This is a genomic window from Nocardia asteroides, from assembly GCA_019930625.1.
Classification (GTDB): domain Bacteria; phylum Actinomycetota; class Actinomycetes; order Mycobacteriales; family Mycobacteriaceae; genus Nocardia; species Nocardia sputi.
The window spans coordinates 4,942,891-5,000,561 of record CP082844.1; the positions used below are offsets into that span (position 1 = coordinate 4,942,891).

General features: G+C 65.9%; 47 protein-coding genes and 3 pseudogenes (2 of these 50 only partly in view). 28 read left to right on the plus strand and 22 right to left on the minus strand.

Features of this window, described 5'->3' with window-relative positions:
• Positions 1–103, minus strand: partial view of a hypothetical protein gene (locus tag K8O92_22770; GenBank protein UAK30708.1) — the 5' portion only. The gene continues 83 nt to the left of window position 1, outside the view; the window shows 103 of its 186 coding nt (coding positions 1–103); the start codon lies at positions 101–103; its stop codon lies beyond the left edge, outside the window.
• Between the two features lie 1,092 nt (positions 104–1,195).
• Between K8O92_22770 and K8O92_22775 the strand changes: the two genes are divergently transcribed.
• The 7 genes and pseudogenes from K8O92_22775 (at position 1,196) to K8O92_22805 (ending at position 9,822) form a co-directional block, all read left to right on the plus strand.
• A complete protein-coding gene (locus K8O92_22775; protein UAK30709.1) occupies positions 1,196–2,500 on the plus strand; it encodes a methyltransferase domain-containing protein in 1,305 nt (434 codons plus the stop codon).
• Positions 2,501–3,377: 877 nt separating this feature from the next.
• Complete coding sequence (locus K8O92_22780) at positions 3,378–4,235, plus strand: ricin-type beta-trefoil lectin domain protein (GenBank protein ID UAK30710.1); 858 nt, start codon at positions 3,378–3,380, stop codon at positions 4,233–4,235.
• 119 nt (positions 4,236–4,354) lie between these two features.
• Positions 4,355–5,014 carry a hypothetical protein gene (locus K8O92_22785; GenBank protein UAK30711.1) on the plus strand — a complete coding sequence of 220 codons (660 nt, stop codon included), beginning with the start codon at positions 4,355–4,357 and terminating at the stop codon, positions 5,012–5,014.
• A 470-nt stretch (positions 5,015–5,484) separates the two neighbouring features.
• Positions 5,485–6,125, plus strand: a pseudogene (locus K8O92_22790) (IS630 family transposase).
• A gap of 493 nt (positions 6,126–6,618) precedes the next feature.
• A complete protein-coding gene (locus K8O92_22795) occupies positions 6,619–7,623 on the plus strand; it encodes a trehalose-6-phosphate synthase (GenBank protein ID UAK30712.1) in 1,005 nt (334 codons plus the stop codon).
• Positions 7,624–7,991: 368 nt separating this feature from the next.
• Positions 7,992–8,780, plus strand: a complete 789-nt coding sequence (locus K8O92_22800; protein ID UAK30713.1) for an SDR family oxidoreductase — start codon at positions 7,992–7,994, stop codon at positions 8,778–8,780.
• 481 nt (positions 8,781–9,261) lie between these two features.
• On the plus strand, positions 9,262–9,822 hold the full coding sequence (locus K8O92_22805; GenBank protein UAK30714.1) for an EF-hand domain-containing protein: 561 nt from the start codon (positions 9,262–9,264) through the stop codon (positions 9,820–9,822).
• Positions 9,823–10,006: 184 nt separating this feature from the next.
• Here K8O92_22805 and K8O92_22810 read toward each other — a convergent pair whose 3' ends face one another.
• Positions 10,007–16,681 (minus strand): SDR family NAD(P)-dependent oxidoreductase, encoded by a 6,675-nt coding sequence (locus tag K8O92_22810; protein ID UAK30715.1) that lies wholly within the window; start codon positions 16,679–16,681, stop codon positions 10,007–10,009.
• Between the two features lie 191 nt (positions 16,682–16,872).
• Here K8O92_22810 and K8O92_22815 point away from each other — a divergent pair, with 191 nt between their 5' ends.
• From K8O92_22815 to K8O92_22825, 3 genes are read left to right on the plus strand one after another with little or no spacing between them, the layout of a single operon-like run.
• A complete protein-coding gene (locus K8O92_22815; GenBank protein ID UAK30716.1) occupies positions 16,873–17,970 on the plus strand; it encodes a phenazine antibiotic biosynthesis protein in 1,098 nt (365 codons plus the stop codon).
• Entirely contained in the window at positions 17,970–19,355 is a 1,386-nt protein-coding gene (locus tag K8O92_22820) for an aldehyde dehydrogenase family protein (protein UAK30717.1), read from the plus strand. The genes K8O92_22815 and K8O92_22820 overlap by 1 nt, the downstream gene beginning before the upstream one ends.
• 24 nt (positions 19,356–19,379) lie before the next feature.
• The gene (locus K8O92_22825) at positions 19,380–20,366 is read left to right on the plus strand and encodes an aldo/keto reductase (GenBank protein ID UAK30718.1); all 987 of its coding nucleotides are present in this window, start codon (positions 19,380–19,382) and stop codon (positions 20,364–20,366) included.
• A 10-nt stretch (positions 20,367–20,376) separates the two neighbouring features.
• Here K8O92_22825 and K8O92_22830 read toward each other — a convergent pair whose 3' ends face one another.
• Both K8O92_22830 and K8O92_22835 read right to left on the minus strand, forming a co-directional pair.
• Entirely contained in the window at positions 20,377–21,609 is a 1,233-nt protein-coding gene (locus K8O92_22830; GenBank protein ID UAK30719.1) for a cytochrome P450, read from the minus strand.
• Between the two features lie 17 nt (positions 21,610–21,626).
• Positions 21,627–22,724, minus strand: a complete 1,098-nt coding sequence (locus tag K8O92_22835) for an SDR family oxidoreductase (protein UAK30720.1) — start codon at positions 22,722–22,724, stop codon at positions 21,627–21,629.
• A gap of 352 nt (positions 22,725–23,076) precedes the next feature.
• Here K8O92_22835 and K8O92_22840 point away from each other — a divergent pair, with 352 nt between their 5' ends.
• The 6 genes from K8O92_22840 to K8O92_22865 all read left to right on the plus strand — a co-directional run bounded on the left by K8O92_22840 (position 23,077) and on the right by K8O92_22865 (position 28,730).
• Positions 23,077–24,417 carry an IS630 family transposase gene (locus K8O92_22840; GenBank protein ID UAK30721.1) on the plus strand — a complete coding sequence of 447 codons (1,341 nt, stop codon included), beginning with the start codon at positions 23,077–23,079 and terminating at the stop codon, positions 24,415–24,417.
• Between the two features lie 215 nt (positions 24,418–24,632).
• A complete protein-coding gene (locus K8O92_22845; protein ID UAK30722.1) occupies positions 24,633–25,337 on the plus strand; it encodes a hypothetical protein in 705 nt (234 codons plus the stop codon).
• A gap of 448 nt (positions 25,338–25,785) precedes the next feature.
• Positions 25,786–26,172, plus strand: coding sequence for a hypothetical protein (locus K8O92_22850; GenBank protein UAK36100.1), 387 nt, complete (start codon positions 25,786–25,788; stop codon positions 26,170–26,172).
• A gap of 586 nt (positions 26,173–26,758) precedes the next feature.
• Positions 26,759–28,153 carry a group II intron reverse transcriptase/maturase gene (gene ltrA, locus K8O92_22855; protein UAK35885.1) on the plus strand — a complete coding sequence of 465 codons (1,395 nt, stop codon included), beginning with the start codon at positions 26,759–26,761 and terminating at the stop codon, positions 28,151–28,153.
• A 120-nt stretch (positions 28,154–28,273) separates the two neighbouring features.
• Complete coding sequence (locus tag K8O92_22860; protein ID UAK30723.1) at positions 28,274–28,597, plus strand: DDE-type integrase/transposase/recombinase; 324 nt, start codon at positions 28,274–28,276, stop codon at positions 28,595–28,597.
• Positions 28,533–28,730, plus strand: coding sequence for an IS3 family transposase (locus tag K8O92_22865; GenBank protein UAK30724.1), 198 nt, complete (start codon positions 28,533–28,535; stop codon positions 28,728–28,730). Before K8O92_22860 ends, K8O92_22865 begins: the two co-directional genes overlap by 65 nt.
• A gap of 174 nt (positions 28,731–28,904) precedes the next feature.
• Here the strand turns inward: K8O92_22865 and K8O92_22870 are convergent, their stop codons facing one another.
• From K8O92_22870 to K8O92_22880, 3 genes are all read right to left on the minus strand, one after another.
• A complete protein-coding gene (locus tag K8O92_22870) occupies positions 28,905–29,417 on the minus strand; it encodes a hypothetical protein (GenBank protein ID UAK30725.1) in 513 nt (170 codons plus the stop codon).
• Between the two features lie 534 nt (positions 29,418–29,951).
• A complete protein-coding gene (locus tag K8O92_22875; GenBank protein UAK30726.1) occupies positions 29,952–31,679 on the minus strand; it encodes an ABC transporter ATP-binding protein/permease in 1,728 nt (575 codons plus the stop codon).
• Positions 31,676–33,490, minus strand: a complete 1,815-nt coding sequence (locus K8O92_22880; GenBank protein UAK35886.1) for an ABC transporter ATP-binding protein/permease — start codon at positions 33,488–33,490, stop codon at positions 31,676–31,678. The genes K8O92_22875 and K8O92_22880 overlap by 4 nt, the downstream gene beginning before the upstream one ends.
• An 85-nt stretch (positions 33,491–33,575) precedes the next feature.
• Between K8O92_22880 and K8O92_22885 the strand changes: the two genes are divergently transcribed.
• From K8O92_22885 to K8O92_22895, 3 genes and pseudogenes are all read left to right on the plus strand, one after another.
• Positions 33,576–34,172, plus strand: coding sequence for a TetR/AcrR family transcriptional regulator (locus K8O92_22885; protein UAK30727.1), 597 nt, complete (start codon positions 33,576–33,578; stop codon positions 34,170–34,172).
• 860 nt (positions 34,173–35,032) lie between these two features.
• Positions 35,033–36,259 carry an MFS transporter gene (locus tag K8O92_22890; protein ID UAK30728.1) on the plus strand — a complete coding sequence of 409 codons (1,227 nt, stop codon included), beginning with the start codon at positions 35,033–35,035 and terminating at the stop codon, positions 36,257–36,259.
• A gap of 227 nt (positions 36,260–36,486) precedes the next feature.
• Positions 36,487–37,801, plus strand: a pseudogene (locus tag K8O92_22895) (IS256 family transposase).
• A gap of 205 nt (positions 37,802–38,006) precedes the next feature.
• Here the strand turns inward: K8O92_22895 and K8O92_22900 are convergent.
• Positions 38,007–38,474, minus strand: coding sequence for an AbrB/MazE/SpoVT family DNA-binding domain-containing protein (locus K8O92_22900; protein UAK30729.1), 468 nt, complete (start codon positions 38,472–38,474; stop codon positions 38,007–38,009).
• Between the two features lie 98 nt (positions 38,475–38,572).
• On the opposite strand from K8O92_22900, the gene K8O92_22905 reads away from it, so the two are divergent.
• On the plus strand, positions 38,573–39,247 hold the full coding sequence (locus tag K8O92_22905) for an EamA family transporter (protein UAK30730.1): 675 nt from the start codon (positions 38,573–38,575) through the stop codon (positions 39,245–39,247).
• 247 nt (positions 39,248–39,494) lie between these two features.
• Positions 39,495–40,748, plus strand: a complete 1,254-nt coding sequence (locus tag K8O92_22910) for a hypothetical protein (GenBank protein UAK30731.1) — start codon at positions 39,495–39,497, stop codon at positions 40,746–40,748.
• Positions 40,749–40,759: 11 nt separating this feature from the next.
• On the opposite strand, the gene K8O92_22915 is transcribed toward K8O92_22910, so the two are convergent.
• The 4 genes from K8O92_22915 to K8O92_22930 form a co-directional block, all read right to left on the minus strand.
• Positions 40,760–41,254 (minus strand): hypothetical protein, encoded by a 495-nt coding sequence (locus tag K8O92_22915; GenBank protein UAK30732.1) that lies wholly within the window; start codon positions 41,252–41,254, stop codon positions 40,760–40,762.
• Positions 41,220–41,759 (minus strand): hypothetical protein, encoded by a 540-nt coding sequence (locus K8O92_22920; protein UAK30733.1) that lies wholly within the window; start codon positions 41,757–41,759, stop codon positions 41,220–41,222. Before K8O92_22920 ends, K8O92_22915 begins: the two co-directional genes overlap by 35 nt.
• Before the next feature lie 64 nt (positions 41,760–41,823).
• Complete coding sequence (locus K8O92_22925; protein ID UAK30734.1) at positions 41,824–42,393, minus strand: TetR/AcrR family transcriptional regulator; 570 nt, start codon at positions 42,391–42,393, stop codon at positions 41,824–41,826.
• A gap of 44 nt (positions 42,394–42,437) precedes the next feature.
• Complete coding sequence (locus tag K8O92_22930; GenBank protein UAK30735.1) at positions 42,438–42,776, minus strand: MmcQ/YjbR family DNA-binding protein; 339 nt, start codon at positions 42,774–42,776, stop codon at positions 42,438–42,440.
• Between the two features lie 130 nt (positions 42,777–42,906).
• Here K8O92_22930 and K8O92_22935 point away from each other — a divergent pair.
• The 4 genes and pseudogenes from K8O92_22935 to K8O92_22950 all read left to right on the plus strand — a co-directional run bounded on the left by K8O92_22935 (position 42,907) and on the right by K8O92_22950 (position 46,280).
• A pseudogene (locus K8O92_22935) lies at positions 42,907–43,213 on the plus strand (methylmalonyl-CoA carboxyltransferase).
• 99 nt (positions 43,214–43,312) lie between these two features.
• Positions 43,313–44,770 carry a lipase maturation factor family protein gene (locus K8O92_22940; GenBank protein ID UAK30736.1) on the plus strand — a complete coding sequence of 486 codons (1,458 nt, stop codon included), beginning with the start codon at positions 43,313–43,315 and terminating at the stop codon, positions 44,768–44,770.
• 102 nt (positions 44,771–44,872) lie between these two features.
• On the plus strand, positions 44,873–45,019 hold the full coding sequence (locus K8O92_22945) for a hypothetical protein (protein UAK30737.1): 147 nt from the start codon (positions 44,873–44,875) through the stop codon (positions 45,017–45,019).
• Positions 45,020–45,176: 157 nt separating this feature from the next.
• Positions 45,177–46,280, plus strand: a complete 1,104-nt coding sequence (locus K8O92_22950; GenBank protein UAK30738.1) for a mechanosensitive ion channel family protein — start codon at positions 45,177–45,179, stop codon at positions 46,278–46,280.
• 23 nt (positions 46,281–46,303) lie between these two features.
• Here the strand turns inward: K8O92_22950 and K8O92_22955 are convergent, their stop codons facing one another.
• On the minus strand, positions 46,304–46,804 hold the full coding sequence (locus tag K8O92_22955) for a metallophosphoesterase (GenBank protein UAK30739.1): 501 nt from the start codon (positions 46,802–46,804) through the stop codon (positions 46,304–46,306).
• Between the two features lie 216 nt (positions 46,805–47,020).
• Here K8O92_22955 and K8O92_22960 point away from each other — a divergent pair, with 216 nt between their 5' ends.
• Positions 47,021–47,173 (plus strand): hypothetical protein, encoded by a 153-nt coding sequence (locus tag K8O92_22960; protein UAK30740.1) that lies wholly within the window; start codon positions 47,021–47,023, stop codon positions 47,171–47,173.
• Positions 47,174–47,206: 33 nt separating this feature from the next.
• Here the strand turns inward: K8O92_22960 and K8O92_22965 are convergent, their stop codons facing one another.
• From K8O92_22965 to K8O92_22975, 3 genes are read right to left on the minus strand one after another with little or no spacing between them, the layout of a single operon-like run.
• The gene (locus K8O92_22965; protein UAK36101.1) at positions 47,207–47,566 is read right to left on the minus strand and encodes a hypothetical protein; all 360 of its coding nucleotides are present in this window, start codon (positions 47,564–47,566) and stop codon (positions 47,207–47,209) included.
• Positions 47,563–48,417 carry a DUF692 domain-containing protein gene (locus tag K8O92_22970; GenBank protein ID UAK35887.1) on the minus strand — a complete coding sequence of 285 codons (855 nt, stop codon included), beginning with the start codon at positions 48,415–48,417 and terminating at the stop codon, positions 47,563–47,565. Before K8O92_22970 ends, K8O92_22965 begins: the two co-directional genes overlap by 4 nt.
• A gap of 13 nt (positions 48,418–48,430) precedes the next feature.
• Entirely contained in the window at positions 48,431–49,342 is a 912-nt protein-coding gene (locus K8O92_22975) for a TIGR04222 domain-containing membrane protein (protein UAK30741.1), read from the minus strand.
• 164 nt (positions 49,343–49,506) lie between these two features.
• Here K8O92_22975 and K8O92_22980 point away from each other — a divergent pair, with 164 nt between their 5' ends.
• Both K8O92_22980 and K8O92_22985 read left to right on the plus strand, forming a co-directional pair.
• Positions 49,507–49,812 carry a hypothetical protein gene (locus tag K8O92_22980; protein UAK30742.1) on the plus strand — a complete coding sequence of 102 codons (306 nt, stop codon included), beginning with the start codon at positions 49,507–49,509 and terminating at the stop codon, positions 49,810–49,812.
• A 70-nt stretch (positions 49,813–49,882) separates the two neighbouring features.
• Positions 49,883–50,455, plus strand: a complete 573-nt coding sequence (locus K8O92_22985) for a GNAT family N-acetyltransferase (protein ID UAK30743.1) — start codon at positions 49,883–49,885, stop codon at positions 50,453–50,455.
• Positions 50,456–50,469: 14 nt separating this feature from the next.
• Here the strand turns inward: K8O92_22985 and fadD11 are convergent, their stop codons facing one another.
• From fadD11 to K8O92_23015, 6 genes are all read right to left on the minus strand, one after another.
• Positions 50,470–52,311, minus strand: coding sequence for a fatty acid--CoA ligase FadD11 (gene fadD11 / locus K8O92_22990; protein ID UAK30744.1), 1,842 nt, complete (start codon positions 52,309–52,311; stop codon positions 50,470–50,472).
• A gap of 69 nt (positions 52,312–52,380) precedes the next feature.
• Positions 52,381–53,256 (minus strand): SDR family NAD(P)-dependent oxidoreductase, encoded by an 876-nt coding sequence (locus K8O92_22995; protein ID UAK35888.1) that lies wholly within the window; start codon positions 53,254–53,256, stop codon positions 52,381–52,383.
• Positions 53,256–54,722: an NAD(P)/FAD-dependent oxidoreductase gene (locus K8O92_23000; GenBank protein UAK30745.1), complete on the minus strand. Its 1,467-nt coding sequence runs from the start codon at positions 54,720–54,722 to the stop codon at positions 53,256–53,258. Before K8O92_23000 ends, K8O92_22995 begins: the two co-directional genes overlap by 1 nt.
• Complete coding sequence (locus K8O92_23005) at positions 54,719–56,185, minus strand: aldehyde dehydrogenase family protein (protein ID UAK35889.1); 1,467 nt, start codon at positions 56,183–56,185, stop codon at positions 54,719–54,721. The genes K8O92_23000 and K8O92_23005 overlap by 4 nt, the downstream gene beginning before the upstream one ends.
• A 96-nt stretch (positions 56,186–56,281) precedes the next feature.
• Positions 56,282–57,334, minus strand: coding sequence for a PDR/VanB family oxidoreductase (locus K8O92_23010; protein UAK30746.1), 1,053 nt, complete (start codon positions 57,332–57,334; stop codon positions 56,282–56,284).
• On the minus strand, positions 57,334–57,671 hold the 3' portion of the coding sequence (locus K8O92_23015) for a metal-dependent hydrolase (protein UAK30747.1). 553 nt of this gene lie beyond the right edge of the window; 338 of the gene's 891 nt are visible here — the last part of the coding sequence; its start codon lies off the right edge, out of view; the stop codon is at positions 57,334–57,336. Before K8O92_23015 ends, K8O92_23010 begins: the two co-directional genes overlap by 1 nt.

Here is a 57,671-nt window from a genome sequence, read left to right on the forward strand (position 1 = left end):
CGCCGCTGGGCGGTACCGGCGCGACCGGGCCGGTGTCCTGCGCGGCGGGTAGGCCGAGCTCGGCCAGGCGCTGGAAGGCGGAGACCAGGACGGGGTAGCCCACATAAGGGGGCCAGGTGACGGTAGAGCTCCCTGATGGCCTCGGGCTCGACCCGTCGGCCGTGGTGTCTACGGTGGGGACAGATCGGTCGCTGACCGCGTCGCGACGTGTTCGGTCCGATCCACCACCCGCCGTTGCCTGGTCGGCGGCGGTTGCGGCGGTTACGGGAGTCCGGCTCGATCGTCGTCGAAAGTCGAGGCGCGCTGCGTGCGCGGCGAGGCTTGGAAGAAGGACTCGAGGTGGAACTCGCTGACGGCAGGACATCCACCACCGGATCAACCGCCGCCGAAGAACGGGCACGGCCTGCTCGATGTCGAGGGAGATCCCGAGCCGGCGTGGTTCACTCGATGGACGCCGACGCGGCTGTGTGCGGACTGGATGTTGCTGCCACCGTCGGCCGCGGTCGAGGTCAACCGCGCATACGACCGCGTCTACCCGGGTGCACTCGAGGAGGCGACAGGACTAGCAGGAGAAGTGCTGTTCGACGAGCAGGGGTGGGCTCGCGCGATGATCGGTGACCCTGCTCCTCCGGTGAGGGATCCAACTGGGCGGGTACTGATGCCCGGGATCGCGTCGGTGCCACCGCCGGGCTGGCGCTCTGCCTACCCGCAACAGGCTCTTCCGCGCCGCGGATCGTGGTTCGCGCGGCTGCGGCGGCGGTTGCGCGGTGCCATCACGCCCGCCGCGGCCGACATGATCACAGCTGGCCCTGTTCCATTGGACCGCGATCTCATTCCGACGCGTGAAACCGGACATGCTGCTGGTCAAGGGCATGAGCGTGAGAGGGAGTAGTTCAGCACAGTTGGGGTCGCTGTTGCCTGCGCGCGTGGCAACTCTCGCGCGCGTTGCGCGGCCGGCCAAGCAGGAGCAGCAGCTGACGAAGCTGCATGCCTGGCCGCTCGACCAGAACCCCGTGCCGGACCCGAAATTGTCGGTGGCGCTGAGTGTCGCCGACAGTGCGCATCTGCCGCCCGAACTCGCCTGTGTGTCCTGCCCCGCACAGCCTTCGAAGCGATGGCCGAGGCGATTTAGCGTTATGGCCCCGGTGCGCGCTGGTCGGACTGATTCGTGTTCGGGTCGGGTAGGAAGGGCGTTATGGTCTCGGCATTCGATCGGCACTTGGACGCATTCCGCGGTTATCAGGCCACGCCGTGGGGTCGGCTGCGCTACGAGCAGGTCGCAGCCAACCTTGGCCGCCACCTGCCGGACCGGCCATCGCTGGCGGTGCTCGACGTGGGCGGCGGGAATGGCTTGGATGCGGTGCGCTTGGCCGCTCTGGGACACCGCGTGACTATCGTCGACATGTCGCGGGCCTCGCTCGATGAGGCCATGGCGCTGGCCGCGGCGCACGGTTGCGCGGATTCGATCGAGACCCGATGCGCAGACATCGCGGATCTGACCGCTGTGGCGGTGTGCGATTCGTACGACGTGGTCATGGCCCACAATGTGCTGCAATACGCGCCGCGCCGAGCCGAAGCGCTCGAGTCGATGGTGTCGGTGCTGCGGCCGGGCGGACTGCTGTCGGTGCTCGTGCCCAACCCCGCCAGCGACCCGTTGACCGCGGCTGTGCGGCGCGGGGAGCTGGATGAGGCGGTGCGGCTGCTGGACGCTGCGACCCGGACGTCGGTCACCTACGACACCGAGATCGACGCCGTCACCGCGACCGAGTTGGCTGCCGAGTTGGTCGCCGCGGGTCTGGGTCGACCGGTCCGTTACGGGGTGCGCGCGGTGTGCGATCTGATCAGTGACGACGACGCCAAACACGATCCGCAGTTCTTCGCCGAGCTGTTGCGGCTGGAGAATCTGCTCGCCGACCGGCACCCCTATGTCGAAACGGCCCGCTTCGCCCATCTGATCGCGGCGAAACCCGAAGCGACACTACCGGACAGTGTGGCTGACCTCGAGGCGCGCCGTGTGCCGATGGATCTGGCCGGCTACGAACGGCGGGTGCGGGCCGAGCAGTGTTTCGTGTGCGCCTTCCTGGCCGGCGAGCCCGGCTACGAGCACCACACGGTCTTCGACGACGGCGAGCATGTCGCGTTCCTGAACCGGTATCCCACGTTGCCCGCCTATGTGCTGGTGGTGCCGCGCCGCCACGTCGAAGACGTGGTGGGCGATCTCACCACCGAGCAGTACCTGCGGCTGCAATCGGTGGTGCACCGGATCGCCCGCGCCGTCGCCGCGGTGACGAATCCGGAGCGTACCTACGTGATGTCGCTGGGCGCGAAACTCGGCAACGCGCATGTTCACTGGCACATCGCCCCGCTGCCGCCCGGCGTGCCCTACGCCTGCCAGCAGCTCTACGCGGTCGACGCATCCAACGGCATCCTCGACTACAACGACACCGAGATGACGCAGTTCGCGACGCGGATCCGTGCAGCACTGGCCGACGACTCATGACTGCGATCCGCTCGGCTCGGGACGGCTCGGGCTGGACTCGGCGCACACGCACAATCGGCGCGGCGATCAGCTGATCGCAGAGTTTCGCCAGCCGTGGGTAGCGGTCGATGAGCGTATGCCTTTGCGGCTGACCACCAACCTGCACCCCGCTGACCGAGGTGACTATGCCACCGAACAGTCTGTCCGCTCAATGCTCGCTCGGCTCGCCGCGACATTGGCCGATATGACCTCTGTCCGCGAAAGAAAGCTCTGCACAACGATTCCCACGGATAAGCGGCGTGCGGCCGGTAGTATCCACAGGGGCGTGCATGCCCGGCAAAGGGATGATGTGGGCCGCAGGCCCGATACCACGCAGTCGCCCGCACTACTCGGCAAAGGTGTCCATCATGGGTCTTCTAGCCAGCAACTCCGACCGAGAGAAGATCGTCACCGAGCTGCCCGAACAGCTCCACGAACAGCTGAAGGCCAGAGCAGGCCAGTTCGGCCTCGAGGTCCAGACCGCCGTGGAACAAGCCATCGCCGGATGGCGCGAGCTGGAATCAATACCCGCCACCATTGACACGGCGGGGGCCGAGTCGTTCGCGACCTTCCTCCCAATCGGACAGAGGCGGAATTCCGGAGTATCGCCCAACAGCGCCGCGTGCCGCTGGTTCAGGGGGTCGCCCAGGCAGTCCACATGTGGCTGGAGGCCAACCGCCCAGCGGAACTACCCAGGCGAGACTCGATCATCTTCGGCTGAGCCGACCAGAACATTCAGTAGTTCTGGTTCAGCCGAGTGTGGCATACATGCGATCACCGCGGCGGCGCTGGGCTCGTTTACGACCGCCGATATCCGCAGCCACAATTGCAGAGGTTAGCGCAATGGATAGGTGGAAGAATGAACCGACTTAAAAAGCTGGCAGCGGCGCTCTGTGTGGCTCCTATGGTGATTCTGGCGCTATCTGGCCCGTCAGCGCAGGCCGATAACTCTTGGGCTACCGGCCATTTAGTGGGGGCGGCTGGTAAATGCATGGCCGTGAGTGGGGGCGGCTCAGCAGATCGTACGCCGATCGTGTTGGCGGACTGTACCGGCGCAGTGAACCAGCAATGGGTGGTTCAGCCTGACGGCTCCCTGACCGCTCTTGGCAAATGTCTCGGCCTTGTCGGCACCGGAACCGGGAGTGGAACACTGACCCATCTGTATACTTGCAACGCAACAAAAAGACAGCAGTGGAGGTCGGACGGATCGAGGCTGCGTAACGTGCATACGGGTAAATGCCTGGATATCGTGGACGGCTCCACCGATAGCGGTGCCCGGCTTCAGATCTGGGAATGTCACGAGGGGGCGAACCAGAAGTGGAGCCTCCCTAGGACCGGCCCTGTCGTCGGGCCTGGCGGCAAGTGCATGGACGTTTACGGGGGCTCAGATGCCGCGGGCACATCGATTGTGTTGTGGCCCTGCCTTGGGGGAGCGAACCAGAGGTGGACCGTTAACGCAGACGGCACGCTGCAAATCCTCGGAAAATGCCTTGACGTAGACGGTGGCGCCACGAAGAACGGCACGCGAGTGCAGTTGTGGCCCTGCAATGGAGCCGAAGCGCAGCGGTGGGAAAAGGGCGGAACACCAACGCGTTCTACGCTCCGTAACCCTCAGTCGGGTCGATGCCTGGACGCCGAGGATGTTTCCGATGGCACCCAGCTGCGGATTTGGAACTGCCACGGGCAGCCGTGGCGACTTCCGGCCCACATCAAGTAGAACAACTCTACCGAAGACCAAAAGCACAGACCTACCCGACCGACTGTATCCATTGTTACGGCGAGACTTTCCAGCACGGCTATAGACGGTCTGGGAACGCGATACCAGACATGGAGAGGATGGAGAAGATGAAAACCTGCCCGGCGACGGTACCGCGGCGCGTTGGGCGAGCGGCCCTGATCTCGATCATGACCCTCGGAATTTTTTCGATAATGACGCCGACAGCCTCTGCCAACGAGATCATCGAGATTGGCGTCTCGGATCCGTCCGGTTGGGAACTATTGACGGAATGCGAGAGCCATGGCATGAACTGTACATTTACCGTCCAAGGGACAAGTGACGTGCTCGAGACGCCGAGAGTGCCATTCAAGCAGGTGGGTTCCTCGGCAAAAAATTGCAGCTCGGCCAGCCTGGTGCAGACCGTCGCATGGAGTGATGAGACGAGAGCTGCGTACACCTTCGGCGTGAACGTCGGCCCGAATGTGGCGAATATTGCCTTCGGAGCATCATCCGAGACCGCACACACCGAAGGCGGAAGCACTCAGGTGACGGTGGACCAGGGGACCATTGCTTTCGTCGAACGCGCGCAAATCATGAAGATCTATTATGGTTACCTTGAGACTCCATATATGCAAACTTACCCCGACGGGCCTCCTGATCAGAAGTATCGGATCTACACTGGTATCTTCAAAGCTGTCCCGGATGGAACAGACGGTAAGCATTCAACTATTCAAACAACGACTCGCAGTCTGAGTGATGAAGAAAAGTCGACCTGTTAGCCCAACCAGTGACTCAAGGATTTTACCTGGGAGGGTCTGCGGCCGAAGGTGTGTGGATGCCGAGACCTGGTCAGGTCAAGCTGGAAACGGATGAGCGATTGTCCGACCGCATCGCGGTCGGGCTGTCGACGTGGACGTTTCCGCCGGAGTTGGTGGATCGTGTGGTGGCCGATTTCACCCGCCGACCAGGCAGTGCCGCCGACGAGCCGTCCACGAGCCCTCTGGGCCAACGTCCTCAATTGCCGCGAGGCGCGGTTACCGAACGCCAACAGTTGTCGTCGTTCGTAACGACGCCGTGTGCCGACTCACGGCGGTCGTCGAGATTCACGGACCACTGATGTTAGGCGACAAACAGTGGCACACCCTCGGCTTAGCAGCGAATGTGTCCACGGCCAACTCGTACCCAAGTTCGGGATCCAACCGGCAGCATCGATCGGGTTGTGCACGACGGTGTTGCGAGAATCAGCGAACAGGCCACGAAAACGTGGAAGGCTCTGGGCGACCCGGATTTTCAGGCCAAGATGGCGAGGGTGCTCGACCTCTACGACCATCCGCCCGCCGACGGCCGCGTGGTCTGCGTGGACGAGTTCGGGCCGCTGAACCTGCAGCCCCGCCCCGGCCGCGGCTGGTTCACCGCCCGACGGCCACGCCGGTTGCGCGCGACCTACCGGCGCACCCAGGGCGTCCGGCACATGTCCGGTGCGTTGCGTTCAGGCCAGTTGTACTACCGGATCCCGGACCGGAAACGGTGGACGGAGTTCCTGGCGTTCCTGAAATCGCTGCGAGCGCGCTGGCCGGGCCGGAAACTGTCTCTGATCTGGGACAACTACTCGGTCCACAAACGCGCTGAGGTCAAGGCGTGGTGCACGGCGAACGCGGTCGAGCTGGTGTTCCTGCCTACCTACTCCTCGTGGCTGAACCGTATCGAGTGCGAGTTCGCCGCGCTGCGGTACTTCGCGCTGTGAACGGCACCGACCACCGCAGCCACGGCGAACAAGACGAGGCGATCAGCACCTACATCCGCTGGCGCAACCAGCACGCCCGACCCGTCCGCGACTTCGCCGTCGGATCCAAGATCCGGCACCCGGATTACCTACCGAACGTTGCCTGACACAGCACTAGGTTCGAGTGGTGCCAGAAATACCGGGGTGGTGAGATCCACCAACTCTACGGTGCTGTCCTGCGCTCGTCGCCGCACCTCCTCGATGGTCCACTCATTCGGAAGCGTGCCCTTGTCCACCACCTGATTCTTGCCGAAGCGACGCCATTCTCCTCGTCCGGGTCGACGAACCGACCCTTGATGAACGCCTCGCCTCCAGTACAGAGGGGCCGGTGCTGCTGACCCTCGAGCCACCTGTCCAGCGCACCGCACCGGACACCCCGAGTCAGGTCGGTAGTTTCTGATCGCGGGAGAGAAGCCTGTTGGAGGCGGGGCCGAGGCTGGGCACGCTCGGCCGCTGTGAACTGGACTGCCGCTGATCAAGCCTTGTTAAGCATGGTGTGGCCAGAGATCAGTCATAGCTGGCGATGAGGTGGTTGATCTCTACGGCAACCCAGCAACCCCTCCGTGTCGCATCCGCACATCGGCTCCTTGAAAGCGATGTTTGAGCGCATATCGCCTGCGCATCGGACTGTTCCACCACACTCCGTTCCCACCGCCGGAGGTGTTCGCTGCCCTGCCCGCCGCAGACGAAATCCTCTGCTCGCTCGCGAAGTTGGATTGGGCTGGTTTTCACACCGATGCCTTCGCCGACAACTTTCGACAAACTCTGGTCGGCCAGCCCGCACTGCCAGCCTTGGGTGTGCATCCGCTGGGTATCGACCGTCCAGCCATCGAAGCACTCGCCCGCAGCCGCGCCTCGCGCATACGACCGAGCCGACACGCATTGGTGCTCTCTGTCGAACGTCTCGACTACACTAAAGCCCCTGTACACAAAGTCGACGCCATAGCGGCGTTGCTCGACCACCGCCCGGACCTGCACGGCCGACTGGTGTTCCGGCTCGTCTGCCCACCACCGGAACCAGGCATTTCCGCATACGACACCACTCGCCGCACTCTCGAGCGACGCACCACCGAGATCAACGACGCCTGGCGTGTCGGCAGTTGGCAACCAATCGACTATATCCCGCATAATCTGCCGCTCCCGGAGGTGATCGACCACTACCTGGCCGCGGACGTGTTCTGGGTAACGTCCCTGCAGGACGGCATGAACCTGACTGCGAAGGAATTCATCGCCGCCCAGTCGGCGGTGACCGGACCCGGCTTCCGCCCCGGGGTGCTGGTGCTGTCCCGCTACGCCGGTGCCGCAACCGAACTCGGCGACGCCGCCCTACTCACCGACCCGAATTCCCCCGAGGACCTCACCACCACGCTGGCCCGCGCCCTGTCCCTCGACCGCACCGAGCGCCGCACTCGCGCGAAACGTCTGTCCCGCCTCTTGGGCCACGACCGGCCCATCGACTGGGCAACCCGCATCATCGGCGCCATCCGCGCCCACACACCCGGCCCGGCCGCAGTGCCGATCACCTGTGGCGCAAGTCAGCGCCATGAGCCGCACCTACTGCCACGACCGAGTGGCCGACCTGGAACCACGGTTGGCACTGGATGACTACGTAGCGCTGCTTATGGAGAACCGGCTGACCGTCGTTGACACCGCTGACCTGTCCGACCGGATGAGCGAACGTGTTCCAGAGCCAGTCGCTGGCCGCTGTCATGCGGATCCGGTAGCCGCGGCAGCGGCGATTGGGACACGACTACATGTGTGCATCACCCCAGTTACTGGGCCGGGGGCACTACATGCGGTGCCGAAATAGTCGGTAGGCCAACATATTTCGTCCGACTTTGCCGATCTCGATCGAGATATTCGGATATTATCCCCGCATGCTGCCCGGCCTACCCCGGGCCGACTCGAAGCGGCGGTGCGGCTGAGCCCGGCGCCGGCTACCTTCGACTGGCAGTTCAGGAAGGAGAATCTGCATGGATCTCGAATTGACCGGCAAGACAGCAGTTGTCACCGGAGCCAGCCGCGGTATCGGATTGGCCATAGCCGAGGCATTGACTGCCGAAGGCGTGCGGGTCGTCGGTGGCGCCCGCACCATCACACCTGAACTGGAGAAGGTAAGTATCGCTGCGGTGTCAGCTGATCTGAGCACTGCGGAGGGAGCGACGCGGCTGATCGACGGTGCACTCGCCGAGCTCGGCGGTATCGACATCCTGGTCAACAACGTGGGCGCGGGTGATGCGGATCTGCTGGGACTGGGCGGCTTTCTCGATGTCACCGACGATCAGTGGCGAAATCTATTCGACCTCAATCTGTTCAGCGCCGTATGGGCCACGCGGGCAGCACTGCCTAGCCTACTGCAACGGCGTGGATCGATCGTGAACATATCCTCGATTTTCGCCCAAACCCCTACCCCCGGCCCAATCGGCTACAGCGAGGCCAAGGCCGCGCTGACTGCCCTCAGTAAACGACTCAGCGACGAGTTCGGCCCGCACGGGGTGCGCGTCAACACCGTATCGCCTGGTGTGGTGGGTAGTCCGCTGTGGCGCGGTCCGGAAAGTTTCGGAACAAACGTCGCTGCGGCACAGGGTATTTCTCATGCCGAACTACTGGAGAACCTCGGTGATATTTTCAATATCGCCTCCGGCCGGATCTCCGAGCCGGAAGAGGTCGCGGCACTGATCGCCTTCCTCGTTTCCGATAAGTCTGCCAATATCGTGGGGGCGGACTTCGTCATCGACGGCGGCACCATCAAGACTGTCTGACACCCGCACGAGCCGACCGAGGCCGGTGCAGCGGCGTCTCTGCTATATGCGCGTGCCCGGTTGCGGGACCAACCGCTCGGCGCCATCCCAGGGCCATGCGGCCTTGTCGCTACGGATGAGGGTAGTGCGGTAGCCGTGCTGACCGGCTCGATCTGGCAGATTTGTCGGTGTCCGGCGGAGCGTTGATACACCACGTCATTCGCGGTGGTCCGCGGTGTGTTCTTTTCGGTGTCGCGGCCGCCGCTGGTGTGTCAGTGTCGGGTGACGCGGGATCCGTTGAGGGAGTTCGTCTTCGGAGAGTCAGCACGGAGCGTGAGTCGGCGGTTGCCGAGATGGTTGATACCACAGCTGTGGACCCGGTGATTCCGGCATTTCTCCCCGAGCACGCCTAGCCGCTCGATATGCTGGACCTGCACTCGGTCGTGTCAGGACGAGTTCGCTTCTCGGCTGTAATGTCAAGAGAGAAAGAGTGTTCAGGAACATGATCTCTGATTTTCTCGACCGCAAACTCAGCAAGCGCTTCCATGCCTACGACGTGAATGGGGACGGTGTTATCGAGCGCGGCGACTTCGCGCTCGCGGTGGAACGTATGGGACAGGCCTTCGGACGGGAACCCGATGACCCCGAGATGCAGCGGGTCGCGGAGTTGAATTTCGCTGTGTGGGATCGACTGGTCGCTCATTGCGACGCGAACAGCGACGGGAAGGTAAGCGAAGAAGAGTTCAAAGAAGCATCTCTGTCAGGTTCGTTGGAGACGGTCGACTCGTTCGAAGAAGACTACCTTCCCCTGATCAACGCGGCTCTGGACATCGCGGACGCCGATCGTGACGGAAAGCTGACCGCGACCGAGTTCACTCTGTGGGCCGGTTCACTGCTGAACCATTCGCAGCCCGAGATCGATGAAATTCTCCGTCATTTCGATCGCGACGACGACGGACTGATCTCACGAGAGGTCGTCCTCGCCTCGATCCGCGAATACTTCTTCAACGACTCGCCGGACTCGGCGGGAAGCTGGGTGGTCGATCCGTCTCCCGGCCAATAATCCCGAGGATTCGGGGGAATTCGTTTCCGCCGTTGGGCGGCCTTTTCATCCCTGCGCTCCCGGCGGCCTCCGGGAGCGCAGGGATGATTCTGTATACTCGAAATCTCACTCGCATTGCTCTGGCGCATACCTCATTCCGCGAAAAGTTTCCGAATACAGCTATCGCTGTCACCGTGGCTGTGTGTTATCGGTCTGCAGGCGCTTCCAGCACGGCATCGGCGTTGGCGTGGGGAACTTCCATCGTTTGAGAGGCCGGTGGGGTGGTAGTTCTGCTCCGCAGAAGTTCTCTGCCCAGTTGGTGTGCCAGAGCGGCGGAGTTCGGATGGTCGAACAACGCATCGGTTCCCATGTGTAGGCCGGTGATTCGGTTGAGGCGGTTACGGAGTTCCACAGTGGTGAGCGAGTCGAAGCCGAGGTCTTGGAACTTTTCGTCGGGAGCGACCGTGTGGCCGACGGGGTATCCCAGCACATCGGCTGCCTGAGTGAGAACCAATTCCAGCACGAGACGGTGTTGTTCCGCCGCGCCGGCTCCTGCCAACCGCCGCGCCCAGGATGATGGCCTGTCGTGGTGTGCTCGCAAGCCGACAGGGAGGCCACGGCGCGGAACGAGGTCGCGCAGCAGCAGTGGTTGCTCGCGATGGGATGAGCGCAAAACGGCCAGATTCCACCGCATCGCGGCTGTCATCGCTCGTGCGCTGCCTCTGGCCGCATCGAACAGCGTCAAGCCTTCGGTGACCGACAGCGCCACCACTCCGCCACGGATGAGACGTTGCTGCCTGATGTGGTCCACCCCCCTACTGATTCGTGAAGGCGGTGCCCACAGGCCCCAGGCCACCGAGCAGGCGGGGAGACCTTCTGCGCGCCGGTGGTAAGCCATGGCGTCGAGGAAAGTGTTGGCGGCGGCGTAGTTTGCTTGGCCCGCGTTGCCGAACAGGCCCGCGCCGGACGAGAACATGATGAATTCCGCGAGGTCCAGGTCGCGGGTGAGCTCGTGCAGGTGGATGGCGGCATCGAGCTTCGGCCGCAGTACCCGCTCCAATTTATCGGTGTCGAGCGATTCGAGTGTCCCGTCGTCCACGGTGCCCGCCGCGTGCACGACAGAACCCAGTGAGGGTATCGACGCCAGTAGTGCGGCGACTTCTTCTCGATCCGAGACATCGCAGGGAACGATGCGGATTTCGGCGCCGACCGCGGCCAGTTCGGTGGCGAGATCAGGTGCGGTTTCGGTCGTCGTTCCGCTCCGGCCGGCCAGTACCAGTCGGCGCATTCCGTGTGCGGTCGCGAGGTGTCGGGCGAGGATAGTTCCGAGTGTGCCGGTGCCTCCGGTGATGAGCACGGTTCTCTCGGGATTCGGCTCGACCGGGACGGTCAGTACTACCTTGCCGGTGTGCCGGGCATGGCTGACGAATCGCAGTGCCTCACCTGCCTGCCGGATGTCCCAGGCGTGAATCGGCAGCGGTCGGATGGCTCCGTTCTCGATCAGAACGACGAGCTCGGCGAACTTTTCCTCGAGGCGAGCTGGTCCCAGGTCTCCTAGGTCGAAGGGTTGGTAGCTCACTCCGGGATGTTCGGCGGTGACCGTTCGAGGCTCACGGACGTCGGTCTTGCCCATCTCGATGAAGCGCCCGCCCTGGCGGAGCAGACGCAACGAGGCGTCTGTGAATTCCCGAGACAGGGCATTGAGCACTACGTCGACTCCACCCCCAGCGGTGGTGCGGTGGAAGTGTTCTTCGAACTCGAGCGTGCGCGAAGAGGCGATGTGCCGGTCGTCGATGCCCTGCTCGTACAGGGCTTCCCATTTGCCGGGGCTGGCCGTGGCATACGCCTCTGCCCCGATGTGCCGGGCCAGTTGCAGGGCGGCCATGCCCACCCCACCGGCGGCGGAATGGATGAGGACCGATTCCCCGCGCGTCAGGCCCGCCAGGTCCAGCAAGGCGTAGTGGGCCGTCAGGAAGGCGATAGGGAACCCGGCTGCCTGGGCGAATGACCAGCCGGCGGGGATCCGGACCAGGGCCCGGTGGTCGGCATCGACCGATGACGCGAAGCCCCCTGAGACCACGCCCATCACTCGATCGCCCTGGACGAATCCGGTGACCCCGGTACCCACCTCTGTCACCACCCCGGCTACCTCGCGCCCCATCGTGGCCTCGCCCGGGTAGATGTCCAAGGCGATCATCACATCGCGAAAGTTGACACCTGCCGCTCGCACCGAGATCCGGACCTGGCCCGCTCGAAGCGGACCGTGCGACCGTGATTCGAGGGTCCATCGGTCGAGATCGCCCGGCTCCGTGGGAGCGAGACGCCACGGTGAGCCGTCGGCGGGCCGCCGGAGCTCGTCGGTCGCGGTGTCCGCACGTGCCAACCGAGGCACGTAGAGTGTGTTCGCCCGGAAAGCCGACTGCGGCTGTCCGGACGCGCGAGCCGCGGCCAGCGCTTGGGGTAGGTCGGCGCCCTTCTCCACGTCGAGCAGCAGGATCCGCTCGGGGTTCTCGGTCTGCGCGACCCGGACCAGTCCCCAGATAGGTGCACAGGCAAGGTTTTCCACGCGATCTCCTGAGATGGCGGACACTGCCTCTCGGGTCACTACGACAAGTCGAGTTCCGGCGAAACGATCGTCTGCGAGCCAGGCCTGGAGCAGGTGCAGAATCTGGGCGCTCATGACGTGTGTTCGCCGGATCAGCGTGCTGTCCTCTTCCACACCGACGTACGGAACCAACACGACATCCGGTACGGGTGTCCCCCCGGCCACCGAGAGGACGAACGCTGACCAGTCGGGCGCCGCCACGACCGAGTGTCCGTTCGCTTCGAGCGCCGCGGCCATAGGGAGTCGGTCGGGACCCAGTACGGCGTAGGCACAGTCATCGGACCACGCCCATGCGTCCGGCTCGGGGGCGCGGACCCAGTCGAGCCGGAACAGGGCTTCGGCGGCGGATTGCTTGCCCTCTCCGGCCGGCATCGCCGGCCGCAGAACGAGCGAGGCGACCTCGATGACCGGACTGCCGGCCTCGTCTGTCACGGTGAGGGACAGCTCGATCGAGTCCTTGGTGTCGGTCCTCCCTGGCCGGAGCCTGGCCCGCAGCACGGAAGCACCGGGTGCGTACCGATCGACGCCGCTCCACGAGAAGGGCAGCCACAGTTCGGCCGGTCCGTCGGCGAATCGTGCCACTGCGAACCGAGTCGCGTGCAGCACTGTGTCGAGTAGTGCGGGATGTACGCCGAACCCGCTCGGGGGGAGCTCCTCCGGGAGTCTCGCCTCCACATACACGTCCGTTTCCAGCTGCCAGGCGGAGCGTAGGCCACGGAACGCCGGCCCGTAGTCCATCTCACGTTCGGCCAGTTGCCGATAGAGATCGTCGAGTGGGATCGGCACGGCATTCGGTGGGGGCCACGGGGCGTCCCCAGCCCGCGACCACGCCGACGACTCGGATGGTAGCCCGGTGGCGGGGGCTACGGTACCGGTCGCGTGTCGTGTCCATGAACCGGGCTCGGCGACATCGGGATCGGCTTCGGGCCGAGCGTAGATGGTCAGCTGCCGGTCCCCGTTCTCGCCTGGCGGACCGACCTCGACTTGGAGCAGCACCTCGCATTCGTCGGGCACCGGCAGCGGAGCGTGCAGGATCAGCTCGTCCAGGCGATTACAGCCGAGTCGTTCGCCGGCGTGTGATGCCAGCTCGAGCAGTGCCGTGCCGGGGAACACCGCAGTGCCTCCGATGGCGTGTTCGGAAAGCCATGGGTCGGTCCTGGGTGTCAGTCGGCCGCTGTAGACGTGCCCGCCCGAACCGGCGAGTTCGACCGGAGCCGTCAACCACGGGTGGTCGGCGACAGCGGGGGTGACGGGGACGGCTCGGCGTCCGACCACCGCTCTCTCGGGCCAGTACCGATGACGCTGGAAGGCGTACGTGGGTAGGTCCACCTGCCGTGGCCGTAGCGCGGCGAAGAGGGTGTCCCAGTGCAGCGTCACACCGTGGATGTGTGCCCTGGCCAGTGCGGTCGTCATGGCCGAGGCCTCGGGCCTGCGGCGGCTCAGGACCGGGCCGAACGACTGTGCCTCGGGCAGGCAATCGCGGACCAGAGCGGTCAGCACGCCATCGGGGCCGACTTCCAGGTATCCGGTCACACCGTCGGCGTTCATCCGGCGCAGCCCATCGTGGAAGCGCACTGTCTCCCGGACGTGCCGAACCCAGTATGCCGGGGAACACGCTTGTTCCGCTGTGAGCGGAGCGCCGGTGACATTCGAGATGAGCGGGATACGGGGCGGGGCATAGGAGAGTTTCTCGGCCACCTGCCGAAATCGCTCGAGCATGCCGCCCATCCGCGGAGAGTGAAAGGCGTGGCCGACTCGCAGCCGCTGCGTCCGACGGCCCGATGCCTCCCAGTACGCGGACTGATCGGCGATTGCCTCCTCATCCCCGGACAGAACCACAGCCCGTGGACCGTTCACCGCGGCGATCGCCAACTCGTGCTCGTGACCGGCCAGTGCCTCGGCGGCTTCTTGCTCGCTCGCCGCCACCGCCAGCATCGCGCCGCCCGCGGGCAACTCCTGCATCAGCCGGCCTCGTGCCGCGACCAGCGCGCAGGTGTCCGCCAGCGAGAGCACGCCCGCGATATGCGCCGCGGCGAGCTCTCCGACAGAGTGGCCGAACAGCACGTCCGGCCGTAAGCCCGCCACCTCGAGGAGACGGAAGAGCGCGAGCTCGCAAGCCAGCAGCGCTGGTTGGGTGAAGTCGGTTCGGGCGAGCAGCGCGGCATCCGGTGACCCCTCGTCGGCGAAGACGACCTCCAACAACGGCCGGTCCAGCAATGGGTCCAGATGCGCGCAAACGGCGTCGAGGGCCTCGGCGAAAATCGCAGAGCGGTCGTACAGTTCCCGGCCCATGCCCGCGCGTTGAGCGCCTTGACCGGTGAACAAAAACGCGATCTTGGGGTCGGGCACGGCGGTGCCGAGGATCACTCCGGGCGTCTCGCGATCCTCGGCGATCGCCTGCATGCCCTCGAGGTAGCCGTCCCGGTCGGCGGCGAGCACCACGGCGCGGTGCGGGAACGCCGTGCGGGTGGTGGCCAACGTGTAGGCCACGTCCACCACCGACAGATCCGGGCGAGAGCGCAGGTGGCCGACGAGCCGATCCGCTTGGGCGCGCCGCGCGAGCGCACCCCGACCGGACACCACCCAGGGCACGGTCCCGGGCTCGGGTGCCGCGACCGGATGCGAGCCGGTGTCACCGACGGGCTCGCGAGCTTCCTCGAGGATTACGTGCGCATTGGTGCCGCTGATCCCGAACGAGGACACCCCGGCGCGGCGTGGCCCTTCGAGTTCCGGCCACGGCCGTGTCTCGGTCAACAGTGACAGCCCGCCCGCCGACCACTCCAGCGGCGCCGGTCGGTCGACGTGCAGCGTCCTGGGCAGCACTCCATGGCGCATGGCCTGTACGGTCTTGATGATTCCGGCGATTCCGGCGGCAGCCACCGTGTGGGTCAGATTCGATTTCACCGATCCGAGCCACAGCGGCCGTTCGGGGGTGCGGTCGCGGCCGTAGACCGCCATGAGTGCCTGTGCCTCGATCGGATCGCCCAGCTTCGTTCCGGTGCCATGGGCCTCGACCATGTCGATGTCGTGCGGTGTCAGGGCGGCGTTGGCCAGCGCCTGGCGGATGACGCGGCGCTGAGCCGGTCCGTGCGGGGCGGTCAACCCGTTGCTCCTGCCGTCCTGATTGACCGCCGTCCCGCGGACGACGGCGAGTACCCGATGGCCGCGTCTGCGGGCGTCGGTCAGCCGCTCGACCAGCAGCATCGCCACCCCTTCGCCCCAGACGGTCCCGTCGGCGCCCGCGGCGAACGCTTTGCATCGCGCGTCCGGCGCCAGGGCGCGTTGCCGGCTGAACTGTACGAAGGGTTGCGGAGTGCACAGGACCGTCACGCCTCCCGCGATGGCCAGCGAGCACTCGCCCGCCCGCAGTGCCTGACCGGCCAGGTGCAACGCGACCAAGGACGACGAGCACGCGGTGTCCACCGTCAGAGCCGGGCCTTCGAAACCGAAGGTGTAGGCCACACGCCCGGAGGCGACCGCGAACGAGTCGGAGGCACCCACGAATCGCCCGGCCGTGTCCGACTGCTGTGTCATCGAGTCGTATCCGAAGGTACTCATCCCGAGGTATACGCCCGTCGGGGTAGCGCGCAGGGTGGTCGGGTCGATGCGAGCGTGTTCGAGCACCTCCCACGCGGCTTCCAGTACGAGACGCTGCTGTGGGTCCATCGCTACCGCCTCGCGGGGAGAGATACCGAAGAACGCCGCGTCGAACATGTCGGCATCGGCTAGGAAGCCGCCGTGCCGCACGTAGCAGGTGCCCGCGCGGTCCGGGTCCGGGTCGAACAGGTTGTTCAGGTCCCAGCCCCGATTCGTCGGGAAGGGGGACACGGCCGAACGTTCCTCGGTGACCAGGCGCCAGAGGTCGTCGGGGGATGCCACGGCACCGGGCAGCCGACAGCTCATACCGACGATCGCCAGCGGCTCATCGGTGGCGGCGGGTGTGGCGTGGAGCGTGGCCTCGGTGATTCCGGATGCCGCCGCGTCCGAGGCCGTCAGTACGGACCGCAGATGCTCGGCCAGCGCTCGTGGCGTCGGATACTCGAAGACGGCGTTCGCCTCTATGGGAACGTCGAGCGCCTCGGCCAGGAGGTTGGCCAGCCGCACGCCGGGCAGCGATCCCAGGCCGGAGTCCCAGAATGCTCTGTCGACCGGGATGGCGGCACGCTTGTTCCCGATCGCTCGGGCGGCCGCGTCGCGGATCAGCTCGATGAGCCGCCGTTCGCCGTCGACGGAGCCGGATTCGAAGTCGTTGAGATACAGACGATCTGAGGGCACGAGCGGCTCGTCGCTACGGTTCAACGCGCACTCCCTTGGTGGGCCGGTACATCACCGATCTGTTACAGCGTTCGCTGACAAAGACTCTCGAATCACGCGATCGGGCCCTCGGACCCGCATCGCCATAGAAGAATGACTGATATCGTATCGCGTTGCCGAGTCGAATACCGTTGGTATCGAGAGGGTTTCATATGCCAAGTTTTCCGGAACCGGTGCTGGAAACGCCCATCGGAGAGACGCCCGACACCGCCGAGTTCTTGGCCGCCGCCATGCGCTGGCACTTCGGGCCGGAGACCGGCTCGACCTTCTGGCTTCAGCGCGCCGCGACCCTCGGCTTCGACCCGGTGCGCGATGTGCGGTCCCTCACCGATCTTCGACTCTTTCCCAATGTCGTCGACGAACTGCGCACGGTGCCGGTGGAGCATCTGATCCCACGTGGATACGGCGGAGGCGTCTCGGTCTTCGGTGTCTACGAGAGCGGGGGCACCACGGGCAGCCCCAAACGCCTGCCCTTCCTCGCCGACTGGATGGACCGCGTCATCACCTGGGCGATGCGGGACATGGACGCACGAGACCACCCGCGTAACGTCAACTGGCTGACACTGGTTCCGAGCGGGCCGCAACTGTTCGGCGACTGGACTGCGGAACTGGTCCGCCGCCGGGGCGGGGTCCGTTTCTGCATCAACATGGATCCTCGTTGGGTGAAGAGGACGATCGGCGCAGGCGAGACCGATATCGCGGATCGGTACGTCGATCATCTGATCGCTCAGAGTGCGCACATCCTGCGCAGTCAGCAGGTCGGGGTACTGGTATCCACGCCTCCCCTGCTGGAGCGCCTGTGCCGCGACGAGGAACTGGTCGATCTGATCAACGCCAAGGTGCGGCTGATCGTCTGGGGCGGAGCGCGAATGGATCCGGACACCCGCCGGGTACTGCGCACCGACGTGTTCCCCGGCGTGGAACTGTACGGCTACTACGGCAACGTCACTATGCTCGGCACCACGATCGAACGCCCCGGTTCCGATGACGCGCGGTGTATATTCGACACCTTCTCGCCGCACATCGTGCTCTCGGTCGTCGATACCACTACCGGAGAGCCTGTCGCCTACGGCGAGCACGGCCAAGTGATCGTGAACCATATCAGCCGGGCCATGTTGCTGCCCAACAACTCAGAGCGCGATCTGGCCATCCGGATCGAGCCGCCGGTTGGACAACTCGGTGACTCCGTTGCCGACATCACCTCGATGACCTCCTTCGCCGGGGAAACGGTCATCGAGGGAGTGTATTGATGGCCGCCCCGGCGCAACTCGACGTGCTCGGTCCACGGGGTGCATTCCGCGCCCTCACCCGCCATACGCTCGAAGACGTGACCGGCACACCGGCGGCGGAGCTGAGCCTGGCTCCGCCGGTGTTCGTGAGTCGCGCTCTCACCGCCCTACGCCGAGCGCCCACCCCGCCGCGGCGCGAGCGAATGGCCGCGCTGGCCCGCGCGGGTCACCTGTTCGCGGAGGCCTCTCTGGGCGGATTGTCACCTGAGGATTACCAGTACCTGGTCTGCAGGGTCAGTGGAGTACCCGCCGCGGTGGTGCGACGCGCGACGCGGTGGATCGAGAGCTGCGCCGTGGGAGCGGACCGTGCCGCGGCGGATGCGTGTCCCCGCGCGGCGGCGGGAGAGGATTCCGCCATCCGTTCCGGCTCGGAGCCGGAAACCCGGCACATCAGGTGGGCCCGGCGCGGCGATGTCCTGGCGGTCGGTGCGGCAGGCAATCACCCTGCGGTGCAATCGCAGTGGCTGGATGCGCTGGCACTCGGTTATCGGGTCGCCGTGCGGCCCTCGTGGCACGAGCCGTTCACCCCGCACCGGCTGGTTGCCGCGTTGCGGGCGGCCGGGTTCGGCGCCGACCAGGTGATGCTGCTGCCGACCGACCAGGAGGGCGTCGATGCCCTGATCGGCGGCGCGGACCTGGCCGTGGTGTACGGCCGTGACATGGCCGGTCGGTACGCGGCGGACCGTACGGTGGCCACGCACGCGGCCGGAAGGTCGAAGATCCTGCTCACCGGTGAGGACTGGCGCGACCATCTGGACATGGTGGCGTACTCCGTAAGTCATGACGGGGGCACCGCGTGCGTGAACGCGACGGCGGTCTTCGTCGAGGGTGATCCCGCGCCCTTCGCCGAAGCCCTCGCCACGCGGCTGGCGGAGCTGCCGAGTTCGCCGCCGGAGGACGATCGGGCCGTGCTGCCCGTACGCCGGCTCGAGGAGGCGCGGGTGATCGAGAAATACCTGCTGCGCCATGCGCAGAGTGTCCGGACATGGCTCGGCGATGACGGGATCGTGGATCCGTTGGGCGACGGCAGCGCTGTGCTGCGCCCGGCGGTGTTCCAGCTGGACCGGGCCGACGCCCCCCGGGCCAACCTGGAGCTGCCCTTCCCGTGTGTCTGGGTCGCCCCATGGTCGCCGTCGGACGGTCTGGCGCCCCTGCGGGACACCCTTGTGCTCACAGTGGTCACTTGCGACGACGCCCTCATCGATCGCCTGGTGGCCGAGCCGTCGATCGGCAATGTCCATGTCGGTAACCATCCGACGTGCGCGATGGAGCCGGGGCATCCGCAAGACGGGTACCTCGCCGAATTCCTCATGCGCAGCAAGACGGTAGTGCAACGAAAGAGGTGATCGCCTGACCGAAAGGAGTTCTCGGTGGACACACGCCGCTTGGGTAGCTTGACCGTTGGTGCTCAGGGCCTTGGTTGCGCGGGGATGAGCGAGTTCTACGGAGTCACCGACGACGACGAGTCGGCGGCGACCATCCACCGCGCATTGGATCTCGGTGTCACACTGCTCGATACCGCCGACATCTACGGCAGGGGCGCCAACGAGGAGTTGATCGGCCGGGTGATCGCCGGGCGCCGCGACGAGGTGATGATCGCGACGAAGTTCGGTCTTGTCCGCGCCGACGACGGATACGCCAGAACTGTGCGCGGAGACGCTCGTCATGTGCGACATGCGTGCGAGGATTCGCTACGACGCCTCCGCGTGGACCATATCGATCTGTACTACCAACACCGCGTGGATCCGACGGTACCGATTGAAGAAACCGTTGCCGCAATGGCGGAGCTGGTGACCCAGGGCAAGGTCCGCGAGCTGGGCCTGTCCGAGGCCGGGCCGGCGACCATTCGGCGAGCGCACGCGATCCATCCGATTGCCGCCGTGCAGTGCGAGTGGTCACTGTGGACCCGCGATCTCGAGCACGACGGCGTCCTGAGCACGTGCCGGGAACTCGGCGTCGGCCTGGTAGCGGCCTCTCCGCTCGGTCGCGGCTTCCTGACCGGGCGGTTCACCTCGGCCGCGGACTTCGGGCCGCTGGACTTCCGAAGGATCACGCAACCGAGGTTCGCCGACGGGAATCTGGAACGCAACCTACCGATCACGGCCCGATTGCGGGCGCTCGCCGACCGGTATGGCGTGACCATGGCTCAGCTGGCGCTGTCATGGGTGCATCACCGAGGCCAGGACGTGGTGGCGATTCCCGGAACCAAGCGCCGATTCTATTTGGAGGAGAACGTTGATGCGGCCGGGCTAGTCCTGTCCGCTGCGGATCTCGCCGCGATCGAGGCGGCGGTACCCAGGTCCATGGTCGTCGGGGAGCGTTGCGATCCCGCGATGGCCCGTCAACTCGGCCTGTGACGCCGGCCGGTCACGCTGTCTCCCTGCGGTCGGCGCGGCATCGGCCGAAACCCACCAGCAGCGAGTCCAAGGACCGGACGGACAAGTTCTCCCTCCACCGGATCTCCTCACCGGCGGGCAGGACAACGGGCGCGACCCGGCACAGCTCCTCGAGCACGATCTCTGCCTCCATTTGTGCGAGCGTGGAGCCAGGGCAGGTGTGGATCGAATGACCGAACGCGAGGTGACGGTCGCTACCGCGTCCGATATCGAAGCGATCCGGTTCCGGGAAGGCCGAGGGATCACGGTTGGCCGCGCCGGCGTGGAAGTAGATGAGGCTGCCCTTGCCGATCCGTGTGCCCCGCAGCGTCAACTCCGCCGTCGCCATGCGGGAGATCCGCTGGACCGGGCTCTCGAATCGGAGGACTTCCTTGACCGCGTTGCGGATTCCGCTCGGGTCTCGACGCAATTGTTCGAATTGCTCCGGATGCCGCAGCAGCAGCAGTATTCCGTTGCCGATCAGATTGCTCGTGGTCTCGAATCCGGCGAAGACCATCATCAGGCAGACTGCGACGATGTCGTCGTCGCTCAGCGATGGGTCGTCGACCAAAGCGCTCAGTAGATCCGCGCGCTGTTCCCCGCGCCGGGCGCGCACCAGTGGGCGCAGCAGGTCGGTCGTCTGCCGAACGGTGTCCATCGCGGCCTCCGCCCGAGGCAGATAGGCATGGGGCGCCGCCCCGAAGAAATCGACGATGTCGACAGCGCACCGCTTGAGCAACTCGACCATGTTGTCGGGTACGCCGAGGATCCTCGATGTGACGTACAACGGAAGCGGCAGGGCCAGATCCGCGATGACGTCCATGCCGCCGCGTTCCACCGCCCCACGCAGAATGGTCCGCGCGGTATCGCGTATCAGCGGTTGGAAACCGGCGACGATCGTCGGTCTCATCGCACGCGTGACCGGCGTGCGCAACCGCGCGTGCTCATGGCGGTCCAACATCAGCGGCCAACGGCGCAGCACCAGGGACAGCGGCTCGAACCGGTCCCGCTGCTCTGCGGGGAACTGCGCGAGGCGTGGGCTGATCCGGTCCGCGGAGATCGCCGGATGGGCCAACCCGAAGCGCACATCCTCATACCGAGTGACCACCCAAGCATGGAGCTGCTCGCTGAATGTCACCGGCCGGTTCTCGCGCAACCTGCCGAGTACAGGGTATGGATCGGTTCGGGCCTGAGTGCTGAGCAGATCATACGCGGCCTCCGCCATGGTTTTCCTCCTTGAGATCAAGTCCAGGAGGAGGCCGCTGGTACGGCTCTCACGCCTGCCATCAGGTAGTCGTAGTCGACGCGGACCGACGAGGAGGGCACCCCGAGCAGCGCGACGATCCGGGTGTCGTCATACCGGCGACGGTGGCTCAGCATTCCCGAAGTGGGTGTTCTGTCGAGGAACGCTTCCAGCGCGGTCCGCTCGGTGGGCGGTGCCGCTCCGATCACCAGCCGCAGCGGAGCCAGCGCCTCCATGACGTCCATCAACACCCGCACCGGGACGTCATGGCCGTGCACGACGTGGTATGTCTCCACCCGGCCGGTGTGCTCGAGGTCGGTCAACCGCGCCATGACCTGCGCGGCCCGCTCCACCGGCACGAAGTTCAGGTGCGCCTGTGGATGACCGATGGCGCGCACGACCGTTCGGGATGCCCCGCACGTTGTCGGGCAGAAGCGCCCGACGGCCGCCCGGATGGTCCGACCCAGAGGCAACAGGGGATGCGGCGGTAGACCCGCCTGCGGGGGGCGGTTCGTCACCAATATGCTGGGCCGCACCACAACAGCTGGCCGACCGTAGCGGCGGGACCACGTTCGTATCAGTGTTTCCGCCTCGAATTTCGTCTGCTCGTACGCGTTCTCGAAACCGGCCGTCCCGTCCAGTTCCGACTCGTACACCACGCCATCGCGTCGTGCGCCCGCTACGAATGCGGTGCTGACGTGGCACAGCAGGGGTTGGCGTTCCCCGGCGGACACCAGATCGAGTACGTGGCGGGTGCCGGCGACATTGACCGGGCGGAGCGCACTCAGATCGTCGTGCATTTTGATACTTGCGGCGCTGTGCCATACGACGTCGATCGCATCGGCCAAGTCGCGGAACGCCGCGGGGGAAAGACCGAGGCGTGGCAACGACACGTCCGACTCGACTATGCGCATCCGGTGGGGCAGCGCATCGATCAGGCTACGCGGTTCCCCCACGAGCTGGAGGAATCGCGTGATGCGATCCAGCGCGGCTGGATCGCGAGCCAACACGACGAGGTCGTGATTACGAGCAAGTAGCTCGCGAACGAGGTGAAGACCGAGAAAGCCGGTCGCACCGGTTATGGCGACAGAAGACATGTCGACCTCCGCTGACAGCAAGAGCAATGTAAGACTACAGGCTCATCCGATACATGTCCTGCATTGGCGCACAACGGAATAGGACGAAAGTTCGCGCAGTCACCGTCGTCCACCTCGGCGGGCCCCCGGCCCGTGGCGGCCAGGGTCCGTGATCGCCCTGTGTGTCGTCGAGGTCACGTCGCAGACGGCTTCGGACCGACATGACCGGCGGCGAGCAAATGTCGCAAGTGTTCCGAAAACAACACCGGCGGACCCGCCATCCCGACCGGCCGGGTTACAGCATCAACCTTCCTGGACGCGGCACTAGTGTGTCGCGCCTGAAATTAGGCCAGTAAGTATGTAGTCTGTTTCTGTGTCGCATCGTGGGCCTTCTGCTGTCGAGATTGTGCTGTCGGATGTCGAGCGTGCCGAGCTGGTGCGCAGGTCGGTGTCTGGGGATCGGCGTGAGGCCGAGCGGGCGCGGGTCGTGCTGGCCTGCGCCGAGGGGATGTCGAATGCCGGTGCGGCACGGGATTTGGGTCTGGCTGTGGGGACGGTCGCGAAGTGGCGGCGCAAGTTCGCCGCCGAGGGTTTCGCTGGGCTGCATGATCGCGGCCGTGAGGGGCGGCCGAAGGCCGAACTGGTGTTGAGCGATACCGAACGCGCGCAACTTGTTTCGTGGGCCAGACGGGCCAAGACGGCCCAGTATCTGGCCATGCGGGCGAAGATCGTGCTGGCTTGTGCCGAGGGTGCGACGAACAAGCAGGTCGCCGCCGACCTCGGTGTGGATGAGTCGAGTGTGATCCGGTGGCGGGGACGCTTCGTCGCTGACCGGCTCGATGGCCTGGGCGACGAGCCGAGGCCGGGTCGGCCGCCCTCGATCCTGCTCGACCAGGTCGAAGACGTGGTCGTCGCGACACTGGAAACGTTGCCCGGCAAGGACACTCACTGGTCGCGTGCCTCGATGGCCGAACGGACCGGGCTGTCGAAATCGACCATCGGCAGAATCTGGCGGAAATTCGATCTCAAACCGCACCTGCAGGATTCGTTCAAGCTGTCCACCGACCCGCTATTCGTGGAGAAAGTGGTGGATGTCGTTGGCCTGTACCACAATCCGCCCGAGAAGGCGATAGTGCTGTGCGTCGACGAGAAGAGCCAGATCCAGGCCCTCGACCGCTCGCAGCCGGTGCTGCCGATGACCATGGGCACGCCCGAACGCCGCACCCATGACTACCTGCGCCACGGCATCACCAGCCTGTTCGCCGCGTTCAACATCGCCGACGGCACCGTCATCACCGAACTCCACCGCCGCCACCGCGCCGCCGAGTTCAAGAAATTCCTGGCCACCATCGACAAGGCCGTGCCCCGCGAACTCGACGTCCACCTGGTCTGCGACAACTACGCCACCCACAACACCGCCGAAATCAAGACCTGGCTGGCCCGGCATCCCCGCTTCCACATCCACTTCACCCCCACCGGATCGAGCTGGATGAACCAGGTCGAACGCTGGTTCGGCCTGCTCACCGACAAACTCATCCGCCGCGGCGTCCACACCTCCGTCAAGGCCCTCGAAGACGACATCACCGACTGGATCCAGACCTGGAACGACAACCCTCGCCCCTTCCGCTGGACCAAGACCGCCGACGAGATCCTCAAATCCCTCGCCGACTACCTCGTCAAAATCAACCCGCCAGCCCCCAAAACAAAACAGTAACTTACTGGCCTAATTTCAGGCGCGACACACTAGCACCGCTGGATCAGGGCCCGACCTCTCGCGACTTCTGTGGCGCATCATTGTTGCGTCTGATGCAACCGCAAAGTACCGACCGCCTGTCGGACTAACACGCCGCAGGGCGGGCAACTGATGAACAGGATTCAGGTCATAAGATCAGCGTGCATATCCATTGAGGCGCCGTGAGCGGAGGAACGATGGGTGCCGAACCGCAGCAACAAGCCGGGGAGGGGGCGCAACGTGATTCACCTGCGGAGCTGGACACCTCGCCGGGGCCACCCTCGGGCCATGGGCCCGTTTCGGAGGCCGGTTCAAGGCCGGCGCCGGAGGTTGGGTCTCGTAGTGGGCGGTATGCGCTGATTACAGCGCTGGTCACCGCCGTGATCTCGAGCTTTGTTTCTGCGGGTGCAGCCGTCTACGTGAGTATCAACGAGTCGAACCGAAGTAGTCAGCTGGCCGCATCCGAGGCGGCAAGGGAGAGTCGCCAGAAGTTGTACCGAGAGTTCCTCAGCACTCTGAACCGCTATGAGGCAGCATTGTCCGAAATCAGCCATTTGCTGATCGAGCCGACCACTTCACCAGATCTCCAAATCGAGAAGCTGGGGGAGGTCGGCAAGACCCAGATTCTGTTCGTAGACGCTTTGAACACCGTATGGATGACGGGAAGTGATGACATGTTTATGATCGCGGACCGATTTGTGACCCGTATCGCCGTTTTTAGCAGCGATCACTATGGCCCCTTCGTCAGTCGGTACATATCAAAAAACACCTACCCCACTTGGGGCGATGATGAGTGGCGAAAAGCCACATCTTCTCTGGGGAAAGCGGCTCTGGACTTCCTCGCAGACCTAGGAGAGATCACCAGCGACTTCCTGAAACAGGCGCGAAAGGACCTCGCTTGAGCGCCCCGACTGGGAGTGCAACGACTGCAACTGGCCGGAACCGGGCGAAGCTGTCGGCCACTGATCTACTACCTGCTGGCTAACCGCTTCGCAAAGACTTTGCCGAGAATTGCATGCCGCCGTCGCGACCCGTGTGGGAACGAGCCACCACTGACGGCTGGCCACCCGTTCTGACGAATAGCGCAAGCTTCGAATACATGCACGCCACCGGTGGCCAATGGGCACGTCGCACTGAACGTCCGACAGTGAGTGCCCTGGGACTGCGTCAAGCCAGCGTGAAGTCAGTGGCCCGTTCGCCCGACTGGGCTCCGGACGCGAATTCTCCGTTGAACGTGTGCGGCCGTGTGAGCCGGGTGGATGTAGCTGCATTCCTGCAGGGTTGGGGTGAGGTCCGCGCTGGCGTGGATGTGGTCGTAGCGGTAGCCGTCGCCGGTGCGCCCGACCAGGAGTGTTCGATCAGCTGCGGGTGCGGGGTCCGGAACGCATCGATCAGCCCGCAGTCGGTGGTGAGACGACGGTAGAAGTCGTATTCGGATTCGACGAAGAAGCGGTAGCGCGGTTGATGGTCGGGTTCGAGAACGTTCAGGTCGCCCACGAACACCGTTGGTCTCTCGGTCGCGCGGCGGCGAACAGGTGGTGGAGCGTGTTCGGTAAACCCCGCCGCGGCAGGTCCCGGCGTCCGGGTCCGGCTGTCCACGACGATCTCGTCCGCCGGGAATTCGCTGCGGATCGTCCGAATGTGTTGTGGTGCACCGATATCGAGCGCCACGAGGCGTTCCTGAACCCTGCGGTGTGGAAGGACACCGCCACCGATCGGTCGCTGTCGATCGGTTGAAGCTGAGGACAGTTCGCGCCGTGGGATGACGGTGCGGACGGGAAGCGGTCCTGACAACGACGAGGCGGGCCAGCATTGCCAGATGGTCCGGGCTCGGCAAGCGAGACGGAAAGGCGTACGTGAGGAACCAGCGGCTGAACGCCCCTCGAGAGAGCCACCAGCTCGAACCTGGCGGATGTGGGCTGGATAGCAGCGCGCATCCGAACGACGGTGTCGTGCGGAGAACTCCTGGATCGGTCGATGTCGCTGGTCGGGAGGCCATGGTGAAGGTCTGCGGCGTAACCGTGGCGAGGCTGCAGGGGCATAGCTGGGCGCCGACCCCGTCGAAGGGTTCGGGAGTGAACGTGGGAACCACCTCGGCGGTCCCTGACTTGGGCGGCCGCCAGCCGCCCGGTGGGAAGGCTCATCGCCGGCCGATGCTGTCGGGGTGGGGCGGAGGACCCGTAGTAGTCCGGGGCCGGGAAAGCCGGTCACATGGCGAAGGGGTCCAGTGTGTTCGCAGCGTCGACGCATCATGGGGAGGCCACTGGTGAATACCGGTGATCCGGGAATCGTTTTCGCCGAGGCGGAGTTCCGGGTACTCAGGATGCAGAAGAAGCTGCACCGATGGGCGGTGGCCGATCCCGGTCGCCGTTTCGATGATCTCGCCAACCTCGTCTATGACCCGGCGTTCCTGCTGGTGGGATGGGCGGGGGTGCGGGGCAACAAGGGAGCACGAACCGCCGGAGTCGATGGGATCGCGCCGCGATCGGTCGATTCCGGTGCCGAGGAACTGCTGGCGAGTCTTCGAAACGATTTGAAGGCGAACCGGTTTGTTCCGCAGCGGGTGCGGGAGAAGGCAATTCCCAAGGCGTCGGGCAAGATTCGGCGTCTCGGGATTCCGACGACCGCGGACCGGGTCGTGCAGGCCGCGTTGAAATTGGTGCTCGAGCCGATATTCGAGGCGGATTTTCAGCCGTGTTCCTACGGTTTCCGCCCGAGACGCCGGGCGCAGGACGCGATCGCTGAGATCCATTACCTCAGTTCACCTCCCCGCGATTACGAGTGGGTGTTCGAGGCCGATATCACGGCGTGTTTCGATGAGATCGACCACACCGCACTGATGGAGCGGGTGCGCCGACGCGTCGGGGACAAACGCGTGCTGGGCTGGGTGAAGGCGTTCCTGCGGGCCGGGATCCTGACCGAACAGGGCCTGAACAGGGAAACGATCACCGGCACACCCCAGGGCGGAATCCTCTCACCGCTGCTGGCCAACATTGCCCTGTCGGTGTTGGACGAGGACTTCGCGGTCCGATGGGCCGCGCTCGGACCTGAATGGACACGCGCCAAACGTCGTCGCGCCGGGGAACCGGTCATGAAACTCGTCCGCTATGCCGACGACTTCGTGATCATGATCGCCGGGAAACGCGATGACGCCGAAGCGCTGTGGGATGAAGTCGGCGCGGTGCTCGCCCCGATGGGTTTGCGCCTGTCGCAAGAGAAAACGAGGGTCTGCCACATCGACGAGGGGTTCGACTTCCTGGGCTGGCGCATCCAGCGCCGCGCCTGGCGAAGCCGGACCGGCAAGCGGGCTGTCTACACCTATCCGTCGAAGAAGGCGCTGTCCTGCATCATCGGCAAGGTGCGAATGGTGACTCGCCGCAAGAGAAATCCAACGCTCGCAGACTTGCTGCGCTGGCTGAACCCGGTGCTGCGAGGCTGGTGCAACTACTTCCGTCACGGAGTGCCGTGGCGGACCTTCGGCTACATCGATCACTACGCCGTTTGGCGGATCATCGGCTGGCTCCGCAAACGACACCACGGACTGAACATGCACACCCTGATACGGCGTTACCTGCCCAGTTGGCGGATCAGCGCCGGAGGAATCGATATGTTTCGGCCGGAATCGGTCGTCATCGAACGATATCGCTACCGGGGCACCAAGATTCCCACACCATCATCGAGCGCACCGACAACCGGATCGCCCGCACCAGCGGCATGAACACATGGAGAGCCGGATGCGTCGACGAGGCGCACGTCCGGTTCGGAGGGCGGGCCGCAGAAACCCACCGGTTGAGAGACCGGCAGGGCGCTGCGGTCCGACCCCTACACCGAACATCGCATGAGTGAGGGCAAGCTCTACATCTGCGCTGTCGAAGACGTCTACTCGGGTCGGATCGTGGGCTATTGCATCGACTCGCGCATGAAATCACGGCTCGCGGTCACCGCATTGCACAATGCCGTCGCCCGCCGTGGCGAGGTGGCCGGCTGCATCGTCCACACCGACCACGGCAGCCGATTTCGTTCCAAGCTTTTCATCCACGAGATTCCGGATGGCCGGGTCGATGGGCAGGGTCGCAGCCGCGGACGACAACGCCGCGATGGAGAGCTTCTTCAGCCTGCTGCAACGCAACGTCCTGGACCGGCATCAGTGGACCAACCGTGAACAACTCCGGATCGCGATCGTGACTTGGATCCAACGCACCTACCACCGGCGCCGACGCCAAACCCGACTCAGACGTTTGACCCCGATCGAATACGAAGCGATCATGACCCCAGCAGCCCGACAGGCTGCATAACGCCTGTCACCTCATCGTGCAGCAGCCCGAACCGGGGAACAAACACATTCGCTCGCCCGGGACGGACGGCGGTGCGGTATAGCGGTGGTGGCCGACGGATGCGTCGCTCCTCGGCGTTTCGTCGACGGTTTCCGGTTGGGTCGGCGGTGCGAGCGTGATCGCTGCGGGTTTGTGTCATGATCGTTCGCTGTCGGTCTGTGTCGCGTTCAGGTGGGTCCGCAGCCGCCGGTGCCGGTGGCGGAACAAGAACGTCAGGGTAGCCTGCAGGGCTGCGCCCCAGTAGGGAAGCAGCCCGAGGGGTGCGCGCGGGACGAAGGACACGGAGTCGGTGATCTCGGTGCTGTTGCCGGAGGGACGTAGGGTGCGTTCGTGCACCCAGACACTCATCGACATCATGGTCGATTCCTCGCGGAACCGTGTTCCGGGATCGATCTCGGCGACGGTGATGTTGTCGAAGTCGATGGGGAGCCATCCGTATAGCAGGAGGACGCTGCGTCCCAGTCGAGTTCCGGGTGCTACGTCGTCGATAGTGCGGTCTCGGAACGTCCTGGGCACGGTCATCTTCAGATAGGGCCGCAGTTCGGCGTTGATGCCCTCGGGCGAGGTAATCGTGGCCCAGACCTGTTCGATGGGCACATCGACGGTGCTAACCATCTCGATGTGCCGGGTTCTCCGTTTGCGTGTCATCGGCTTGCCCTACCTTTCTGGGTGTGGGCCTGGTCCGGTCATTCGTAGTATCGGTGGGCCCCAGGGGTTCTGGGTATGGCTAGACGCCGTCGGCAAGGCTCAAAGGACCTGGCCGCCTAGAACTCTGCGACGACACGACATACGCGAGTTGATCGCTGCTATAGGACAACGTCGGCGAGGTCGTCCGCGGGTGATGCAGCAACCGCCAGCAAGGGGCAGAAGGGTTGGCACAGCGGGGATTAGGGCTTTTCTGGTCCGGAGAACACGATTTCGTCGCTACCGGGCGCTTGCGCTCGACAGCAACCGGCTGCCCGGCTGGTCCGGACTCCCCGGTGCACCGCCGGCTCTGGGCACGATGACCTTCGGCACCGAGGGGCTGGGTGCGACCTGCGATGAACCCTGATGGCTCGCTACCCGACGCCTTGATCGGGATGAATGCGGCTGATTTCTTACCACGGTAAGTGGGACAGAGCCAATATCTGGACAGGCACCATGTCGCCGAAGTCGTCTCCTCCCTCCGGTGTATCGCGGATATCACGGGCGGATACTCCACTCGGCTGATGCGTGGCGCTCGCGCCAGAAGTCGGCGAAACGGCCGCCGGCTCGTAGGAGCGTGGCGTGAGTCCCAGTCTCAGCCAGTCGTCCGTCGTCGAGGAAGAGGATTTGATCGGCGTGCTGGATAGTGGCGATTTTGTGGGCGATGATGACGACGGTTCGGCCTGCCGCCACGAGTTCGCTGATCCCAGCGCTGATAGCGGCCTCGTTCTCGGGGTCGAGCGCGGCGGTGGCTTCATCGAAGAGCACGATGGGCGAATCCTTGAGCAGAGCACGAGCAATCGCGACCCGCTGGCGTTCCCCGCCGGAGAGCGCGATACCGCCTTCGCCGGTACGGGCCTGCCAGCCTTCGGGGAGCCGTTCGATGATTTCATCGAGTCTGGCGGCGGCCGCGGCCCGGTGGAGTTGTGCCTCGTCGGCGTCCGGGGCGGCGATAGTCAGGTTGTCCTCGATGGTGCCGTCGAATAGGTAGGTGTCCTGGAAGACGACCGCCAGAGTGCGCATCAGATCGGGCGTGGGGATGTCACGAAGGTCGATCCCGCCGATTTGAATCGAGCCGGAATCGACATCCCAGAAGCGGGCGATGAGTCGGAGCAGGGTGGTCTTGCCCGATCCTGATGGTCCGACGATCGCGGTCATGCCTCCAGAGGGGATTGTGACTGTGACGTCATCGATGACACGAGTGTGCTCGTAGCCGAAGCGCACTCGGTTCAAGGTGATGTCGTGCTCAGTGGGAGCCTGACCGCTCGTAGGCTCGGGAAGAGGCGGCGCATTCAGGATGGTGCCCACGCGTTCGAGGGCCACGTCTGCGACCTGGATCGCGCCGGAGAGGCTGGCGATCGCAGCGAGTGGTTCGATGAAACGTGACGCGAGCACGAGCAGCGCGATGGCCTCGGGCACGGCGAGCTCGCCGCGGGTGGCGAGCCAGGCTCCGGTGACCACGACAAGGGTGAAGCCGATCTGGACGATCCCGACGTACGCGTATTGCGGCAGTGTGTGTCGGGCGAGCGCGTGGCGGAACGCGCGTCGTTGCTGGTCGAGAGCCTGCTCCATCGGTGCGAAGCCAGCACTGGCTCTTCCGGTGGCCCGGAGCACCGGCTGGGCTTGGGCGAACTCGATGGCGCGGGCAGCTGCTTCCTCAGAAGCCTCGTCCATGCGGTGCTGAGTGTCGCGGATGATCGGAGCCGACCAGCGCATCACAAATACGGCGGCGGGCACCGCCGCCAGGAAGGCTAGGGCGATCCGCCAATCCACGAAAAACACGCCGACGACGACCGTGGCCGGAGTGGCGATCGCCGCAATCCGCTCAGGCCAGACGTGGGAAACGATGCTCGCCGCCGAGGGGGTGTTCTGGGCCACGGCGCGCGCGATGCGCCCCGGTGTCTGATTCACATACCAACCCAGCGGGAGTCGCCCGAGGTGCTCGCCAAGACTATGTTGCAGGTCGCGCATAATACGGTTGGCGGTCGGATATCCCACAGCGTGGCCCCACCACACACTCGCAAGATAGGCGACCCCGACGACGGCGATCCCGAACAACCACCAGTGCACATCTCCAATGCGAATCGGGTCCGACAACAGCTCGCGCAGCAACGGCAGGAGCATGACGAGCACGAGGCCCTGAAGGACGCCGGAGAGTATGTAGCGCAGGGCGAGCGCATTGATCATGCCGCGGTGCGGCCAAATCTGGAGGATGCGGCGGATCATCGGGACTCGTCCTTCCCTCGCGGGGCCGTGACTTGAGGGGTCTGGTTCTGCGCTGTCCACATGGCCCGGTAACGGCCACCGGCGGAGAGCAATTCGTCATGGGTGCCGCGTTCGACCACTCGTCCGGCGTCGAGGACGACGATCTGATCGGCGTGCTGGATCGTGTACAACCGATGCGCGACCACGACCACAGTGCGTCCGCGGGCCAATCTGCCTAGAGCTTCCTGGACGGCGCGTTCGTTCTCGGGATCGACATATGCGGTCGCTTCGTCCAACAGCACGATTGGGGCGTCTTGAAGGATGGCGCGAGCGATGGTGATCCGCTGCCGCTGCCCGCCAGAGAGCACGCCGCCACGACCGGCGATCACAGTGTCGTACCCCTCAGGCAGCGCCAGAATCGTCTCGTGCATCTGGGCGGCACGAGCAGCCGCCTCGACCTCGGCGTCGCTTGCGCCGGGACGTCCCAGACGGATGTTCTCCCGTATCGTGTCGCGCAACAGCACGATATCCTGGAACACGATGGCAATGCGGGCCAGCAACTTTTCCTGCTGGATGTCGCGCACATCGACACCGCCGATGGTTACTGATCCAGCACCAACATCGAAAAATCTGGGGATAAGCCTGCTGAGAGTGGTCTTGCCGGAGCCGGATGGTCCCACGACAGCGGTAACGGTACCTTGTCGGCAGAGGAGGTCCACCGACTGCAGCACGGGCTTTTCGGCGGTGTAGCCGAAGGTCACCGCGTCGAATCGAATGCTGTACGTCCTTGGGGTCTGCGGTGCGTCGGGCTCGGGAAGTACTGGCTGGTCGAGCACGTTGCGCAGGTGCTCTGCGGCGACACGAGCCTTACGGAGCTGTTGGGTGCCTTGGGCGATCGTCATGTACGGCGTGGGCAGGCTGACGCCGACGAGCAAGAAGGGCAGCAGGTCCACCGGGTCGAGCCAGCCGGCCGCGACGAATCCGGTCCCCGCTCCTGCCACAACTAACAGTACCGAGGCGGGCGAAAGGAGCAGGAGCGTGACGAACATCGCCCGCCCTGCCTCAGCGGTCCAGGCAGCGAGGGTATCGCAGAACCGGTCGATGCCCTCGGACAGACGGCGATAGGTCCGCCCGGCGCCGCCGTAGGCCTTCACGACCTGGATGCCGTCTACGTACTCGATGGTCGCGTTGTTCAATTCGACCTGGGCGGCAGTCAGCTCGGCCATACGCGCAGGCATGGTCCGGTGCGCAGCTCCCATGGCGAAGGACGCCAGGGGAAGCACCGCCAGGGTGGCCAGGGTCATTCGCCAGTCCGTCGCCGTGAGATAAACCAGTGCGACGATCGGGAGCCCGATCGCGCTGGCAAGGTCGAGGACCGCGTGGGCGACCATGTGGTGCATGTCCTCGATGTCGTCCTCCATCGCCTTCTTCAGCTCGCCCGAACCACGTCCGGTGAACCAACCCAACGGAAGCACGGCCGCATGCCGCGCCAGCCGAGCGCGGAGAGAGCGCTGCAAGTCGGCATCGGCGTAATGCGTCACCAGATTCGCCACCACCATCAGCAGCAACCGCCCCGCAGCGCCGACGACACCGACCCACACCCACATCCACACGACGTCGGCCTGCTGTGCAGACGTCAACTCACGACCTATTTCGGCCACGGCCACGTAGGGAAGCAGGCCGAGCATCGAGCTGACGAAAGCTAGACCCGCCCCTAGATACAGCTGCCGGCGAACCGGGCGCAGCAGGTCGCGCACTGCGGACCGCAGGGGCCGGTCGAGCTCGTCGACTTTGTCGTCCGACACATCCGCACCTGTAACCAGCAAAGTCATCAACTGCCTCCAAATCGACTGACCGTCAGTCAATAACTTACCATATGGCACGATGGGTCAACAGACACCTGACAGGAGGCAATGAGTGGGTCGGACCAAACCTGCGGAGCAACGGCGCTCCGAACTTCTCGACGCCGCGGAGCAACTGCTCGCACAGAAGGGCATCGCCGCGGTAACGGTCGAGGACATCACCCAGGCTGCCGGTGTCTCGAAAGGCACCTTCTACTCGTACTTCCGAGCCCGCGAGGACGTTCTCGGAGCCCTCCGCGCGCGATACATCGAGACCTTGCTCGATGCGCAGAACGAGGCGATGTCGCTCCTGCACCCTGATGACTGGGCCGGTCGCATCGAGACATGGCTCGTCGCTGGAATTCGCACCTTCCTGCTCGATCCAGCCAAGCACAACACTTTGTTCCACCTACCGCACGGATCGACCGGCGATGATGTCGGTAGCGAGGAGGTCGGATACCGACATGTCGAGCTACTGAGGTCATTGTTGACGGCCGGACGCGACGCTGGAGGGCTCCGAATTGTGGATCCCGAGTCCACAGCCGTGCTGCTGTACGGCTCGATCCATCACGGTGCCGACTACCTCTTCCACGCCGCGGACCCAGCGCTCACCGAGCGGGTCATCGCCGAGGTACGCCGCTGGTGCCGCTCATTCATCCTCCCCGAGCTCTAGGGACTGCTTCGGACAGATCCGGGCGGTCTCTTGGAGACCGCCCGGCATGGGCAACCAGCCCCGCCATGGGGCACCGCCTCCTTCGCGAATCGCGGGTGCCCGGGCGCCGGTCGGAGATGCGTCCGCCGATGGACAGGCCGGCGAAGGCGCCGATCCCGAAGAGGGCGAGAATCGCGGGGATCCAGACCGTAGGCATACCGGTGATGTCGGCGAGCATGGCCGCGAGGTAGTTGAACCGGCGCACACCGTAGGCAGTGAGTCGCCCTCGTTCGGCGATGTATGAGGCCTGATGTGGTTTCCGGCGGCCGTGTGTGGTCGACGGTAGTACCTGTACTCCGCTGTCGTCGGCCACACCCCTCGCCTACACCGAACCTATACCGGACGCGAAGGCGGCCACAGCGATCGGGTTCCTGCACCGGGCGAGGACTTGGTTCGCGGTGCACGGGATCACCCATATCGCGCAGGTGGTCACCGACAATGGCGCGTGCTGTCGCGCAGGCGCGTTCACTCGGTCCTTATTGGGGCGAGACACGAGCGGACCGAGACCCTGCACGCCACGGCTCAGTGGGAAAGTGGAGCGCTACAACAGAATTCTGTCCGAAGAGTTCCTCTACGCTCGAACCTGGCCCTCCGAGAGCAACGCTCGAACGTCCTTAGGGTGCGGAACACGCATTGCAACTACCACCGCCCGCACGGTGCGGCTGGCGGACAGCCGCCGCCGCCATGCACGATCGTCTTCTCACCAAAGTCATGGCCTCATTCATCAGATCAACCGACATAGCAAGAATCATTCTCGTCTGGCAGAATATCATTGACCGACGGTCAGTCGATCTCATAGTCTCGGCTCTATGAGGAGTCTCGTGAATGCCCCGTCGTCGAGCAGTCTGGACCACTACCCCATCACGGGCCGGCTGCGACGTTACTCGCTGATCGTCAGCCTGTACCTGGTCAGCGACATTGCGTTCTCATTCTTGTTCGGGGCGCTCACGACGATTCTGCTGAGCCTCGGCCACCCCAAGAAACTGGTGGCGCTGGCGCCGCTGTTCGGTGTGGTCTACGTGCTGCGATTCATCGCCGGTCCGATTATCGACCGGGGCCACCCGTCTCGTAAGGGGCCATACCGCAGTTGGCTGTGGGCGACTCGAGCAGCCTTGGCTGCGTCGCTCGCCGCGCTGTCTGTGGTTGATCCAGCACATGACCTGCCGCTCGTGTTTGCCGGACTGATGATCCTGCTCGTGTTCGCTGCACTGAACGACACTGCGACGAACGGGCTCGCGGTACGGATTCTGGGACCCACCGAACGAGGGCTGGGCAACGGCATCCAGGTCGCCGCCGCCACTGCGTCGATCGTCCTCGGCACCGGCGGCGCGCTGTTTCTCTACGACCTCGGCGGTTGGCGCGTGACTCTGCTGACTCTCGGGGCGTTATTCGCGATCCCAGCCGCCATGCTGATCGGATTCCGGGAACCCGCAGGCGAGGCCCCGGCCGCGATCCAATGGTCGCGGATAGGTACCTTTTTCACCTCGACGACACGACGCACCTTCGCGCTGATCGTCGCACCTCTCCTGGTTTCCGGCGCGTATCTCGTTACTGCCGTTCAAGGTGCGCTATTGCTGGATCGAGGATGGAGCCTGAGCGATATCGCGACGCTCCAAGGCGTCTACGCGCCGGTGGTCGGCATAATCGCGGGCTTGGCAGCAGGCGCCGCAATCTCACGGTGGGGGCGGGCCCGTCCGCTCGTCGTGATCGGCGTCGCCGGGATGCTGTCCGTCGCGGCGACACTCCCGATCGCCATCGGCGACGCATCCGCCACAGTCGCGGCAACCGGGATACTCATGATGAGTATCGGCTATGCGGCCATCATGACCTGGACCAACACCGTCTACATGGATAACAGCCGTGCGGATTCATCGGCAACGGACTATTCGTTGCAAGCGACGATCCTCGGACTGCTTCGCATGATCGCGAGCACAGTTGGACTCGCGCTCATCCCCGGTTTCGGATACATGGCCATTGTGCTCGTCTCAGTCTTCCTCACATTTCTTGGCTTCGGCGTCGCATGGCGGCACATACGAGCCATCGAGTGAAGGTCAGTCAAGCGCCGCTCTGGAGGTTCACCCCGGGTAGTGGACACTGAGTTAGCAGGATCGATGGTTCTGCTGGTAAGGATGTTTGCTGTGCCTCCTCGTAACGTCGGTCGTAGAGAAATGATCAAGACCTGTGGATGACGGGAAGGACGCACCTTCCCGGATGATCTATCAGTCCGATGTCTTGATCACGCCGGCGCGCCAACGCCGGTCGGGAAGGTACGTCCGTGCTCACGGTAGTTCAGAACACATCCGCCTCCGACGATGAGGGCGGTTCGACCCGGTCGTTGCTCGATGAGATCGTCCGCGATGGTGCCCGGCAGATGCTCGCCGCTGCTTTGAAGGCCGAGGTCGCGGCCTATATCGCCCAGGTCGCTGACCAGCTCGATGAGAACGGTCATCGCCTGGTGGTGCGTAACGGCTACCACGCCGAGCGGGAAGTCCTCACCGCGGCAGGCGCGGTGGCGGTGCGGGCGCCTCGGGTGAACGACAAGCGGGTCGATCCGGAATCCGGTGAGCGGCAACGGTTTTCCTCGGCGATTCTGCCTGCTTTTGGCTCGCAAGTCACCGCAGGTCACCGAGGTGCTGCCGCTGCTGTATCTGCATGGGCTGTCCACCGGTGATTTCGGTCCTGCGCTCGAGCAGTTCCTCGGTTCCGGTGCCGGGTTGTCGGCGGCGTCGATCACCCGCTTGACCGCCGGGTGGCAGGAAGAGGCCCGCGCGTTCGCCTCTCGGGATCTGTCCGGCACCGACTACGTGTATTTGTAGGTCGACGGTATCCACACCAAAGTGCGTCTCGAGCAGGAGAAACTATGCCTGCTGGTGATGATCGGGGTGCGAAGCGACGGCCGCAAGGAGCTCGTCGCCATCAGCGACGGCTACCGCGAGTCCACCGAATCATGGGCCGATCTGCTGTGGGACTGCCGCCGCCGTGGCATGACCGCGCCGGTGCTGGCCGTCGGGGACGGCGCGCTCGGGTTCTGGAAAGCGTTGCGCGATGTGTTCCCGCAAACCCGGGAACAGCGATGCTGGTTCCATAAGTCCGCGAATGTTCTTGCCGCACTGCCTAAATCGGCGCAGCCCGGCGCGCTCGCGGCGATGAAGGACATCTACAACGCCGAAGACATCGACAAGGCGCAACTCGCGATCAAAGCCTTCGAGATCGACTACGGCAAGAAGTATCCCAAAGCGGTCGCCAAAATCACCGACGACCTCGACGTTCTGCTCGAGTTCTACAAATACCCGGCCGAGCACTGGATCCACCTGCGCACCACCAACCCGATCGAATCCACCTTCGCCACCGTGCGACTACGCACGAAAGTCACCAAAGGGCCGGGCTCACAGGCGGCGGGAATCGCCATGGCCTACAAACTGATCGAGGCCGCCCAGGCCCGCTGGCGCAAGGTCAACGCGCCCGAACTCGTCGCCCTCGTCCGCGCCGGAGCCCTGTTCCACAAGGGCAAGCTCCTCGAACGCCCCCGCGAAATCACCCCGGCCTCGTCAACCGGCCCGGCCGACACCACCCGAACGGAGGTCGCCTGAAACAGACCGAACCACAGGTTTTGACAATTCCTGGTGTTGCCGGCCGGCATGGCTGTATCGATCGTGCAGATGTAGGCGGCGAATGTCGGAACCGACGCTCTCGAGACGGTCGACAAGTCCTGAAGGTCATCGGTGGTGAGGCCCAGCCGCTCCAGCAACAGTGCCGCAGCTTCCAGATTCGCTTGGCGGGTGGTGCGATCGGCTGTCACAGATCACCGCCCGATGCCTCGATGATGCGGCGCTGCGCCATATCGTGCAGAGCCCTCGGCGAGAAGAGCACGAGGACTCCGTGCGCGGGATCGGGCGCGAGCAGAACCCGATCGCCGGATCGGATACCGGTCGCGTAACGCAGTTCGGCGGGTAGTCGCAGACACCAGTGCACCGTGATCCTCGCGGTGCCCTCGACACCGACAGACAGGAATGCGAGATCATCGCGGACCGACCAAGCCAGGCGGTTGCCGGGAAGCCAGCCCATGAGAGCCACCAACCTCTGGTCGTCGATGCGCCCGGCGGAGTCCACGGGGCGCGGCCGGTAGTTCGCGGTCGCAGGCAGCGCATTGTGAAGCTGCGGCAGCGGTAGGGCCGGGCGAGCGGTGGGCTGGCCGTCGAGCCGGTCGGCTCGACCGTCACCCGGCAGCCCGGAGAAGGGCCGCGCAGAAGGGCAGTCGGTCATCGTGCCCACCCGCTCGGCCGGAACTCCGGCAAGAAGGCCTCGGTGTCGAGTTGTCGTTTCAGCACCCTGAAGAGTGTGAGTTCGCCCCGAGAACGTGTATGAACCTGTGTTCCTACGCGGCACTCGATCGCATTCCGCTGGGTATGGCGGTGACGATCGATTTCGTCGGCCCGCTCGCCATCGCGTTGATCGGATCGCGGCGCACGCGCGACGCGCTATGGGTGGCTGTTGCCGGAGCGGGCGTTCTGCTGTTGCTGGTCGACAGTGACGGTCCGGTGTCGTGGGCCGGTGTGCTGTTCGCGGTGGCGGCCGGGGTGGGTTGGGGGGCCTATATCGCGTGCAGCGCCGTGGTCGGCAGGCACACCGCCGGACACGACGGATTGGCGATAGCCATGGGCCTCGGCGGGCTGCTGGCGTTGCCGGTGGTGATCGCGAACGATGCCGTAGCGCTGCTGGATCCGCTCTTCTTGCTGGGCGCCGCGGCCTTGGCGGTGCTCTCGTCGCTGGTGCCGCACGCCATCGAAATGGCGGCTCTGCGCCGGATCACTCCCGCGGTGTTCGGCGTCATGATGAGCTTGGAGCCCGCGTTGGCCGCGGGCGTCGGGCTGCTCTTGCTCGGCGAGGAAATGGGGGCGGCTCAGTGGGCCGGTATCGGCTTGGTGGTCATGGCGTGCGCCGGATCGGCTCGCGGTCCTCGCGACAACGCCGACTCGGGCGGCGGGATTCAGTGCGCCGAAATGGCGGTGTCCAGCACCGTGGACAGAACCACATAGGTATTCCGGGATGTCGATATCCTCACGTGTTCCCGTCGCTACTACCGACAGCGGCCATGACTAGGCGAAATGCATTCGACGCAACGAATTTTCGGTAGATCACGAAGTTGTCGGTGACATAGACAACAGGGGAAACTCCGGTGAATTCACCGCCCTACCGGCGGGTACGTGATCGAATGCTCTGCAAGTGACATCACGAACCCGCTGTGTCGCGTCGCGGGTCCACCGAATCCAGGAGGTCGAACCTGTGGTCGACGCAAGCGTACCCACGCTGCGTCCGTCCGAGCTGGAAAGATTGGCCCAGCTCGACGAACACAACGAACTTTCCGCCGAGCATGTGCGATCGACCTCGCGCAGGACGGGTGTGCCGGAGGCGAATCTCTGGCGGTGGCTGGACGCCCGCCGCGACGCTTCCGCACCGACCAGGCGCATCGACGTTCCCGAGGCCGCCACGCGGCTGGTCGGATATCGGCAGGGCGACCACCGGGCGTCCCGCATCATCACGCTCACCGAGGCGGTCGGAGGCGAGCTCCTGCCGCAGATCTCCGACGGAGACGTCACTACGTTCCTGGCGGACTCCTACCGGAGCCTGCCGGCCTCGGAGTTCGAGCGCATCGACGCCGTCTATACCGAGGGAATCCGAGCGACCTGTCGATGGCTGGCCGAACACACCGGGCAGCCATGCCGCCACGACCTGGACCAGAACGGCGGTGGCAGCTGGATCGGCCCGCGCGGGGCCGGTCTCGCCGAGTACATGCTCGCCGTCCTGCAACCCCGCCTCAACGCGCCGAATCGTTTCCATCAGGGCCGCGGGACCGGTGTGGTGGACGAGTGGAGCGACATCCTGAGCCTGTACCGGTTCCTCGGCGGCCTGATCGCCGACAGCCCCGGCCGCGGACACACCATTACGCGCCTGCGCGGCGCCCAAGCGGCGTTCCTACTGCACGGGCTGCGGCTGGACCTGCCGCCTGACCTGGCGTACTCGGTCGGGCCCGGGCTGACCACCACCCCGATCGACCACGACGTCATCGCCCGCATCCGCGCGCGGACCGCCGATCCGGTGGACGCGGCCGCCATCGCCACCGCACTCTTCACCGGCGCTACAGCCATGGAACTCAACGCGATTCCATGTGTCGCGCTCACCACCGACGCGCTGATCTTCAACGGCCCGATCGGCTACACCCACGCGCCGGATCTGTACGTATGGGTGATACCGCCGCCGGCGCGCCCTGTGCTCTACGAAGCGCGGGCCTACCAGGAATCACGCCCCACACCCAACAGCAAGCTGTTCACCGGGGCTATCGGCGGAGCGGGCTTCCGCCTCCGCAGGCTCGCCGCGGCATGCGAGGTGACCCTCCCGGACCTGTACCACTGGCACCACAGCTGGATCCGGCAAGCCGGACTTCTCCGCATGTCCGAACAGCCGAACCCGGTGCGTAACACGGACCTGCTGTTCGGACTGAAACTCGTACCCCGGCCGCGCCGCCGTCGCGCACGCTGAGGCCGGCGTTTCTACCTGACGCGGTGCAGTGCGTGGATTTCGAGGGCGCCCAAGGTCCAGTGATCTGTCACGGAGAATCCGAAGCGCCGGTAGAGGGGAACATTGTCCGGGTCGGCGGTGGTGAGCCATAGGTCCTCGAATTCGTCGACGATGAGAGCGAGGAGGCGGCGCCCGGCGCCATGCCCGGGGTGCTCGGCGCCGATGAATTCGAGGGTCCAGGCATCGGACGGCTTGCGGCGCTCCGCCGCACGGGTGTAGCGGAGTGTGCGATGGATCGCTGCGGGGCCGCAGTGGAACAGGACGTGCATGGTCCAAGCCGACCGCGCGGCCGCGTCCGGTGTGGCGCCGGGCGGGCTGAGCAGCGCGGCTGCGCCCGGTGCGGTGCGGGTGACCAGATGGGGCAATCGTGCGGTGGCAGCGAACCAGTGTCGTCCGCGGTCGCCCGCGATCCAGGCCATGCCGGGTTCGGCGTCAAACGCTCGGCTGAGGACGAGTGCGGGATCCAACGGGAACCTCCGGGATCAGGTGACAGATCAGCAATTTGAGCGAGAACAGGGGGATGAACCAGGTCAACAGCGCCGGTACGGGAAACGCGATCAAGTTGATCAGCAACACCGCCATATAGGCGGCCATGGCGACCGGGCGGCGCAATTCGACAGGCGCGGATTCGATCGCCAGTGCCGCCCCGAGCAACAACAGGGTGTTGGCGGCGAACCAGGCCGGTTCGCCGAGCAGCAGGAATGCGACTACGGCGAGATGCGCCACATGCACCCCGACGAAAGTCAACCGGCCTCGCGATGAGCGGGTGCGGTGGTACCAGCGTTTCGCGGAGTTCGTCGCGTTGGTCAGTACGCCGCCGACGAGGTCGCAGGCGACGACGACCAGCGCCACGACCTCCGCGACGCCGCGGCCGGAGATCATCGGCAGGCAGTAGCTGGCGATCAGCAGTACGCACAGGACACCGCCGATGCCTTCGACAGCCGATTCCGCTCGCGTCTTTCCCGGCCCCATGAATCGCTCCAAGCGCCCGGCCCACCCGGGCCGTGTTGCCGGAATCGACCAATCCGCTTGCAGATCACCGCGCATGACCGGGCCCCCACAGTCCGGCCAGCAGGCTGAAGATCTGATCGGGATCGTCTCCGCCGGTGAGCGCCCAGTGGTCGCCGGCGCGCAGGACGGCGGCGGACGCCGCGGTGAGCAGCCCGCGGTCGATGTCGGCACGGATGACGCCGAGAGCGAGGCCATTGCCGATCACGTCGGCGAGCCAGGAGTGTTCGTCTCCAACCGGCGTCCGGGTGACGGCGGCATCGGCGAGCGCCAGATCCTGTGGGCTGTCCCGCAGGAAGGCGACGAGGCCGGCCGAGGTCTCGCGCAGGCGAGCCCAGAACTCCTCGGCGGTCTCCGCGGCCACCCAGGCGCCCAATTGTCTCCGCAGCCGGTCGGAGACGTCGGACAACACCAACGCGAGTATGTCGTCCTTTCCGTCGAAGTACTGATAGGCGGAACTCTTCGAGATGCCCGCGTTGGCGATGATCGTGTTGTACGACGCCGCGTCCGGGCCGTGATGTGCGAATTCGGCCTTCGCGGCGTCGATGATGGCGCGTTGGCGTTCAGGGGGGAGGCGATGGAAGCGGGGCAGCGGCATGTACCAATGGTACACACCCTTGGTATGCACTACTAGTTCACAACTTATCCGGCGTCGTCGAGGAGGTGCCGTGGGGCGGCCTGCCGCCAGGAGTCGAGCACGATGGCTTCCAGTTCGTCGCGATCATCGAGGACGGTCAGGCGCGCACGCACCCAGGCGTTGTTGGCTTCGTGGGCCGCGATCCAGAATTTCTCCGGTTCGGCGAGGACTAGTTCGTCGCGGTCGATGATGGGGCAACGGACCGCCATCGAGGTCTCTCCCTCCGGGAGGGTGAGGAACAGTTTGCCTGCCACCCGAAATGTCGGCATTCCCCACGTGAACTGTTCGGACGTCTCGGGCAGCGACAGCGCGAAGGTTCGGACATCGTCCCCGGTGAAACTCATGCGCCGAATCCTTCCAGGGCCCGGTGACACGTCCGTACGCGGTCGACGGGGGATTGCCCGAGCGATCTCGGAGCCGATCCGTAGGGCATTGTGCCGACGCGACCGGCCGCGCGTTGTGAGCTGCCCAGTCGCCGACAACAGCCTGGCCTGGCCCACCGCCTGCATCGCGGTGATCGCGCGGAGAGCGCGGTGGACATCGCCGGTCCCCGCCAGTTGCTCCAGGTGCCGGAAGAACAGCGCGCGGCCGTGCGGGAGTTCATGATCGACCAGTACAACGCCACCGTCGCCACCCCGTGGTCGCGGCCGAACGCGGATACATCGACGCCGTCATCGAACCGTCCCGTACCCGGCTGGAGATACAGCACGCGCTCGGGCTCCTGCGAGACGAGGAAGCGGCCGCGGAACACAACCCGCGCAAGCACAGCCGCTACCCGATGGAGGGCCTGCGGCGTCGTCCGGCCTCTGGTTTTCCCGCTGCCGAGTTGGGTATGCGGCGAGGTGGGTAGCAACCGTCCGTGGTCGGAGGAGTTGCGGGCATGGAGTGGTTCACCGCGTCCGAATACTGGTTGAGCAGGCAGGTGCTGACCCGCGGCGTGGCGGCCGTCTATCTGATCGGGTTCCTGGTGGCGGCCCGGCAATTCCGGGCGCTCATCGGTGCCCACGGCATGCTGCCGGCGCCGCGGTGGCTGGCCCGGCGGTCCTTCCGGCAGACGCCGAGCATTTTCCACTTCCACTATTCCGATCGCTTCTTCGCCGCTGTTTGCTGGTTCGGTGCGGCACTGTCCGCGGCGCTGGTCGCCGGTGGGGCCGACCTGCTGCCGTTGTGGGCGGCCATGTTCCTGTGGGCGACGTTGTGGGTTCTCTACCTGTCGATCGTCAACGTCGGACAGGAGTGGTATGCCTTCGGCTGGGAGTCGCTGCTGCTGGAATGCGGGTTTCTCGTCATCTTCCTCGGTAACGACCGCACCGCGCCGCCCGTTCTGGTCTTGTGGCTCGCCCGCTGGCTGCTGTTCCGCGTGGAGTTCGGCGCCGGGCTGATCAAGCTGCGCGGAGATCCGTGCTGGCGCGATCTGACCTGCCTGTACTACCACCACGAGACACAACCGATGCCGGGGCCGCTGAGCTGGTTCTTCCATCACCTGCCCAAGCCGCTGCATCGAGCCGAGGTGGCGGGAAACCACGTCGCGCAGCTGGTCGTGCCCTTCGGTTTGTTCGCACCGCAGCCGGTGGCGAGCATCGCCGCCGTCGTCGTGGTCATCACCCAGCTGTGGCTGGTGCTGTCGGGCAATTTCGCCTGGCTGAACTGGATCACGATCCTTCTCGCGTGCGGCGCCATCAGTCAGTCCGCGGCTGCGGCGGTGTTACCGGTGCCCACCCCGCCGCCACTGCCGGAACCGCCGCCGTGGTTCGTGGGACTGGTCATCGCGTTCACCGCGCTGGTGGCGATCCTGAGCTACCGGCCCGTGCGCAACCTGATCTCCAGCCACCAGGCCATGAACCGGTCGTTCGATCCCTATCACCTGGTCAACACCTATGGCGCGTTCGGCACCATCGGCCGTACCCGCCTCGAGGTGGTCATCGAGGGCACCGACGAGGCCACCGTCACCGACCGGACGCAGTGGAGGGAGTACGAGTTCAAAGGCAAACCAGGTGATCCACGGCGGCTCCCACGCCAATGGGCCCCATACCACCTGCGGCTGGACTGGCTCATGTGGTTCGCCGCCGCCTCGCCACGGTACGCGCAGCCGTGGCTGGGCCCGTTCCTCGCCCGACTGCTGGAAAACGACCCGGACACACTGCGCCTGCTACGGCACAACCCCTTCCCTACGACCGCACCGCGTTTCATCCGCGCGCAACTGTATCTGTACCGGTTCACCACACCCCGGGAACTGGCTCGCACCCGGGCGTGGTGGCACCGCGAACTGGTGAGCCGCTACCTTCCACCCCTTTCCCTCGACGACCTGCAATACCGCAGCCACTCCCACCGGCACTGAGCTGCGCAGCACGGCAGTGTTTTTCGCCACAGTGGGGTGGCGACGATCGGCGACGAAAGCGGGTATGCGCCTCAGTGACGCAACCGACCGAAGGAGGATGTCATGTCCATCTCGGCCTCGCGCTCGCAGTATCGCGCCGTCCGACGCAGTGACAGGGGTTATCCCAGCACAGAGGGCCCCGTCGAATGGACCGTCGCGGCATGGGTCTTGGTATTGACGGTGCTGAGCATCGCACTGGCTCTGCTGTAGGGACACCGCCCTCGGCGCCGCAACCAAGCCGATTCCGCTCACCCGTCCGGTGAACGAGCGCCACCGAGTGCTCGAGGTTCCCTCGCGCTGTGCTGCCCATCGGTGAGATCGGCGGCAGCACAGCCGGATCGGGTGGCGACGAGAAGGAGTTCGACTCTTGGAGGAAGTACTACGGCCGCTCATCGTCGTGCTCGGTACAGTCGCGATCACCGTCACGGCAGGCCTGCTGATCGATCGACTGCTGCGTTACAGCGCGCGCAGAAGCCCGGGTAACCAACTGCCCACGCTCTTGCGCCGGGTGCAATTGCCCGTGCAGGTGTTGCTGGGCTCGCTGGCTTTGCATGCCACCTATCCACTGGCGCACCTCGATTTACGCCAGGACACGATGGTTCGCACCATCTTGGCGTCCGCGGCGACGATAGCGGCGGCGTGGGTCGTCATCCGGGCGGCGGACGCCGTCGCGGAGAACATGCTGCGCTCCTACGCCCGGCGTACTCAGCAGGTCACGCGGGTGCGGCAGTTGCGCACGCAGCTCGGCCTGGTGCGGCGCATCATCACATCGGTCCTGGTGGTCACGACCGCCGCCGTGGTGATGCTGCTGCTGTTCCCGACGCTGCGGACGCTGGGCACCTCGTTGCTGGCCTCGGCGGGGGTGATCGGAATCATCGCGGGCGTCGCCGCGCAGTCGACTCTGAGCAATCTGATCGCCGGGTTGCAGATCGCCTTCGGTGATTCGGTCAAGATCGGCGACACCGTCGTCGTCGAGGGGGAGTGGGGCATCGTCGAGGAAATCACGCTCGCATTCCTGACCGTGCGGATCTGGGACGACCGGAGGCTGACCATGCCCGTCTCCTACTTCAACAACAAGCCGTACGAGAACTGGTCGCGCGGCGGCTCGGAGATCACCGGCACGGTCTTCCTGTATCTCGATCACAGCACGCCGGTGCCGCTGCTGCGTGAGCATCTGGGAGAATACCTGCGCGAGCGTGCGGACTGGGACCGTCGTGACTGGGGCCTGCAGGTCACCGACACCACGCCGACCAATATCGTGGTGCGCGCGACCATGTCGGCGGCCAACGCCGACGACGCGTGGAACCTGCGCTGCGCGGTCCGCGAGGAAATGCTCGACTGGCTCGGCCACCACCATCCACACGCGCTGCCGAAGATCTCCACCGCGATCACCGGCTCCGCCGACGGCGACCGCCCTCTGGCGCTGGCGGCCTCCCGTTCCGGCGACGACGGCCACGGTTTCGGCGACTGACCTCGGCGCCGGTTTCCGGTGGGTCAACGTTTCGGGAGGGTATGCAGTGTCACCTCGCTCAGCCGGCCCGACCGTACGCGTGCGGTCAGATACGTGTGTTCCGGCTGTCGGCGGCGATCGGTCGGTGAGCCGGGGTTGAGCAAGCGCAATCCGGTCTCGGTGACGCTGTCCCAGGGGATGTGGCTGTGCCCGAAGACGAGCACGTTGGTGTCCGGGAATTCGCGGGCGCAGCGTTCCTCCCGGCCCGTGGCGGGTCCGGTCTCGTGCACCACGGCCAGCCGGACCCCCTCGAGCTCGGCACGAGCTATCTCGGGCAGCCGTGCACGCAACTGGGGGCCGTCGTTGTTGCCGTAAACGCCGATGAGGCGTTTGCTGCGCGCTTCCAGCTGGTCCAGCAACGTGATGTCCACCCAGTCGCCCGCGTGCACGGTCACGTCGACCGCGTCCACTGCGCGCCACAGTGGCTCCGGAAGATCCCGCGCACGCTTGGGCACGTGCGTATCGGAAATGATGAGCAACCGCATGGTCACCGGTCTACCACGCCGCGAACGCACCCTCGGGCGGCGACGCATTGTCCGTTTGCCGGGCGAACGCCACCGGCGATTGTCGAGTGATATCTATCACACCTACTCGTCGGTTCAGTCGAGATTGGAAAGCCGATCGTGGGTATGTCCGGCGTGACGGTGACGCAGCGCGGCGCACCGGTGTGACAGTTTCCATCGCGTGGTCCGGGAGGGCTTGTGTCTTCGATGCTTTCGTTTCTCATGCTGATGCTCATGCTGCCGGGGATGGCGACCGTGGCGGCGTACGCGACGGTGGCGGTCAGCGTGTGGCTGGAGGAGCGTCGTGAGGCCGCCGACTCCGCGATGCGCGTCGAAGCCCACCATCCGTGAGGAAGCCGTATCCAGCGCTGAGCGGGTCGAGGATCAACGTCGGCGAAACCAGCGCCGCTTTCCCGGGCGGCTCGATGCGGCGAATCCATTGATTCCGGCGGCAGCAGCGAAGGCGGCCGCGTCAGCAAGGGTCGTTGTCTTCGGGTGTTCCCGAGCCCATGCTGTGAAGCGTGCGGTGAAGTCTCCGTCGCATGCGTGCACCAGCAGCGGGAAACGACGCGCTACCTCGCCGGCCCGCTTGAACAGTAGGGCGTCCGCTGCCGCGCCGACGGCGTCGCCATCGAATCCCGCGGGTACCGGGGCTCCCGTGACCAGCGCCCGGACCAGCGCTGCTTGCCGTTCGGCCAGAGTCGCGTCTTCGGGTGGCTGTGTCGCTCCGGAGGAGGTGCTCACGCCAGTACCCCCCTGGCGTGGCCGGTGATCGGCGCACGGGCGGCGGCGGCCGCGATGGCGTCCAGTTCGTCGAGCAACTCGGACGCGGGCGGATAGTTGCCGTCGCGCTCCAGCATCATCGGCGTCGGCCGAGTCGCGGTGAATGCCGCGATCAGCGCCAGAACCTCGGCCGGAAGCGGGGCGGTGTGGGTGTCGTGGTAGCGGCCGCCGGATTCGTGACCGCCCGCGACATGGCAGTAGGCCACGCGTTCGGCGGGCAGGCGCATCAGCTCCGTGAGGGGGTCGCGATCCCGGTTGCGAGCGTTGGCGTAGACGTTGGCGAGATCCAGCAACAGCAGCACACCGCTGCGTTCGACCAGTTCACACAAGAATTCCGCTTCGGTGTATTCGTCGTCGGGCCAGTCGAACAGCGTTGCGATGTTCTCCACCGCGAGCGGAACGTCGAGAGCGGCGCGGGTGCGGGCGATGTTGCGGGTGAGCGCGTCGAGTGCTTCCCGGGTGCGTGGTACGGGGAGCAGGTGGCCGGCTTCCAGGCCGCCCGCTCGGACGAAAGCGACGTGCTCACTCACCAGCGGGGCGGCGACGGCCGCCGCGCAGGCCGCCAAGTGCTCGACGCGGTGGCCCGCCACCGGTTCCGCGCTGCCCAGGGACAGCGAGATGCCGTGCGGCACGACGGCGACGCCTCGCGCGCGCAACGCCGCGAGTTCCTCGGGGACGGTGACCTGCCCGGCGCGCCGGGCGTCCCTGGGCAACGATTCGGCGATGACCTCGCAGAACCCGAGCCCCTCCAATGCGGCTATCACTCCGCAGATTTCGGACCTCCAGCCGATGCCGAGCGAATGCGGCGGCAGGGGCCCGGAGAACTCATCCACCGCACCCCCCGCAACCGCCGCACCCCCCGCCGCCCCCACCGCCGTCGCCACCGCTGTCACCGCCACCGCCGCCCGACTCACCGGGCGGCGCGACCGCCTGTGCGAGTCCCGGATCCAACGCGATAAGGGCGCCTATGCCGAACACCGCGGCCGCCAGCGCCGCGGATTCAGCGCCGTAGGTCGCGTAGGACGGTGAATTGGTCGGCCGCAGATGCCCACTGCGCTGGGTCGCGGCCTCGCGAGCACGGACACCGAGCGGGGTCAGCCGGGGCTTGCGCACCACCAGCCAATAGCAGAGTGCCTGCGCGATCACCAGCGCGACCACCAGGCCGACCGGGTTCCCGTGCGAAGCGCCCGCGATGACCCGCACCACACCGAGCGCGCCCGTGACCAGGATCGGCATACCCGCGTCACGCAGGCCGTGGCGCATGCCGGGCCCCGGGAAATACCCGAGGTCGACCATCCTGGTGCGCAGGGCGTCGAAGGCGCCGGGCGATCCGTCGACGACTGCGCGGACGGTCTTGCGCTGCCCCACCGTCAACCGGTCGTACACCGACATCGTGAACGGATCCAGCTGCCCACGCTCCTGAGCGGTGAGCGTGCGGACCGGCGTGGCCGCCGAATCGATCGTGTCGACAGCGCGCAGCCGGGCCATCGACGCCAGCGTGGCGTTCTGGTCGCCGAACAGCATCCCCAGTTCGGGCGGCGTCAGCTCCGCGCCCGGCGCGGTGACCGTGTCGGTTTCCGGATCCGCGGCCGTGATCCGTGACCGCAGCCAGAATCCGGTGATCACCGCTACGAGCACCAGCGGCAGGTAGAGGGTCAGGAACGTCGGCCCGGAGATCCCCCACGTCTCGCCCGCGGCGACCAGCCCGTCCGAGCCCACCCCGTCGATCACAGTCATTTTCCACCTCGGAATCGGTCCAACCTGCAGTCAGTATCAGGCCGTATCGACCCGTGCGCCATGGCGAATCGCCGCTGGGACGAAAATGGCCGTGATCGACTCGCAGCGTCCGGATGGCGATGGCCGACCGGTTTCCCGCCGGATTGCCAGGGCAATCGGTGACCATGGAAGCTGACGATACGAGCCGAGCTGCACAACCAGCGGGCGCCGCGGCGAGCGGCGCACATCGGTCCGGCCGAGTCACCGGAGACGAGCTGCGCCGATTGCTGGCCACCGACGAACCGGACGCACGCTTGGTCCTGGAAGAGGGGCAAGTGAGGATCGAACACAGTGCTGGGCCGCAACCGCGCGGAATGCTCATCGTCTCGCGAGTCGAACTGGCCGACCGGCTCGGCGACGATCCCGACGCTACCGCACTGGCCGAAGCCGCCGCCGAGCTCGACGCCGAAGTCCGCCTCCGCGGCGCGTGAACCACCACGATCAACCCGCACCCGAACAATCGGATTGCACGGCCGTGCCTGTGAGCGCCACCATATCGGCATGGACATCGAGCCATGCTCGGCACTGGCACCGGGCGTCGGGCCACCGCAACGAATCGAGGTGGGAGAACTGTTGTTGCGGCGGTGGCAGCCGGAGGATCTGCGGCCGCGGCTCGAGGCCGTCAACGCGTCGTTCGACCTCATCCACCCGTGGATGGACTGGCTCGTCGTACCGGCGACACTGGACAGTCAACGCGCCTTCGGCCGGGAAACGGATGAAAGCTGGCCCAGCGCCGCCGGAAGTTTCAACTACGGGATCTTCGACGCAGGCGGCAACGTGCTCGGAGCGATCGGCCTGCACGACCGTCTCGGCTCGCGAGCTGTGGAACTCGGCTACTGGTGTCACGCCGCGCGGACCGGCCGCGGGGTGATCACCCGTAGCGCGGCCGCGTTGACCCGGGTCGCGTTGGCGCTGCCCGGCATCGACCGTGTCGAGATCCACTGTGACGAGGCGAATGTCCGCAGCGCCGCGGTCGCCCGGCGGCTCGGCTACCGGCTCGACCGGATCGAGCCACGCGAGAGGCGCGCGCCCGCGGAGTGCGGCCGCGGAATGTACTGGGTCAAGGAGCGCTGACCCCCGCGCCCTGGTCAGCTGGTCGCCACCGCCGCGTCCGCCGTCGTGGTGACCGGTCCGGTGGGCTCGTGAACACCGGGGCCGAGGTCCGGTGCGTAGAGTTCGGCGATCTCGGTGGCGTACTTTTCGGCGATCACCCGGCGCTTGAGTTTCATGGTGAGGGTCACTTCGTCGCCGCCTGCCTCCCAAAAGGTGGGCAGGACGCGGAACCGTTTGACTTGCTCCACCCGCGAGAGTCGACCGTTGCCCGCGGCGATGCCCGCCGCGATCTGCTCGATGACACCGGCGTCGGCCGCCAGGGCCGCCGCCGAGGGATCGGTCAGGTGGTGGCGCGCGGCGTACGGCCCGGCGGTCTCGGCGTCGAGGACGACCAGTGCGGTGTTGTAGGGCCTGCCGTCGCCGATGACCGCGATGGCCCCGATCAGCGGTGTCGCCACCTTGATCGCGTTCTCGATATTGGTGGGAGACATGTTCTTGCCCGCGGAGTTGATGATCAGCTCCTTCTTGCGGTCCACCACCCGCAGATATCCGTCCTCATCGATGGTGATCACGTCGCCCGTGCTCAGCCAGCCGTCGGAGTCGACCGCCTCGGCGGTCTTACCGGGTTCCCCGCGGTAGCCCTTCATCACGAGCGGGCCGCGGACGTGGAGTTCGCCGTCGTCGGCGAGCCTGGCCCGCATACCTGGCAGGAGCTTGCCCACGGTGCCGAGCCTGGCGTCCCGGGGGTGGCTGACGCTGCAGATGCAGGTGAGTTCGGACATGCCCCAGATCTCGGCGATCGGGATGCCGAGTCCGGCGAAGAATCCGAGCGTTTCGGCCGGGATGGGCGCGGCGCCGGACATCGCCCAGCGGACGCGGTCGAGACCGAGTTTCGCGCGCAGCCCCGACAGGACCAGTTGGTCGGCGCGCGCCCACTCGGCGGCTACCGAATCCGGGACCGGCTCCCCGTTCAATTGACGCGCACTGCGCTGCGCGGCGACCGCCAGCGCCCAGCGCAGCGCGGCTCGCCTCTCTTCATCGGTTTCGTCGGCGACCGCGAATTCGACTGCCGCTTTGAGCTTTTCCCACACTCGAGGCACCGCGCCCCAGATCGTGGGGTGCAGGTCGGCCAAGGCGCTGCCGATCCGGCTCGGGTCGGCGACGCAGGTGACCTGGGTGCCGAACACCTCCTGGAAGTAGAGCGCGGTCAGCCGGTCGGCGATGTGCGCGGTGGGCATATAGGAGGTGATGGTGTCCCCGAATCGGATTCCCAGCACTTGATCGACGGCGTAGCACTCGAACATCAGGTTCCCGTGGGTCGTCTCCACCCCTTTGGGATTGCCGGTGGTGCCCGAGGTGTAGATCAGCGTGGCCACGTCTTCGGCCCGCACTGCCCGCCAAACGGCCTCGAAGTCGAAGTTCCGGTCGCCCGCGGCGATCAGGTCGGCGACCGACAAGGTCCCTCGCGGTGCGTCGTCGAGGCAGACGATGTGGTCGAGTTCGACCCCGCTGGCGCGTACTCGCTCGACATATTCGGGTTCGCACAGCACCAGGCGGACACCGGCGTTGCCGAGGACGTACGCGATCTGCTCCGGCGACGCGGTGTTGTACACCGAGAAACTGGTCGCGCCGAGGTGCTGCGCCCCGACTTCGAGTGGATAGAACTCGATGCGGTTGGACATCATCAAGGCCACCGCGTCGCCGCGCCGCACCCCCAGCCCCGCCAATCCGGTGGCGACCGTCCGGACCTGCGCCGCGTAGTCGCGCCAAGTCAGAGTCGCGGCGTCCCCGGGAGTCCGAAGCGCGACCGCGTCGGGGTCGACGCTCGCGTTGTGTTGAAAGGCGGCGGGGAGTGTGTCGAAGCGTCGAGTACTCACGCAGGGATTCCCTTCGGATCAGAGGAAGCGTGCCGGCTGGATCGAGGTGGGTGGAAGGGTCGGGAGACGTCAGGACCGTGCTGTGCGGGCTTCCACCCTGCGCAGCAAGTCGTGGACCCGGGCGTCGCGGGCGAGGGCGTGGTCGAGGACGACGTTGATCGCGCCGCGCAGCAGGGCATAGGGCTCCCAGCCTGCCGGTGCGATGGTGCGCGCCGCGCGGCGCTCGATTCCGTCGGCGATGGTCCGGGCCGCGTGCGCGGCCGAGATCCGTACGTTCAACGGCCACGGCAGTAGATCGTCCAGCTCACGGCCGAGTTCGTCGTGATCGAGCGTGTCGTGCGTCATCCGGGTGTCGACGATGCCGAAGTAGGCGATGCCCGCGGTAGCGCCGAAAGGCGCCAGCTCCACGCGCAGCGCCCGGCCCAACTGTTCGACCGCCGCTTTGCTGATCATGTACGGCGCTCCGGCCATGCCGGGCGCGAACGCCGCGCACGAGGAGACCACGACCACGTGGCCACCGGCGGCGACGACGTGGTCGAGCGCTGGGCGCACCGTGTTGAACGCACCGGTGAGGTTGATGTCCATGACCCGATCGAAGTCGCGGCCGTCGAGGGTGCGCACCGTCGACGGACGAGGCACCACCCCCGCGTTGGCCACCACCACGTCCAAGCGGCCGAAATGGTCGGCGGCCCGGTCCACGACCGCTTCCATCGCCGAGCGGTCGGCGACGTCGGCGGCGACGGCCAAGGCCCGGTCGCCGAGCGCGGCGGCTGCCGCGGCGACGGCGTCGTGGTCGACGTCGACGAGGACGACCGCGGCCTGCCGCTCGTGCAGCATGACCGCCAGCTCGCGCCCGATCCCGCGGCCGGCGCCGGTGATCAAAGCGACCCGTCCCTCGACGGCATACCCGCGTCGCCCGCGAACGAAGGAGAGAAGGTCGCCCATCATCGGCTCACCTGGTAGACCGCGGTGTCGAACCGGCTGGTGCGGTGCCGGTATTCGAAGCTCCAGTTCGGGTAGAGACCGGCATTGAGACCATCCGGCGTCTGGTAGTAGCTCTGGCATCCGCCGGTGAGCCACACCGTCGACGAACTACGCCGGGCCATCTCCGCGACGAAAGCCGCCTGCGCCGCGGGCCGCACCTCGATCCGCCGCGCTCCGGCCGCGCGCGCGTTGCGCAAGGCGTCGACGATATAGGCGATCTGGGATTCGATCATGTAGATCGCGGACTGGTTGCCCGCGGCCCCGAAGGGTCCGAGCGTGCAGAAGAAGTTGGGAAACCCGGCGACCGTGACACCGAGATAGCTCTGCGGTCGCGTGCGGTAGAGCTGTGCCAGCGTTCGACCGTCGCTCCCGGCATAGCGCTCGTAGGCGCTGGGGATCGAGGTGAAACCGGTGCCGAAGATGATGGTGTCGACCGCGTGCTCGCTGCCGTCGCGCAGCAGGATCGAACGCGGACGGATCTCGGCGATGGCCTCGGTGAGGACTTCGACGTTCGGCTGGTCGAGCGCCGGGAGGTAGGTGTCGGAGAAAATGGCGCGTTTGCAGCCGATCACGTAGTCGGGGGTGAGCTTCGCGCGCAGGTCCGGATCGCGCACCTGACGCGACAGCTGCCATCGGCCCAGCGCTTCGTAGGGATGCCGGAAGCGTTGGTCGACCAGTGAGATGAGTCCGAACGTCTCGATCGCCGCGTAGAACCCGCCGCGAATCACGCGCTGCGCCAGCGGGATACGCCGGAGCAGACGTCGCTCCAGTTCGGACGTACGCCGATCCATGCGCGGGACGATCCACGGCGCCGATCGCTGCAACAGCAGCAACCGGGACACTTTCGGCTGGATCTCCGGTACGAACTGCACCGCGGAGGCGCCGGTGCCGATCACCGCGACCCGCTCACCGGTGAGATCGTGCTCGTGATCCCAGTGCAGTGAGTGGAACGCCGTGCCCGCGAAGGACTCGATGCCCGGCAGCGGCGGGTACTTCGCCTCGGCGAAAAGCCCGGTCGCCGAGAGCAGGAAGTCCGCGGTGAGCGTTCCTCGCGAGGTCTCGATCCGCCAGAGCGAACGCTTCTCGTCCCACCGGGCGTCGAGCAGTTCGGTGCCGAACCGGATGTGCCGGACGACATCGTGTTCGGTGGCCACCGCGCGGATGTACTCGAGGATCTCCCGCTGCCGCCCATAGGTGCGCGACCAGTCCGGATTGGGTGCGAACGAGTAGCTGTAGAGGTGGGACGGCACGTCGCAGGCACAACCGGGATAGGTGTTGGCGCGCCACGTACCACCGAGGTCGTCGGCTCGTTCGAGGACGACCAGGTCGTCGAATCCGGCCTCGCGCAGCTTGATCGCCAGGCCGATGCCGCCCAGTCCCGCACCGATGATCGCTATCGGTGTGTGCTCGATCGGATCGGCATTCACCGGCGCTTCCTTCCGTGCAGAACCGCCACGAGCAGGTCGACGATCGTGTCCACGCGGTGGTCCCGCCGGAACGATGTCAGCGGCAGCGGAGACGGGAAGCGCTGACGGGTGGCGGCTTTGGCGTAGGTGAACTCCCTGAGCCCGTCCGGCCCGTGGACGCGGCCGAATCCGGAGGCGCCAACGCCGCCGAGCGGCAGAGCGGGGATGGTGGCGTGCGCGACGAACGCGTTGATCGAAACGCCGCCCGCGCGAATGCGGTCGGCGATGTCGCGCCCGTGGCGGCGTGCGAAGACGGTTCCGCCCAGCCCGTACGCCCCGCGGTTGACCAGCTCGACGGCCTCGTCCATGTCCCGGACCTTGGTGACGGTGAGCGTGGGACCGAAGGTCTCCTCCGTCACCGCGGGTGCGTCCTCGGGGACGTCGACGAGGACGGTCGGCTGGACGAACTGACGATCGATGCCGTCCGGGCCTCCGAGCACGGCCCGGGCGCCACGGGCGATGGCATCCTCGACGTGGCGGCGAATGATCGAAAGCTGTTTCGGCATGGTGATGGGCCCGATCTTCGAATCCGCCGTGCCGGCCTCGATCCCGGTCGCCGCCGCCACCAGCTCGGCGAGGAACTCGTCGTAGACCTCGGCGTGGACGTAGACGCGCTCCACGGCCAGGCAGGTCTGTCCGGCGTTGGACAATCCGCCCCATACCGCCGCGTCGGCCGCGGCCTCGAGGTCGGCATCGGCGTCCACGATCAGCGCGTCCTTGCCGCCGCACTCCATCAGCACCGGGGTGAGATTCTGCGCGCACGCGGCCATGACGAGCTTGCCGGTGGCGGTGGAACCGGTGAACCCGATCTTCCCGACATCGCTGCGGCACAGCGCGTTCCCGGTAGGGCCGAGACCTGTGACCACCTGGAGGGCCGGTGCGGCGGGCGCAGTGCGAGCGAAGGCCTCCGCGAGCCAAAGCCCGACACCGGGGGTGTACTCGCTGGGTTTGAACACCACGGCGTTCCCGGCGGCCAGCGCGAACGAGATCGACCCGAGCGGAGTGAAGACCGGGTAGTTCCACGGTCCGATGACGCCGACCACTCCGAGGGGAAGATACTCGACCGAGGCCGCATGATTGAACGTCAGCATGCTCGACGGCACGCTCCGACGCCCCAGCACCTTCTCGGCGTTGGATGCAGCCCACCGCAAGTGTTCGAGGGCCATGGCGATCTCGAGCTTGGCGTCGGAGATCGGTTTGCCCATCTCCCGGTGCACGACCTGCGCCAATTCCGCGCGTCCCGAGGCGATTTCGGCGCGCCAGGCGTCCAGGTACCGAGCGCGTCCGGCGAAGCCGAGGCCGCGCCACCAGGCCGCGGCCTCGTGGGCGGTGGCGACGACGGCATCGACGTCGTGGCGGTCGTGGACCGGATAGGTGCCGACCACCTCACCGGTGGCCGGATCGCGCACGTCGAAGGTCGACACCGCGGGCTGTACGGGATTGTTCGTCGAGACTTTCAACGACTCGTCTCCCTCGATCGGCGACGGATAGACAACAGGCGTCCCTTTCGTTCAGCGGTCTCAGAGATCGACCACGAGGTGGTCGCCGGCGGCACGAGAGACGCAGACCAGCATCTGGTTCTCGCGTTCGGGCGCGGTGAGCAGGCGGTCACGGTGGTCGACAGCCCCGTCGACCACCGTGACCTTGCAGGTGCCGCAGAAACCCTGGCGACAGGAGTAGGGGGCGTTCGGCAGTGCGCGGTGGATCGCGGTGAGCGCCGATTCGTCGGCCCCGACCCGGACGGTGGCGCCGGTGCGGATCAACGTGAGGTCGAACTCGGCGCCGTCGACGACCGGGAGGGCGGAGAACCGTTCGGTGTGCAACGATCCGGTCGGGTTGAGTTCGAACATGCACCGCTGCGCCGCCTCGAGCATCGGTGGTGGTCCACACACGTACACCGCGGCGCCGGGTTCGGCGCGAGACAGCAGGGCGGCGACGTCGGGTGGACCGAATTCGTCGTCCGGCCGGATTTCGGCATCCGGCAGGTCGGCGAGAAACGGCATGGTCTCGCGGGAGCGGCCCACGTACACCAGGCGTCCACGCGTACCCGCCGCCTCGACCATCGGGAGGATCGGGGTGATGCCGATGCCACCGGCCAGGAACAGATACGACGGCGCGTCGATGAAAGTGAACGCGTTACGCGGCCCACGGATCCGCAGCGGATCGCCGACCCGCAGCGATCGGTGTATCTCCCGCGATCCGCCGCCGCCCTCGGGAATCAGCCGTACGGCGATGCGATAGCGGAAGCGGTCGGCCGGGTCGCCGCACAGGGAGTACTGGCGCTGTCGGCCCGACGGCAAGAACACATCCACGTGCGCCCCCGGTCGCCACGCGGGCAGCGGCCCGCCATCGGCCGCGCGCAGGGTCAGGCTCACCACGTCGGCCGCTTCGCGGGCGATGCCGGTGATCGTGGTGTCCAGATCGAATCCGGTGCGGCGCATCGCGTTCGGGCGCGACAGGAGCGCGGCGGCGCGGCCGGTGACGAACACCTTGCGATAAATGTCCATGACATCGCCGAGCAGACGTAATCCCGTCGGCGCCGCGCGGTCGGACACGGCCGGTGGTCCGCTCATCACCGCGCCGCCCGCGCAGCAGGCGAATGCGCCAGGTAGCGTAGCGCTTTGTCCATCGGGCCCAGCTGGGACGGATGGAATCCCGGCCGCAGATACCGCGGCATCTCGGTGAAGAACACCGTCCATTTCGGGATGACTCCCCGCCGGGTGGCGCTCCAGAACTGTAGACCCCAGAACCGGCCTTTCCGCGGCGACGGATCCTTCCGGTACAGATAGGCGGTCGAGACGATGAACAGCGGCAGCAACGTCGCGCTCGCCAGGATCGCCGTGCGAGCCTTTCGCGCATAGCTGCCGTCCAAGTGCATGAAGGCGTCGTAGACGACGCTGCGGTGCTCCA

Bases quoted from the DNA above. Each gene is read 5' to 3' on its own strand.
- K8O92_22775 (UAK30709.1), top strand. From the start codon at position 1,196: ATGGTCTCGGCATTCGATCGGCACTTGGACGCATTCCGCGGTTATCAG.
- K8O92_22780 (UAK30710.1), top strand. From the start codon at position 3,378: ATGAACCGACTTAAAAAGCTGGCAGCGGCGCTCTGTGTGGCTCCTATG.
- K8O92_22785 (UAK30711.1), top strand. From the start codon at position 4,355: ATGGAGAAGATGAAAACCTGCCCGGCGACGGTACCGCGGCGCGTTGGG.
- K8O92_22800 (UAK30713.1), top strand. From the start codon at position 7,992: ATGGATCTCGAATTGACCGGCAAGACAGCAGTTGTCACCGGAGCCAGC.
- K8O92_22805 (UAK30714.1), top strand. From the start codon at position 9,262: ATGATCTCTGATTTTCTCGACCGCAAACTCAGCAAGCGCTTCCATGCC.
- K8O92_22815 (UAK30716.1), top strand. From the start codon at position 16,873: ATGCCAAGTTTTCCGGAACCGGTGCTGGAAACGCCCATCGGAGAGACG.
- K8O92_22820 (UAK30717.1), top strand. From the start codon at position 17,970: ATGGCCGCCCCGGCGCAACTCGACGTGCTCGGTCCACGGGGTGCATTC.
- K8O92_22830 (UAK30719.1), bottom strand. From the start codon at position 21,609: ATGGCGGAGGCCGCGTATGATCTGCTCAGCACTCAGGCCCGAACCGAT.
- K8O92_22835 (UAK30720.1), bottom strand. From the start codon at position 22,724: ATGTCTTCTGTCGCCATAACCGGTGCGACCGGCTTTCTCGGTCTTCAC.
- K8O92_22845 (UAK30722.1), top strand. From the start codon at position 24,633: ATGGGTGCCGAACCGCAGCAACAAGCCGGGGAGGGGGCGCAACGTGAT.
- ltrA (UAK35885.1), top strand. From the start codon at position 26,759: ATGCAGAAGAAGCTGCACCGATGGGCGGTGGCCGATCCCGGTCGCCGT.
- K8O92_22860 (UAK30723.1), top strand. From the start codon at position 28,274: ATGAGTGAGGGCAAGCTCTACATCTGCGCTGTCGAAGACGTCTACTCG.
- K8O92_22865 (UAK30724.1), top strand. From the start codon at position 28,533: ATGGAGAGCTTCTTCAGCCTGCTGCAACGCAACGTCCTGGACCGGCAT.
- K8O92_22870 (UAK30725.1), bottom strand. From the start codon at position 29,417: ATGACACGCAAACGGAGAACCCGGCACATCGAGATGGTTAGCACCGTC.
- K8O92_22875 (UAK30726.1), bottom strand. From the start codon at position 31,679: ATGATCCGCCGCATCCTCCAGATTTGGCCGCACCGCGGCATGATCAAT.
- K8O92_22880 (UAK35886.1), bottom strand. From the start codon at position 33,490: ATGACTTTGCTGGTTACAGGTGCGGATGTGTCGGACGACAAAGTCGAC.
- K8O92_22900 (UAK30729.1), bottom strand. From the start codon at position 38,474: ATGACCGACTGCCCTTCTGCGCGGCCCTTCTCCGGGCTGCCGGGTGAC.
- K8O92_22905 (UAK30730.1), top strand. From the start codon at position 38,573: ATGAACCTGTGTTCCTACGCGGCACTCGATCGCATTCCGCTGGGTATG.
- K8O92_22920 (UAK30733.1), bottom strand. From the start codon at position 41,759: ATGGGGCCGGGAAAGACGCGAGCGGAATCGGCTGTCGAAGGCATCGGC.
- K8O92_22925 (UAK30734.1), bottom strand. From the start codon at position 42,393: ATGCCGCTGCCCCGCTTCCATCGCCTCCCCCCTGAACGCCAACGCGCC.
- K8O92_22930 (UAK30735.1), bottom strand. From the start codon at position 42,776: ATGAGTTTCACCGGGGACGATGTCCGAACCTTCGCGCTGTCGCTGCCC.
- K8O92_22940 (UAK30736.1), top strand. From the start codon at position 43,313: ATGGAGTGGTTCACCGCGTCCGAATACTGGTTGAGCAGGCAGGTGCTG.
- K8O92_22945 (UAK30737.1), top strand. From the start codon at position 44,873: ATGTCCATCTCGGCCTCGCGCTCGCAGTATCGCGCCGTCCGACGCAGT.
- K8O92_22955 (UAK30739.1), bottom strand. From the start codon at position 46,804: ATGCGGTTGCTCATCATTTCCGATACGCACGTGCCCAAGCGTGCGCGG.
- K8O92_22975 (UAK30741.1), bottom strand. From the start codon at position 49,342: ATGACTGTGATCGACGGGGTGGGCTCGGACGGGCTGGTCGCCGCGGGC.
- K8O92_22980 (UAK30742.1), top strand. From the start codon at position 49,507: ATGGAAGCTGACGATACGAGCCGAGCTGCACAACCAGCGGGCGCCGCG.
- K8O92_22985 (UAK30743.1), top strand. From the start codon at position 49,883: ATGGACATCGAGCCATGCTCGGCACTGGCACCGGGCGTCGGGCCACCG.
- K8O92_22995 (UAK35888.1), bottom strand. From the start codon at position 53,256: ATGGGCGACCTTCTCTCCTTCGTTCGCGGGCGACGCGGGTATGCCGTC.
- K8O92_23010 (UAK30746.1), bottom strand. From the start codon at position 57,334: ATGAGCGGACCACCGGCCGTGTCCGACCGCGCGGCGCCGACGGGATTA.